We start from the raw sequence: 57,671 nt of genomic DNA on the forward strand, positions 1-57,671 counted from the left end.
TTTAGTACTCAGAGCGGGACTTGAACCCGCACGAACATTGCTGTTCACTGGATTTTAAGTCCAGCGTGTCTACCAATTTCACCATCCGAGCATTGTATGGTTTTGAGCGAAAAACGGGGCTCGAACCCGCGACCTCGACCTTGGCAAGGTCGCGCTCTACCAACTGAGCTATTTTCGCATTTTCAAATTTATTAAGAACTGCAACACTTGTTTTGTTTCGTATTGCGAGTGCAAATTTAGGACATTTATTCAATTACACAAGCGTTTTTTCAAAAAAAAATCCACTTATTTTATAACGTTCTGATAACCTAAAGTTTAAATTTGAAAAAATTTTGGATTTTATTTTTTAACCAGCATTCTTTTGATCTCATTCAGTTTCATCAACGCTTCTACTGGTGTAATTGCATTAATATCGAGATTCAGAATCTCTTCTTTTATTTCCTCCAGCAAAGGATCATCAAGATTAAAGAAACTCATCTGCATTTCTTCATTTGCCGATTTTATTCCGTTTAAAGCATCGCTTGAATGATTCTTTTCTAATTTCTTTAAAAGCTTTTGAGCTTTCGAAATAACCAGCTGAGGCATTCCGGCCATTTTTGCCACGTGAATTCCAAAACTATGCGCGCTTCCTCCTTTTACCAGCTTTCTAACAAAAAGAACTGTGTCTTTTAATTCTTTTACAGCGACATTGAAATTCTGAATTCTCGGCATCGATTCCGTCATTTCATTCAGCTCATGATAATGCGTTGCAAAAAGTGTTTTTGCTCTTCCTGGATGTTCGTGCAAGAATTCCGCAATTGCCCAAGCAATCGAGATTCCATCGTAAGTACTTGTTCCTCTTCCAATCTCATCCAGCAGTACCAAACTTCTATCTGATAGGTTATTCAAAATTGAAGCTGTCTCATTCATTTCTACCATAAAAGTAGATTCACCCATCGAAATATTATCTGAAGCTCCTACTCTAGTAAAAATCTTATCTACAATTCCCATTCTAACACTATCAGCAGGAACAAAACTTCCCATTTGAGCCAGAAGCACAATTAGAGCAGTTTGCCTCAAAATAGCCGACTTACCTGACATGTTAGGTCCGGTAATCATGATAATCTGTTGCGTTTCTCTATCTAAGAAAACATCATTGGCAATGTATGGCGTACCGACAGGCAATTGCTTTTCGATTACAGGGTGTCTTCCGTTTTTGATATCCAATTCAAAAGTCTCATCGATTTCAGGCTGTACATATTGATTTTCTACAGCCATTTGTGTAAACGAACATAAACAATCTAGCTGCGCAACCAAATACGCATTCATTTGAACAGGTTTGATGTAAGTAGAAATCCAAGCTACTAATTGCTCAAAAAGCTCGCTTTCTATTTTATATATTTTCTCTTCCGCTCCTAAAATTTTAGTTTCGTACTCTTTCAATTCTTCAGTAATATAACGCTCTGCATTTACCAAAGTCTGTTTACGAATCCATTCTTCCGGAACTTTATCTTTATGGGTATTTCTAACTTCAATATAATATCCAAAAACATTATTAAAAGAAATTTTCAGTGAAGAAATTCCTGTTCTTTCAGATTCCCTTTTCTCAATTCCTTCTAAAAATTCTTTTCCAGAAGTTGAAATCGCGCGAAGTTCATCCAGTTCTTCATTAATCCCACTCGCAATAGCATTTCCTTTTGAAATGGCAACAGGAGCATCTTGATTTAAGGTAGTTTTGATTTTTTCGCGAAGCAAATCACAAGCATGCAAACTATCTCCGATTACTTTCACAGCTTCCTGTGGACTTTCCAATGCAAGAGTTTTAATTGGAATAATGGCATCCAAAGATTCCTTTAAATACACTATTTCTCTTGGCGAAACTTTTCCTGCGGCAATTTTAGAAATTAAACGTTCTAAATCTGAAATCTGTTTAATCTGATATTGAATATTATGCAGAATTTCAGGATTTGATTTCAAATACGCTACAACTTCATGACGGCTTTTTACTTTGTTCGCATCTTTAAGAGGCAACGCAAGCCATCTTTTCAATAAACGTCCTCCCATTGGAGAAAGCGTTTTATCGACAACATCCAAAAGCGTAACTGCGTTCGGATTATAGCTGTGATACAATTCTAAATTTCTAATCGTAAAGCGATCCATCCAAACATATGCATCTTCTGCAATACGCTGAATCGCCGTAATATGCTGCACACGATTGTGCTGTGTTTCTGATAAATAGTATAAAATTGCCCCAGAAGCGATAATTCCTTCTTTTAATTCTTCAATACCAAATCCTTTTAGGGAATTGGTATGAAAATGCTTTGTCAGGGTTTCTAAAGCATAATCTTCTTTATAGATCCAATCTTCTAAGTAAAAACTATGAAAATCTTCTCCAAAAGCAGTTTTGAAATCATTTTTATTATTCTTTGGAACTAAAACCTCACTTGGATTAAAGTTCTGCAATAATTTATCGATGTATTCTGCATTTCCCTGAGCCGTCAAAAACTCTCCTGTAGAAACATCTAAAAATGAAATTCCGATATTTTTATTAGCAAAATAAACAGATGCTAAGAAGTTGTTGGATTTTGACTGTAAAACTTCATCATTCAAAGAAACTCCTGGTGTTACTAGCTCCGTTACACCTCTTTTTACAATGGTCTTTGTCATTTTTGGATCTTCCAGCTGATCGCAGATCGCTACACGAAGTCCAGCTTTTACCAGTTTTGGCAAATAAGTATTTACAGAATGATGCGGAAACCCAGCCAGCGCTGTCTCAGTATCAGACCCTGCTCCTCTTTTAGTTAATGTTATTCCTAAAATTTTAGAAGCTCTAATGGCGTCTTCTCCAAAGGTTTCATAAAAATCTCCTACTCTGAAAAGCAGACATGCATCAGGATATTTAGCCTTGATTTCGTTGTACTGTTTCATTAAAGGTGTTTCTTTCACCACTTTCTCTTTAGCTGCCAAATTATTATATTTTAAATGAAAAAATTAAGACAGCGAATTTATGATTTTTTGAAAGAATATTGAAAGCTTCAAAAATTAAAATATTTTAAGATTTTTTTAGTTCCTGATTTAAGTTTTTTACATAGCTTTGTTTATCATTTAAAAAAAGACCCTTAAAGATGAAAAAAATAATTTTATTCGCTATGTTGGCTGTTGCTGGTATCACGGCTACAAATGCACAAACAACTAAAAAAGCTAAAGCTACTAAAGTTGCTAAAGTTGAAGGAGCAGGAATGCTTTTCGAAACTGAAACTATTGACTACGGAACTATCGCTCACAATGCTGATGGAAAACGTGAATTTGTTTTTGTTAACAATGGAACTAAACCATTAATCATTACTAACACTACAGGATCTTGCGGATGTACTGTTCCAACTACTCCAAAAGAACCAATCGCTCCAGGGGCTAAAGGTATTATTGGTGTAAAATATGCTACTGACAGAGTTGGTGCTTTTACAAAAACGGTAACTGTTACTTCTAATGCAGAAGGACAACCAACAAAAATCCTTACTATTAAAGGTACTGTTTTACCAGATCCAGTAAAAAGCTAATCTGAAAAACATTTAAAATAATGAAAAAGCTTCCTTATCTTTGGAAGCTTTTTTTATGACTACAATTCAAAAACAATGAGAAAACTCGAAAATAGCGAACTAGACCGTAAATCTATTGAAGATTTTAAAAAATCGGAGAAAACTCCTTTAATATTAGTTTTAGACGATATTCGAAGTCTTCATAATATTGGTTCTGTTTTTAGAACAGCTGATGCGTTTTTGATCGAAAAAATAATTTTATGCGGTATTACTGCAACTCCTCCAAACAAAGAAATTCATAAAACCGCTCTTGGCGCAACCGAAACTGTTGCTTGGGAACATCATGAGAATGTTTTGGAAGTGATTGAAAATCTAAAAAAAGAAAATGTTTTGACTATGGCTATTGAGCAAGTTGAAAGTGCGATTTTTCTTCAAGATTTCAAAATTGAAAAGAACCAGAAATATGCTTTGGTTTTTGGAAATGAAGTTTATGGCGTTTCACAAGAAGCTGTTGCAATCTGTGACGGATGCATTGAAATTCCTCAGCTGGGAACAAAACACTCTCTTAATATTTCTGTAAGCGCTGGAATTGTGGTTTGGGATTTATTTCAAAAAATAAACTGGCCTGAATAAAAATTTATTTTTTTATTCTCAATTAATTGATATTTTTAGCGAATGAAGAATATCAAATTAGCACTCTTTTCTTTTTTATTTTCCGTTTTAAGTTTTAATTTTTCTAATGCAAATGAAAACATAAAAACTTTTAACAAAAAGAATACACACTTCTCAAAACCTAGCATACATTCAAAAATACAAAAGAAAAGTAGTTTCGTAATTGATCCTCCAAAACTTATTGCGCAGGGGGACCAATTTTATTGTCCACAGACATCAATTAACATTGTAACCGACTTTAGAATTGATCATGATCTCTCAGAAACAGGAACCGAAGCTATTTATATTCAAATTTCTTCAGGATATTCAAGTGGTTTTGATAAACTAGAACTTTTAAATCCAACTTTACACCCAACTATTACTACAAGTTGGGATGCTACAGCTGGAAAACTTACATTATCTAGCCCAACAGGAACTGATGTTTTATATTCTGAATTTGTTCCTGCTATTAAAGATGTTGTCTTTACAAATTCTTCTGCAACAGCTTCTGGAATCAGGACATTTTCTATAACAATGGGTAAAGCAAATTATTTGCCATCTACACAGCATTATTACGAATATGTTCCAAGTATCGGAATAACATGGACAACAGCGAAAGATGCAGCGGCAACCCGCTCCTATTATGGCCTCCAAGGATACTTAGCTACTATATTATCTGCTGATGAAGCAAAATTAATCGGTGAGCAAGCTTCTGGAACTGGATGGATTGGAGGTAGCGATGCTGAAACTGAAGGTATTTGGAAATGGGTTACAGGCCCAGAAACCGGAACTATTTTTTGGAATGGCAATGCAAATGGCTCAACACCAAATTATGCTTTTTGGAACACAGGAGAACCTAACCAACAAGGTGATGAAGATTATGCTCACATTACACAGCCAGGCATTGGAATAAGAGGTTCTTGGAATGACTTATCAAATACAGGATCACTTACACCTGGAGATGCTTATCAGCCAAAAGGATATATTGTCGAATATGGCGGAATGCCTGGAGAACCTGCGTTGCAAATTGCGGCGAGCACTAAAATTACTATTCCTGTAGTAACTCCAGCTATTTATCCAACTCCAGTTTGCGATTCGGGAAGCTTTACCTTTAATGCAACTGCAACTGCTGGAGCAACAATTAGATGGTTTGATGCCGCTGTTGGAGGAAATTTATTGGCAACAGGATCTGCTTATACTACGTCACCAATAACTGCAACAACAACTTATTATGTTGATGCTGGCTGCGAGTCCAACCGAAAATCAGTAAAAGCAACTGTCAATGCAATTCCTGCAATTCCTATTGCAGAACAAGAAACTTATACTAATTGCGGTCCTGGATCTTTAACGATTAAAGCAACTTCAAATATCGGAACTATAAACTGGTTTAATTCGGCAACAGATCAAACAATTGTTTTTCAGGGGGCAACTTTTACAACTCCAATAATTTCTTCTAATACAACCTACTATGTCGAGGCATCAAATAATGGATGCATAAGTCCAACTAGAACTCCTGTAAACATTGTAATTAATACGCCTCCAGCAGTTACAGATGAATCCTTGCCTTTGTGCCAGTTTAAGTCTATTACATTAGACGCAGGAATTTCTGGAATGAGTTACTTATGGTCAAATGCCAATGAAGCTACACAACAAATTACGGTTAGCAAAGGAGGCAAATATACTGTACTTATAACAAGTCCAGAAGGCTGTTCTAGCACAAAAACAATTATGGTTGAAGAACATATGATTCCTCAAATTGCACGTGTTGATGTTGAAGGAACAAGAGTCATCATTTATCCTGTAAAAGAAGAAGATTATTTTGAGTATTCTGTTGATGGTGTCTACTACCAAGATTCAACTGTTTTTTACGATGTCCCTGGCGGATTACAAACTGCTTATGCACGAGAAAAAAACCGCTGCGGTGAAGCTGAAAAACAATTTGTTGTATTGGTTTTTCCTCCATTTTTTACCCCTAACAATGATACATACAACGACATCTGGGAAGTAACCGGAATGGAAAATTATCCTCAGGCTGTAGTTACGATTTTTGATCGATACGGAAAATTAGTCGCGCAGTTAAGCCGTTTCAAAATGAGCTGGGATGGCACTTTAAATCAAGTTCCGCTTCCTGCATCTGATTATTGGTATGCTTTAAAAGTAGATGATTCAATGCCGGTTTTAAGAGGACATTTTACATTAAAAAGATAATTATGAATATAGAAACCATTCGAGAAATCTGTCAAAAACTGACTGGAACGACCGAAGATATAAAATGGGAACACGATCTTGTATTTTCAGTAGGCACGAAAATGTATTGTGCTGTTGGACTTGACCAAAATCCTACATCGGCTTCATTTAAAGTTTTGGATGAAGAATTTGAAGAAATGAGCAATAAACCCGGATTTAAACCAGCACCTTATGTAGCCAAATATAAATGGGTTTTAATTGATGATATTAATCGAATGAAAAAATCAGAATGGGAAAAATATATTCAGCAGTCTTATCGCCTTGTTCAAGAAAAACTATCAGCAAAACTTAGAAAACAACTCGGAATAATCTAAAATTAAGAAGCTGTTTTTTTCTTTATTTCATTTAATATATAAAGGTAGTCTTCGTGTTTTTTCACAAAATCACGATCCGAAACATCAATGATTAAAACATTCAAATCGGTCTGGGACTTTATATATTCCAAATAACCATTATTGATTTTTTCTAAATATGCAGCTTCAATATTCTGTTCATAAACCCGTCCGCGTTTTTTGATATTTTGAAGAAGACGATCTGTATTTTGATAGAGATAAATGTACAAATCTGGCTTTGGCATTTCTTTGTAAATGATATCAAATAGATTTCTGTACAAACGATATTCGTCTTCAGCAAGCGTTATTTTTGCGAAAATCAGCGATTTAAAAATATGATAATCTGCAACTATAAAATCTTTAAATAAATCAAATTGCGCCAAATCATCGGCTAACTGCTGATAGCGATCGGCTAAAAAAGACATTTCTAAAGGAAACGCATATCGGCTTTGATCTTTGTAAAACTTTGGAAGAAACGGATTATCGGCGAATCTTTCTAAAACTGTTTTCCCATTAAAATCTTCTGCGATTTTATGCACAAGAGTGGTTTTTCCTGCTCCTATATTCCCTTCAAAAGCAACATAATTAAAGTGATTTATTAGAATTCCGCTAATCGGACTTTTCAAATCCTGAACAACTGTACATACACTATCATCTGGAGTAATTGCGATTAGTTCAGAAATTGTTTTCTGTAAAATCGGATGTTTCCAATTTAACTTTAAATCTTGCATTGGAAGTAAAACAAAATTTCTATTTTGCATTAATGGGTGCGGAACCTGAAGTTTTTCTGTATCAATTATTTCTGCGTCAAAAGCAATCAAATCAACATCAATAATTCTAGACTGATATCCTTCTTGATTCAAGCGGATTCTTCCCAGTTCTTTTTCGACTTTTAAAATCTGATTCAATATTTTTTGTGCAGATGAATAGGTATGCAAAAGAAGCGCACAATTATAAAAAGCATCACTCTCAAATCCCCAAGCAGGTGTTTCGTAAAGTTTTGAAACCTGTATAACAGTCCCCACATTTTGATGTATCAAATCAATACATTTCTGAATGTTTTCTAGTCTGCTGCCTTGGTTGCTGCCTATCGATAAAACGACTTGATGCTGTAATTTCATAATTAATGCAAATTAACTAAAACTATTTTAGAATTAACCAATATATTTGTGAAACGACGTCTCAAATCCAATCATAAATTTAGATGTCTAATTTGTAACATTTTGCCCTTTTTCGCTACTTATTAAAAAAATATACACATGAAGTTTTTAGGAAATGTAATTGCCACAGTAATTGGTATTTTTGTATTTATTATGCTCTTCTTTTTTGGAGTAATCTTTATCGGAGCCATTTTTGGTGGAGACGACAGTGTTTCTGTTAAATCAGATTCTGTTATCGAATTGAATTTAAAAGAAATTAAAAACGACTACGCAGGAAAATACAAAGACCCTTGGGTAACTGTCTTTTCAGACAAAAAAGGCATTGGTTTGACAGATGTTATCAATGCAATTGAAGCCGCAAAAACAGACGATAATATTAAAGGTATTTCAATCTTAAATGATGAATCTTCTCTTGGTCTTGCTCAATATAAAGATTTAAGAAATGCTCTCGAAAGCTTTAAAAAATCTGGGAAATTTGTCTGGGCTTATGCCAACACTTATTCGCAAAAAGAATACTATTTAAATTCTGTTGCCAACACAATTTATTTAAATCCTGCTGGAGATCTTGATTTTAAAGGTCTTTCTTCTGAAATTATGTTCTTCAAAGATTTTCAAGATAAATCTGGAATCCACATGGAAGTGATTCGTCATGGAAAATACAAAAGCGCCGTTGAACCTTTCTTAGAAAATAAAATGAGTGATGCCAATAGAGAACAAATCACTGCACTTTTGAACTCTATTTGGGCAACTGTTTCAGCTGATATTTCAAAAAGCAGAAATATTCCTCTTCCTAAACTAAACGAAATTGCAAACGGACTTTTGGCAAGAACCCCAGAAATGGCCAAACAACAGCATTTGGTTGATATTGTTGCTTACGAAGATGTTTATCATGATGCGATTAGAAAAGCTTTAAAAGTAGAAAAAGACGAAGATTACAACAAAATTTCAATCTCAGATTATACTCAAAATCACGTAACAACGGCTTTAGCTAATACTGCAACAGATCAGATTGCTATTATTTACGCTCAAGGCGAAATTGGAAGTGGCGAGGGAGATGTAAATACTATTGGCGAAGGCTCAATGAGACGCTCTTTGCAAGAAGCAAGAAAAAATGAAGATGTTAAAGCAATCGTCCTTAGAATTGACAGCCCAGGTGGAAGTGCTCTAACTTCTGATCTAATTTGGAGAGAAATCGAAATTACAAAGAAAGTTAAACCAGTTGTAGTTTCTATGGGTAATTATGCTGCTTCTGGTGGTTATTATATTGCCTGCAACGCCAATAAAATCTTTGCAGAAAACAATACCATTACAGGATCTATTGGAGTTTTCGGAATGTTGCCAAACTTTAGTCCATTGGCTAATAAATTAGGAATCAATTCTGAGCAAGTTAAAACACATGAAAATTCTGCAAATTACAGTCCATTTTTACCTGTCGATGAGAAATTTAAAGCCTTTACTTTAGAAGGAGTTGAAAAAATCTACAACACCTTTGTAAGCCATGTTGCCGAAGGTCGTAAAATGACTTTTGCACAAGTTGACTCTATTGCACAAGGAAGAGTCTGGTCTGGAACCGAAGCTTTAAAAATTGGTTTAGTAGATAAAATAGGCGGATTGGATGATGCAATTGCTGAAGCGGCAAGAATCGCTAAAGTAAAAAATTACAGTACCCAAAATTATCCTGAATACGAAAAAACCTTAAACGATCTTTTAGGTAATCTTCCTTTTGCAAAATCAAAAGAAGCTTTCATTAAAGAAGAAATCGGAGAAGAAAACTATCTTCTTATTGAACAAGTAAAGAAATTTCAAAAACAAAAAGGAGTACAAGCAATTTTGCCTTACGGAATCAATATTTATTAATTCGGATTAAAAGATGAATAAAGTAATTCTTTTTCTAACGGTTTTGTTTTGGAGTTTCTTAAACGCCCAAACCAAAAAAGAAATCACGTTTAAGGAAACACCAGCGATTTTAAAAATAAATAACGATCAGATTTTTGGTACGCTGACAACACCCGACTTGACTAAAAAATTCCCAGTTGCTTTAATTATTGCTGGTTCTGGCCCAACGGACAGAAACGGAAATAATCCGATGATGAAAAACAATTCGTTAAAAATGCTGGCAGAAGCTCTGGCAAAAAACGGAATTGCATCTTTACGTTACGATAAAAGGGCAATTGGAGAAAGTAAAGCTGCTGGAGGATCTGAAAGCAGTTTGGTTTTTGAAAATTATATTCAAGATGCTAAAAGCTGGATCAATTACTTAAAACAGGATAAACGTTTTTCTAAAATAATTATAATTGGTCACAGCGAAGGTTCTTTGATTGGAATGGTTGCTAGTGGAAAAGCAGATAAATTTATTTCGATTGCAGGAGCGGGCGAACCGGCAGATCAGATATTAAAAACGCAAATTGGTGCCAGATCAATGAAACAACTCAATGATATGACTTATCCAATTATAGATAGTTTAAAAAACGGATTTGAGGTAAAAAAAGTAGACCCAATGCTAAATTCGCTTTTCAGACCAAGTATTCAACCTTATTTAATTTCTTGGTTTAAATACAATCCACAGACCGAAATACAAAAGCTTACCATTCCTGTTTTAATAGTACAGGGGAATAATGATATTCAGATTGCTGTAAAAGATGCAGAAAATTTAAAGCAAGCCAATAAAAATGCAGACTTGCAGATTATTGACAAAATGAACCATGTTATGAAAATTGTTGATGCCAATCAGGAAGATAATATGGCTAGCTATAATAATGAAACACTTCCTATGTCTGAAGTCTTAATTGAAAAAATAGTTTCATTTATTCAGAAATAATAAAATAAACACCCTAAAAAATCCGTTTTGAAAATAGTTCTCAACGGATTTTTTTATTTAACAATTTTAATAAATTTCTTACATAATTAAGAAAACTTTATCTTTAAACTCTAGTAAAAAAAACTATTTTTGCAGGAGTCGATTTTAAAATGTAAACCCTCAAATCTATTTATATGCTAAAAAAAGTTTTAAAAATAAGTGCCATAGTTCTTGTGGTATTTGTTGCTGCATTATTTGCCATTCCGTTTTTATTTAAAGACCAGATTAAGTCCAAAATCGTCGAAGCCATTAACGAAAGTGTTGATGCCAAAGTAAGTTTTACAGATGCCGATTTAAGTTTATTTAAGAATTTTCCAAATGCAACAGTTGGAATCGAAAAATTAGTCATCATTAACAAAGCTCCTTTTGAAGGCGATACTTTGGTTTCGCTGGGAGAATTGAATTTAAAAATGAGTATTAAAGAGCTTTTCAAAGGAAAAGAAGAGCCTTTAAGTATTCAGGGAATTAGTTCTACTAACGGTTTAGTAAACATTATTTTCAATAAAGATGGTGTCGGAAACTTTGATATTGCTCTAAAAGACAAAAAAGAAGAAAATACCAAAGACGAAGCAAGCAAACCTCTTGCATTGAAAATTCAAAACTATAAAATTGAGAATTTTACTTTTAGATACATCGATCAAGGTTCCAAAATTAAAATGGTAATTGACAGTTTAAACCACGAAGGAACTGGAGATTTTACCAATTTAAAACTTGATTTAACTACAAAGTCTACAGCAAAAGTTTCATTGGACATGGATAAAATTAATTACATGAAAAATGTGAAACTAACGCTAGATGCAGTTCTTGGAATTGATTTAGAAAAGAGCAAATATACTTTCAAAGAAAACAAAGCTCTAATTAATCAATTGCCATTAGAATTTGATGGATTCATTCAAATGGCAGAGAAAGCTCAGATTTACGATTTAAAGTTTAAAACCCCTACTTCATCTTTTACCAATTTCTTGGGATTAATTCCTTCGGCTTATGCTGCTGGTTTAGATGGCGTAAAAACTACTGGAGATTTTACCGTAAATGGTTTTGCAAAAGGAGAACTTACCGATACAACAGTTCCAAAATTCAACATCGAAATTGCATCAAACAACGCTTCTTTCCAATATCCAAACCTTCCGAAATCGGTTCAAAATATTGTAATTGATACGAAAATCATTAATGAGACAGGAATTTTAAATGATACTTATGTGAACCTAGATAAGTTATCTTTTAGAATTGATCAGGATGTTTTTAACGCTAAAGCTAATATTAAAAACATAACTGTAAATCCAATTGTTGACGCAGCTTTAAAAGGGACAATCAACCTAGCTAATCTATCAAAAGCGTATCCAATTAAAATGGATAAACCTTTGGCAGGTATTTTAAAAGCAGACGTTACCACTAATTTTGATATGGCTTCTGTAGAAAAAAGCCAATACCAAAACATCAAAAATGCTGGAACTATGAGTTTATCAGGATTTAAGTATACTGACGAAAACAATAAGTCGATGAACATCAGTACAGCGATGGTTGAATTTAATCCAAGCAGAATAAATTTAAAACAGTTTGATGCTACGACCGGAAAAAGTGATATCAGCATTAACGGTGTTTTAGAGAATTTCTATGGTTTTATGTTTAAGAAACAAGAATTGAAAGGAAACTTCAATATGAGCTCAAACCAATTGGCTGTTGATGATTTCATGACTGCTGGCGAACCTGCAAAAGAAGAAAGCAAAACTCCAGCAAAACCTGCTGATGCAATGAAGATACCTGCTTTCTTGAATTGTACACTAAATGCAAAAGCAACAACGGTTTTATATGACAATCTGAAACTAAAAGACGTTTCTGGAAAATTGCTTATTAAAGATGAAAAAGCAACTCTTGAAAACTTTAAAACAAATATTTTCGGAGGACAGATTGGTCTTAATGGAGCTGTTTCTACAAAAGAAAAAGTGCCAACTTTTGATATGAACTTAGGCTTTAATCAAGTTGATATTGCACAGACTTTTACGCAATTGGAAATGATGAAAAAGATTGCGCCTATTGCCGGAATCATTAACGGAAAACTAAATTCGACTATCAAGTTAAATGGTAATTTGGATGCAAAAGAATTGACTCCAGACCTTAAATCAATTTCAGGAGATTTAATTGGCCAATTACTATCTACTACAGTAAATTCAAAAAATTCTACTTTGCTTACAGCATTAAGTTCAAATGTTAAGTTCATCGATTTAAATAAAGTAAACCTAAATGATATCAAAGCGGCATTAACTTTCGATAACGGAAAAGTAAATGTTAAGCCTTTTGATATTAAATACCAAGATATTAAAGTAACTGTTGGAGGAACTCATGGTTTCGATCAAACGATGAATTACAATCTAAAATTTGACGTTCCAGCCAAATACTTAGGAGCTGAGGCTAATAATTTAATTGCAAAAATGTCTCCTGCAGATGCTGCAAAACTGGATAATATTCCAATCAATGCTTCTTTGACTGGGAATTTTTCAAATCCTAAAATCAGTACCGATATGAAAACTGCTGTGAACAATTTAACGACACAATTGGTAAATCAGCAAAAAGAAAAGCTGACTCAAAAAGGAACTTCTGCACTTACTGATCTAATAAACAAAAATACTAAAGCTAAAGATACAACTCAGGCTGCTAAAACTGAAAAAGAGCAGAAAACTCAAGAAGTAACTAAAAAAGCAAGTGATTTATTAAACGGATTATTTAAGAAAAAGAATCCGTGATAAAAGGGACTAAGGTCCTAAGATGCTAAGTTTCTAAGTTTCTCAAAGCTAAAAAACCTAGAACCTCAGCACCTTAGAATCTTAAAAACAAAAAATCCTGTTCTTTCGAACAGGATTTTTTGTTTTTATATTGCTTTAGACAAACCATTCAATCTACCGTTATTCAAAATTGAATTTATCGTTTTTTTGTATTGTTTTTTTGTGTAGAGATTTACATCTATTCCGACACTGCAATTATCATAAGGTTCATATTTTTTCAGATTAGAAACAGAAAACAATCCAATAGTTGGCGTATGCGCCGCACTCGATAAATGCATAATTCCGCTGTCGGCACCAATAAACAATTCCGCATTTGCAATAACAGATCCAATCTCGCGAATATCTTTACTATAAAATGTTGGCGCTTTAAATCCGATTTGGGATACATTTTCTACAGGCAGAATTTCAATAATGTTATAATCTTTATATTCTACAGTAAGCTGAGAATAAAATTTTTCCCACCACTCTTCTGATAAGCATTTTGTTCCTGTTGCGTAAGTAAAAATGCAAATCGTTTTTTTATCGTTATTTGTCAGTTCTTTTAATATTTTTTTGCCTTCTGCAATTTCGGAAGCAGATAACTTAAGATCTAAGGGAGCAATTATTTTATTGCTGTTGGTGCGTAATCTAAGTTTTGATAAATAATTTCGGAAATTATAGACTGGGTATTTTGCAATGTGCTCAAAATCCTTTTTTTGTCCCGCTGATTCTTCACTAGAATCTCCAAAAAACTTGTATTTTGCATTTGAAAATTGAACCGCCAATCGGCCAGAAGATGAGTTTTGATCTACATTTATAGCTAAATCATATTGTGCTTTTTTTAATGAAATCCAAACCTTTGAGTATTCCACCAAACTTTTAAATGGTTTTTTGGGCAAATGAATTATTTTGTCGACTCTATCGTATTCCTCAAAAATAATCGGAGCCAATGTGCCTTTTACAAATAAATCAATTTTACAATTTGGAAACATTTCAGACACTTCCTGAACAAGTGGCGTAATCAATAAAAGATTTCCTAACCTTCCATTTGGCCTACAAATGAGAACTCTTTTGATTTCGCTTTTGTCGACCAAAATAAAATCGTTCTGCATATTGAGTTTACCAACATTCTTAGTCAGATTGCGCATTATGCTACGTCTGTGTACATTTATTTTGCTTAAAATACTCATTTTATGGAATAAATTATAAATTATAAATTTTAGAACTAGCGACAGAGTCAAATCTATCTCCTTTTATTTTCTAAAAGTAAATTCTTCCAATAAGCATTTGTTACAAAATTGTAATCAAATGTACTAATATTTACATCTTTTTGTCTTTGGAATTGATATAAAATTACAATAAATTATTACGTAATTAACAAACTAATAGATAGTTACACAAAAACCATCGACGAATTCCCAATAAATCTAGACGTCTATTGTAACAACATAACCTTCGGAACCACGTATATTAAATACTGTTCCTCCTTCAAATAACAAATACTGGCCTTTAATTCCAGTTAATTTTCCGCTAAAAGAAGGCGTTTTATCTAAGTTTAAACTATTCACTTTTGCAGGATAACTTAAAACAGGATATTGAAGCTCGTACACATCATTTTTTTGAGCATAAAAATACTCTCTAACTTCATTAGGAATTAAACTTTCTATTTTGGCTTTTTCTGCAATCAGGTCAAAAGTTTCAACAGAATTTTGAAGCATTTTTCTCCAATTTGTTTTATCTGTGTAATGATCTTTTAATGCTACCTCTGTTATTCCTGCCAGATAACGGTTTGGAACTTCGACAATTGCAATCGCTTGAGATGCGCCTTGATCGATCCATCGTGTTGGAACCTGAGTTTTACGGGTAACACCGACTTTTATTTCGCACGCCGAAGCCAAATATACAATGTGCGGCTGTAGCTGAACTTTAGATTCATATTCTAAATCTCTATCTGCAATTCCTAAATGCGCCGTACTCAATTCTGGCCTCATAATCCAATCTCCAACAGCTGGACTAGAATAAAAGCACTCATAACAAAAACCTTGTCGGTATATTTTTTTCTTTTTACCGCAATTCAAGCATTGACAGCCTACAAAATTGATTTCAATTTCTTTATCTAGTAATTGATTCACGTTTAAGAAACTATCTTCGAAAACCAGATAATACTGAATTGGACTTCCAAGTTCAGTTTGCATTTTTGTCAGTACGCCTTGATATTGCATTCGTATTTTTATTTATAATTGCTGAATTAGATTATCAAAAGATTTAAAGTTTTTTGTGTTAAAATTCGACTTATTAGGTAGAATCTTTACTTCAAATAGAATTGTTTTTTACAAAAAAATACTATTTTTGATATGAAGACAAAGTTACTATTTGTCTCTCGATATTCAAATTTTATGTTTTTTGTTTTACAAAGATTGTGAGATTTAAAACCTAAAATCAGTTAACTAAAAAACAGATTCATGCCTTTATCTATTATCAATTCGTTTGCATCTTGGGTCCTCAAACAAAGGATTCACCAAATAGAACTTTTTTTAAAATACCCGAATGAAGTTCAGGAAGAATTATTGCACAACTTATTGACGGCATCTGAAAATACAGTTATTGGAAAAAAATATGAGTTTTCGAGTATTAACTCTTATCAGACTTTTGCAGAACGAGTTCCAATTGCAACTTATGAAGAATTACAACCGCTAATCGAACGTACTCGTTTGGGAGAACAAAATGTTTTTTGGGAAAGTCCAATTAAATGGTTTGCTAAATCAAGCGGGACTACAAATGCCAAGAGTAAATTTATTCCTGTAAGTAACGAAGCTTTAGAAGATTGCCACTATAAAGGCAGTAAAGATCTTTTATGTCTTTATTTAAATAACAATGAAGATTCTGAATTGTTTTTAGGAAAAAGTCTTCGCTTGGGCGGAAGTTCTCAGATCTATGAAAACAACAATACTTTCTTTGGAGATTTATCGGCAATTTTAATTGAAAACATGCCTATTTGGGCTGAATTCAGCAGTACGCCAAGTAGCAAAACTTCGCTAATGAGCGAATGGGAAACGAAAATTGCCGCCATTATCAACGAAACTAAAAATGAAAATGTAACCAGTTTTGCAGGAGTTCCATCTTGGATGTTGGTTTTAATGAATAAAGTTCTTGAAAACACAGGGAAACAAAGTTTGTTAGAGCTTTGGCCAAATCTTGAAGTTTACTTTCATGGAGGCGTAAGTTTTTCTCCTTATAGAGAACAATATAAAAAACTTTTGCCTAGCAAAGATTTTAGATATTACGAAATATACAATGCTTCTGAAGGCTTTTTTGCGATTCAGGATTTGAATAATTCGAGTGATTTATTATTGATGCTGGATTACGGAATTTTCTATGAATTTATTCCGATGGATACTTTTGGAACTCCAAACCAAAAGGTAGTTCGCTTGGCTGATGTTGAATTAAATAAAAATTACGCCATCGTTATTACTACAAACTCTGGCTTGTGGCGTTATTTAATTGGCGACACGGTTCGTTTTACTTCTTTAAATCCGTATAGAATTAGAGTAACGGGTAGAACCAAACATCATATTAATGTTTTTGGAGAAGAGTTAATGGTCGAAAATACCGATCAAGCGATTGCAAAAGCTTGTCAGGTAACACAAACTGAAGTTATCGATTATACAGTTGCTCCTATTTTTATGCATGATAAAGAAAAAGGCGCTCACGAATGGATGATCGAATTTAAGAAACATCCTGCCGATGTTGGTCTTTTCCAAAAAGTTCTAGACGAGACTCTACAGACCCTAAATTCTGACTACGAAGCAAAACGCTACAACAATATGACTTTAAATCCTTTGGTTATTAATGTTGCCCGCGAGAATCTTTTTTATGATTGGTTGAAAGAAAGAGATAAACTTGGCGGTCAGCATAAGATTCCGAGACTTTCGAATCAGAGAGATTATTTGGAACAATTGAAAGAAATGTGCTAAAAACAATATAAAATGAAAGACACAAAATTCAGCGAAATGACCACTGAAGAACTGATTAAAAATCAGAAGACATTAAAAACCGTAAATACCATTTTTTGCGTTGTACTTTTTATGCTGTTCATTCTTAATGTATTCATCGTTTTTATGAAAGGCTTTAGCGCAATGAATGTTATTCCTGTTGCTTTGTTGCCAATTCTTTTTTTGAATCTGAAGAATTTAAAGGAAATGAAACGAGAACTGGAATCTAGAAAGTAAAAACATTATTCTTCATGACAAAAAAACTAGTATTCTTTTTATTTTTTATCTTTTTTGCTCAAAAATCAACTTCACAGGAGACTCAACCATTAAGCCCTATTCAACGAAAACTTTATGATTTTGAAACAGTTCAAGTAAAACCCGAATTTACTGGTGGCAAAGATAAATTTACTACCTATATTTTAGAGAACTTCAAAAAGACGAAAACAGGAAAAAATTTTAAAGGTCTAATTTCTATAAATTTTATTATTGAAATGGATGGCTCAATAAATGATGTTGCTTTTAATAGCAATATTGAAAATAAAACAAAACAAGACTTTAAAAATGTGCTTCTGAAATCTCCAAAATGGCTTTGTGGAGAGCATGAAGGATATCACGTTAAAACTAAAGTTAATTTTACTTTTGATATAATTTAAAACCAATAATCCCACTAAACCCGCATGAGGGATAGAAGTGGAAATCCTTTTTGTTTTTTCTTTAAAAACAAAAAGATTGGAACGGATAGCCCGACCCGCAGGGACATGCCCTATAAAAAAACCTCAGCCTTTTATTGTAAAGACTGAGGTTTGTTTTTTATTTTGATTGTCGAGCTACTTGCGGAGATCCCTCGTTCCTCGGGATAACAAAAAATGGGTGAATTTACTTGTCAGGCTGAGCGGAGTCGAAGCCTCTTCTGGATGAAAGCCCTTCGACTTCGCCCAGGGTGACAGATTGTAAATTACATCATATCGATATATCTATCGTGATATCCTAATAAGTATAAAACACCGTCAAGACCTAAACTTGAGATCGAAGTTGAAGCACTTTCTTTTACTTTTGGTTTAGCGTGGAAAGCAATCCCTAGACCTGCTAAGTTTAGCATTGGCAAATCGTTTGCTCCATCTCCGACCGCGATTGTCTGATTAATATGAATTCCTTCTTTTTCGGCGATTGCTTTTAGATGTTCCGCTTTTTTCTGGCCGTCTACAATATCGCCGATATATTTACCTGTCAGTTTACCATCTTTTATTTCTAATTGATTGGCGTGAACATAGTCTATTCCTAATTCTTTTTGAAGATATTCTCCAAAATAGGTAAATCCTCCTGAAAGAATTGCTGTTTTATAACCGTAGTATTTTAAGGCTTTCATCAAACGATGCGCTCCCTGTGTTATTGGCAGATTAATAGCAACGTTTTGCAAAACTTCTTCACTCAAACCTTCTAAAAGAGCCATACGCTTTTTGAAACTTTCGTTGAAATCAATTTCACCGTTCATAGCCGATTCTGTAATAGCTCTTACTTGATCTCCTACTCCATTCAATTCTGCCAATTCATCGATTACTTCGGTTTGAATTAAAGTCGAATCCATATCGAAGCAAACCAAGCGGCGGTTTCTTCTGTAAATATTATCTTCTTGGAAAGAGATATCAACGTTGAGCGTTCTAGAGATTTCCATAAAACTGGCAGTCATGATGATCTTGTTTACAATTTCTCCCGTTACAGATAACTGAATACAAGAACGCGGATATTCTTCTTTTTCAACCACAGAAGTTCTTCCTGTTAATCGGATAATAGAATCGATATTTAAATTTTGATCTGACAATATTTGAGTCACTGCAGACAATTGTGAAGCCGCCAGTTTTTCGCCCAAAATATTGATGATATAACGTTGTTTAGATTGCGATTTTACCCACGTTTCGTAATCTTCAATAGAAATCGGAATAAATTTTACTTTGATTTCCAATTCGTATGCTTTAAACAAAAGATCTTTTAAAACTGGCGCTGAAGAAGAACCTGCAGCAATTTCAAACAAAATTCCTAAAGAAAGCGTGTCATGAATATCAGCTTGTCCGATATCTAAAATATTAGCGTCGTATGCTGCCAATACAGCTGTTAATCCTGCTGTAACCCCAATTTTATCGTGTCCAGAAACTTTTAATAAAATTATTTCTTTGTCTTCTGCTGCCATTTTTCTTTCTTGATTATGAAGCGACAAAAATCGGCAATCTCTCGTTGATAAAAAAGAATAATCCTTGTTTTTTTGAATAGAAAAAGCACATTTTCATGTGCTTTTCAAAGTAATTTAACATTTCTGTTTTATTATTAAAATAACGTAACTTTTATGTTATTTCATGCCTTCATTTTTGTCAAAACTCACCATCCAGTTGATGCCGAATTTGTCTTTAAACATTCCAAAATAAGATCCCCAGAAAGTGTCATTCATCGGCATTTCTACTTTTCCTCCCGCTGAGAGTCCGTTAAAGATTTTATCTGCCTCTTCTCTGCTTTCTGCGTTAACAGAAACAGAAAAGTTATCGCCAAAACCGACATCTCCGTATCGTGGGTGCGTGTCGCTTCCCATTAAAATACTGCTTCCGATTGGAAGAGATACGTGCATAATTCTATTCTGAGCTTCTTCAGAAAGGACTTCGCCTTCTTCTGCTGGAGCATCTTTAAATTTTCCGATATACGGAAAATCTCCTCCAAAAACTGATTTATAAAACAGAAATGCTGCTTCGCAAGTTCCGTTAAACATTAAATATGGATTTACTGCTGTTGCCATGATATTTCTTTTTAATTGTTAATTATCAATTGTAAATTGTAAATTCTCTTTATTCTATTATCTTTCTTCTACTATCTTTCTTCTAGCCTTACTTCTCAGACAATTCTTTAATCAATTCTATGGCTTTTGGAAAGGCATCTTTGAAGTAATCAATATGTTTTTCGATTACGTCTACCTCAACATGAAGATCTACAGCATCACCTTTTTGAGTTAGCTTGTAAGTTTCCATTGCACCTCTCCATTTTTCAGTTTCCGCATTTGGTGGCACTTCTTTATGATCTTTGATTTCGCCAAGATGTTTAAAAGCCATATATTCATTCGGAATTTTGGTCTCAATCAAACTATTCATTCCATCTGCTCCGCCAGGTCCTAAAAAATAAATTTTGTCCCCTTCATTCCAAGTCGATTCGGCATAACTTCCTTCGGCAAAAACGCTTGTCCATTTTCTGTAGGTTTCATCATCCCATAAGACTTTCCAAATCTTTTCTTTAGAAGCCTTTATCTCAATATCAAACATTAATTTTTCCATCTTAATCTGGTAATTTACTAAAATCCATAAATAAAACATTCCAACGATGACCGTCCAAATCGGCAAAACCACAGCCGTACATCCAACCTTGGCTTTCGGCAGGAGGAGCAAAAACATCTCCGCCAGCTTCTTTGACTTTTTCAGCTAATTCATCAACTTCTTCCCTACTTTCTGCATCAATCGAAATCAAGACTTCCGAACTTGAATTCGTATCAGTAATGCTGTTCTTTGAAAAACTTGAAAAAAGCATTTCTTCAAAAAGCATTATTACAAAATGTCCTTCACCTACAACCATGCACGTCGAACTTGGCGTATCATGCTGTTCATTAAACGAAAAACCAATTTTCCAGAAAAAGTCTTTCGCTTTTGCCACATCCTTTACAGGAAGATTCAACCATATTTGTTTTGTCATTTTTTGTTTTTTTTTGTTGGGTTAGATATTTATTTCTTCTTTTTTAAACCATATAAGTAATCTAAGCTAAATTAAGTTTGTAATCTGTGAACCTTTGTTACTTTGAACCTTTGTTACTTTGAACCTTAATTCGCTTCTATGTAACTTTTAAAATTATCCAAAATTGCCTGCCATCCAGCGCGCTGCATTTCTTCTGGGTTTTGTGTTTCTGGGTCAAAACTTTCAATGATTTCAACACCATCTGCTGTTTCTGCAAAAGTAATTTCAACTTTTCTGCCATCTCCCATAACATACGAAAGGGCTTGGTTTGGTTTTACTAAAGTAAATTCGCCTTCGAAATCAAAACTCATACTTCCGTCTTTTGCAGCCATAGTCGATTTGAATCTTCCCCCTTCTCTTACATCGGCTTCTGCATAAGGTGTGTGCCAGTCAGGAGAAGCAAAGCTCCATTTTGTAATATGTTCTGGAGTATTCCAAAAGTTCCAAACTTTGTCAAGAGATGCATTAACGGTGTTTTTAATTGTTATCATTTTTAATCGTTTTTTAGTAATTTGTTTTTTGTTTGATTTGTTCTTTATTATTACATGTTAGAAGGAATCTGACTTTCATCCATAAAGAAAACTTCCCAATGATGCCCATCGACATCCAAAAAAGTTTTTTGGTACATCCAGCCATAATCCTGAGCTTGATTATAATCTGTTCCTCCAGATTTAATTGCTTTTTCCATCATTTCATCAACTTGCTCTCTGGTGTCTACAGAAATAGCCATAAGCGCTTCACTGGTTGTTTTAGGATCACAAATTTGTTTTTTGGTAAAGGTTTGATAAAACTCTTCTACCAAAAGCATCACAAATATATTTTCATCAATAACCAGACAAGCTCCTTTTTCGTTTGTGAATTTTGGATTGGTCGAAAAACCAAGTCCGTTATAAAAAGACACTGCACTGTTTAAATCTTTTACAGCAAGATTTAAGAAGATTTTTGTTTTCATCTTTATAAAATTACGAATTAATTAAAACAAATTTAATTTTTTAAGATTACTTAAAAATGTCAATAAAAGTCATTTTTAGGGGCATTTGAGACAATTTGCTTATTTTTGTAGGATACTGACATTCCAAAAAATCAAAATATCATGAGCACGAAACTAGGTTTAATCATACCTCACGATTATAAATTACTGAGCATTGCGGCAATATTAGAGGTATTCGAAACTACCAATAAACTTACCCCAGGAACTGAAAAACCATTTGAAATCATGATTTTTCAATCGCAAGAACAAAACGATCAAGGAAATTTATTTGGATACAAAAGCAATGCAATTGAAACTTCAGACGACATTCTAGACTTAATTTTAATTCCCGCTTTTACTACAGATAACATGAGCGAGATGATTAAAAAAAATAAAAGTTTTATTCCGTGGTTGCAAAAACAGCATAAAGCTGGAGCCGAATTAGCCAGTTTTTGTACAGGAGCTTTTTTGTTCGCAGCCTCTGGTTTATTGAATGAAAAGTTAGCAACAACACATGTTGATGCCTGCAGTGCTTTTACCAAAGCTTTTCCAATGGTAAAATTAAAACCTGAGGAGACTTTGACTGCAGACGGAAGTTTATATACCAGTGGAGGATCAACTTCAACTTTCCATCTATTGATTCTTCTGGTTCAGAAATTCTGCGGGAACGAAATGGCAGTTAAAATTGCTAAAATATTCTCAATCGATCTGAACAGATATAAGCAAAGTTATTTCAGCACCTTTAGACCTAATCATTTGCACAATGATTCTCTAGTTGCCATGCTGCAGCAAAAAATTGAGAATCAGTATCATTCTATCGAAAAATTGGAAGAAATCACAAAAGACATTCCAACAAGCGCTAGAAACATGACACGCCGTTTTAAACAAGTGACAGGAATTCCGCCGATTGAATATTTACAGAATATTAGGGTAGAAAGTTCGAAAAAATATTTAGAACAAACGCAACTTTCTATTTCAGAAATTATAGAAAAAACTGGCTATAATGATCCAAAAGCTTTTAGAAAAGTTTTTTATAAAATGGTTGGTATGAAACCAATTGAATATCGAGAGAAATTTAGAGTGCAATAATTTTTAGGAGCAGATTGTTTCGTTTTCATAAGATCGTTTCGTCCTGCTCTACACTGTATCTTTTGTTGTGAACCCCACAACAAAAGGATGCCGTTCCGATCTGGGCTATTATAGAAGTTTTGTATTCATAAAAACTGAATAAAAAGACAATAAAAAAACCTGTTCAAAAAATGAACAGGTTTTTAGAAAATATATTTTCAATAATTAAGAAGCAATTTCCATACGCTTCAATAAGTTTTTACTTAACGTATGTTCTGCATATTCTTTATCTATTGTCAAACTAATATCATCAGATGTTGGCAATTCGTACATCGCATCTGTCAAGATAGCTTCACATAATGAACGTAATCCACGAGCACCTAATTTATACTCTAAGGCTTTATCTACAATAAAATCTAAAGCCTCGTCTGTAATCGTAAATTCAACATCATCCATTAAGAATAACTTCTGATATTGCTTAATCAATGCATTTTTAGGCTGTGTCAAAATTGCACGAAGCGTTGCTTTATCCAAAGGATCCATGTGCGTTAAAACTGGCAAACGACCAATAATCTCTGGTATTAAACCAAAGTCTTTAATGTCTTTTGGAATGATGTATTGCAACAAATTATCTTTATCAATATTGTCTGTATTTTTAGAAGTAGAGTAACCAACTGCTTGACGGTTTAAACGTTTTGAGATAATACGCTCAACTCCATCAAAAGCTCCACCAGCAATAAACAAGATGTTTTGAGTATTTACCTCAACAAATTTCTGGTCTGGATGTTTACGTCCACCTTTTGGCGGTACGTTTACAACTGTTCCTTCCAATAACTTTAATAATGCCTGTTGAACACCTTCTCCAGAAACATCACGAGTTATTGACGGGTTATCGCTTTTACGAGCGATTTTATCAATCTCGTCAATAAATACAATTCCTCTTTCTGCTTTTGCTACGTCGTAATCTGCAGCTTGAAGCAAACGTGTCAAAATACTTTCAACGTCTTCTCCAACATATCCAGCTTCAGTCAATACAGTTGCATCAACAATAGCCAACGGAACGTCTAACATTTTAGCAATAGTTTTTGCTACTAATGTTTTTCCTGTTCCAGTCTGACCAACCATGATGATGTTACTTTTTTCAATCTCAACTTCATCGTCCAATTGCTGTTGCATTAAACGCTTGTAGTGGTTGTAAACCGCAACTGACATCACTTTCTTAGTCTGATCTTGACCAATAACATATTGATCTAGGAAAGCTCTAATTTCTTTTGGTTTCTTTAAAATTAAGTCTCCAACTAGTTTTGCGCTTCCACTAGATTTTAATTCTTCTAAAACAATTCCGTGTGCTTGTTCAATACACTTATCACAGATATGTGCATTGATCCCAGCTATTAATAAATTAGTTTCTGGCTTCTTTCTTCCACAAAACGAACATTCTAATACTACTTTTGCCATTCTTTATTTAAGTTACTAAGCTGCAAAGATACTAAGTTTCTAAGCTTTTTGATTTAATTAAAACTTAAAAACTTAATCCTTTGCAGCTTAAGTCTTTATTTTTTTGTTTCAAGTTTTATTTTGTTTCAAGTTTCAAGTTAACTGCTGCAACTTGAAACCTGAAACCTGAAACTTTTTTAACCTCTTCTCAAAACTTCGTCAATCATTCCGTACTCTTTTGCTTCGTCTGCTTTCATCCAGTAGTCACGTTCGCTGTCTTTATGAACTCTTTCGAAAGTTTGTCCTGAATGGTGAGAAATAATATTGTATAACTCATCTTTCAATTTCAGCATTTCGCGTAAGTTGATTTCCATATCTGTTGCAACACCTTGTGCTCCTCCAGATGGCTGGTGAATCATTACTCTTGAATGAGGCAATGCAGAACGTTTTCCTGCAGCTCCTGCACACAATAAAACTGCTCCCATAGAAGCGGCCATTCCTGTACAGATTGTAGCTACGTCTGGTTTAATGTATTGCATTGTGTCGTAAATTCCTAAACCTGCATAAACACTTCCTCCTGGAGAGTTTAAGTAAATTTGAATATCTTTTGAAGCATCAGCGCTTTCTAAGAATAATAATTGCGCCTGAACGATATTAGCGATTTGATCATCGATACCTGTTCCTAAAAAGATAATTCTATCCATCATTAATCTTGAGAACACATCTAGTTGAGAAATATTCAACTGACGCTCTTCGATAATATATGGAGTCATGTTTGTTGGTGTCATTGCAGCTACGATTTTATCGTAATACATTGCGTTTACTCCTTGGTGCTTTGTAGCAAATTTTTTGAATTCTTTACCGTAGTTCATATGTATCTGTTCTAAGTTTATTTTATTTAATATAAATATTCTTCATCAAAGGTTGTACCTCTTTCTAAAGGATGTCAATTTGTCTTATTTCTAGCCCAGATAGCAGTGGAAAGCTTTTTGAATTGCGTTTTTTAGTTTTTTTATTCTTGGAAAGCGACTGAAAGAAGCTCTTTCAAGAATTTAAAAAACTTAAACGCAAGAAAAAAACTTGAAACGGATAGCTGGATTAGCTCCTGAAAAGTAATCAAAAAATAAATTAAAACAAAAGAGCGTCAGGAAAAAAATCCTGACGCTCCAATATAATAATGTTTCTTTAGAAATTATTCTCCGTAAGAAGCAGCGATAAATTCTTCGTAAGTAACCTCTTTAGTTGTTGGGTTAGCTTTTTCTTTGAAGATATCTAACATTTTAGCTGCTACCACTTGCTCAGAAAGTCTTTTCACTTCGTCTTGGTTAGATAAAACTCTAGCCACGATTCCTTGAACTTCTTCATCAGTTGGGTTTGTTTGACCAAATTGAGCCATTTGTTGTCTGATTGCGTTTGATGTAAACTCTTTCAAATCTTCAAATGTAATTTGGATATTGCTTTGTGCTAAAGCTTTTCCTTCGATTAATTGGAAACGTAAACCTTTTTCAGATCTTGCGTATTCAACTTCAGCTTCTTCAGCAGTTAATTTTTTCTCTCCAACAGTTTGTAACCATTTTTTAAGGAATTCAGCTGGCAAATCGAATTTTGTGTTTTCGATTAAGAAATCTTGAACATCTAATAATAATTTTTGGTCAGCTTGCTGAGCAAATTGAGCTTCAGCATCTTCTTTAATTTTAGCTTTTAAATCTTCTAAAGAAGCAACATTTCCTTCACCAAAAAGTTTATCGAATAATTCTTGGTTTAATTCAGCTGGCTCAGAACCGTTGATTGCTTCAATTGTAAAGTTTACTTCAACATCTAAACCGTGAACACCTTCGTGACCTACTTTTAAGTAATCCATTAATTGGTGATCATCTTCAAATAAACCTTTTGTGCTTACTGTAACAACATCTCCAACTTTTTTACCTGTGAATTGTTTTTGAGCTTTTTTGCTGAATGCATCAACAGAAATTGTAGTTGTATTGTTGATTCCGTTTGCTTCGCTTGAGAAAGTTCCAGTTAAGTCAGATTTTGCATCAGATACTTCTTGTGCAATTGCTTTTCCAAATTGTTTTTGGATACGCTCAACTTGTCCGTCGATTAATTTATCGTCAGCAGTAACGATGTATTTTACGATATTGTTTTTAGCTTCAAGATCAATTTCGAAGTTTGGCACTAAACCAATTTCGTATTCAAAAGTTAACTCTTCAGCATCCCAGTTAAAATCTTCATTTACTTTAGCAAGAGGAGTTCCTAAAAGATTTAATCTTTCAGATTGAATATAACGCTCTAAAGCCAAATCAACTACTTTTTTGATCTCTTCTTGTTTGATACCTTTTCCGTATTGTTTTTCAACAAGATCTTTAGGCACAGCGCCTTTTCTAAATCCTTTTACTTGCGCTAAAGGCATTTTTTCGTTAATTCTTTTTGCTACTTGACCTTTATAATCCATATGAACAACGTTCATAACGATTGTCTCGTTTACAGCGTCTATTGCTACTCTTTTAATATCCATCTTCTTCTTTAATTTACGTAATAAAATTGGGTTGCAAAATTATAAAATTTTTGCAACCCAACCAAGTTTTTAATCTATTGTATTTGAAGCAGTTTTAATCTGCTCGATTGTTTTTATTTATCATCTCCCAATATTTTATAAGTAAGGGATTGAAGTATAGACAAAATAACACTAAATATTAATGCTGTTAAGAAGCTATCTACTACAAAACCTCCAACAATTTTTGTGCAAAGCAAAATAATCAATGCGTTAATCACTAGTAAAAACAAACCTAATGTGACCAACGTAACTGGTAAGGTTAAAATCACTAAAATTGGTTTTATAAAAACGTTCAGCAATCCTAAAACTACTGCTACAATTACAGCTGTACCAAAACTAGCAACATGAACCCCGGTCAAAATGTTAGACAATAATAAAACTAAGGCAGCAGTAACAAGGAGTCTAAGTAATAATTTCATAACTTTTTATTTTAAAATTTTAATAAAAGTAATGATTTTTATCTAACCAAATATTTATTCCGAAGCGGTTTTTCAATTGAGATTTCAGGTTACTTTAATATACCATTTTGCTTCAATTCATATTCTCTTTGAAAATCTTTTACTGTTTTCCCTTTTCCATTAGGTTTCCATCCAGGTGCAAAGAACACATATTTCACTCTATTTTGCCAACCTATGTTAGGTTGCTTAATATCTTGCCATATTTTTTTCCATTCATAAAACAAAATCTCAAAAGCACTATCATTTTTTGGTTTTGGATAAATTCCAAATTTTACGGGAATTTCTGGTTCTTCTTTCTGGAAAGTTCCAAATATTCTATCCCAAATTATCAATGCCATTCCCATGTTTTTGTCTAAATACTTAATGTTTCTAGCATGATGCACTCTATGATGTGATGGAGTCACTAGAATCCATTCAAAAACACCCATACTTTTTACACTTTGCGTATGCACCAAAGTCCCATAGACCTGAAACAGCGCATAAGCCCCCATAATATGCCAAGGATTAAAACCCAAAAAGGCTAATGGGGAAAAATATAAATAGCGATAAAGCGGCTGAAAAACAGGCGACCTAAATCCGGTAGAAATATTATAGTATTCTGAACTGTGATGTGTGATATGTACTGACCAAAAAAAACGCGATTTGTGATCTACAACATGTAATACATAATAAGCGAAATCTTGCAGTAAAAAAACGGCAATCCAATAATACCAAATATTTGTGTTCCAAGAAAAAATTCGGTGTTGGAAAAAGAAAAACATTACTCCAAAAGCAAACGATTTCATTATTAAATCTAATGCAAAATTAAGCACCGCTAATGTTACATTGACAAAAACATCCTTCTTGGTGTATAGGTCTTTTTTACCAAAATGGCTAAAAAGCATTTCGACAAAAATCAAAAGTGCTAGAAATGGAGAGGAGTACAAATAAATCAGCCCGACACCATTTTCATTAAATAAATTATAAAAACTAAAATCCATTAAATTGTAAATATTAAAATCCAAAAGGCAAACTTAAGGATTTTAATATTTAAATGTAAGTTAATTCTTATTTTTATAGAATTATTTTAACTCGACTAATTATTAAAGAAAAAATTATTCTTTCAAAAACTCTCTTGTCAATTCAAAAAACATCTTCGGATTTTCGGCATGAAGCCAATGTCCAGCGTTTGGAATAGTTTCTAATTTTAGATTTGGAAAATGCTTACGGATTCCGTCAATATCTTCATCTTGAATATAACCAGAATTTCCGCCTCTAATAAATAATGTCGGGTTATTAAATACTAAATGCTCCGCCAAAGGTTTTCCAATAGCATCGAGGTTATTATTAAAAGCTTCAAGATTAAATCTAAAAGCCAATTGTCCAGGCTCTTTCCAATATAAATTTTTCAACAAAAATTGTCTTGTTCCAAAATCCGGCACGTATTGAGAGACTATTTCTTCAACATCATTTCGGCTTGGTTTTACCGAAAAATCGACAGCATTTAATCCTGCCAAAATCTCCTGATGATGCTGTTTGTAGAATCTCGGACCAATGTCCGCCACAATCAATTTGTCTACAATTTCTGGATGTGTCGTTGCAAAAAGCATTGCTACTTTACCTCCCATAGAATGTCCAAGAATATCAATTCGTGTTAGATTATTTACTTGGCAATATTCATAAACATCTTGAACCATCGCTTCGTAGCTCCATTCGTCTGAATGGAAACTACGACCGTGGTTTCGTAAATCTAAAATATGAACCTGAAATCCGGCTTCTACATATTGTCCGGCTAAAGTTTTCCAGTTATCAGACATTCCCAGAAATCCGTGCATGATAATAAATGGTTTTCCTTCGCCTTCTATTTTTGAATAAAGCATATTTTTATTTTTTCCTTTTAAAGAATTATTTCAATTTATTCAGATACATATTTACAGTATTATCTAAACCAAGATAAAGCGCCTCTGAAATTAAAGCATGACCAATAGAAACTTCTAATAAGCCTGGAATATTTTCTTTAAAGAATTTGATATTATCCAAACTTAAATCATGTCCCGCATTGATCCCTAAATCTAATTCGTTTGCCATTTTTGCAGCTTCAACATAAGGATCAATTCCTTTTTCATTCCCTAAACTATATTGGTGTGCAAAAGATTCTGTGTATAATTCAATTCTGTCAGTCCCTGTTTTTTTTGCACCTTCAATCATTTCTAAAATTGGATCAACAAAAATCGAAGTTCTAATTCCGTTTCTTTGAAATTCTTGAATAACTTCAGTTAAATAATCTCGATTTTTGATGGTATCCCAGCCTGCCGAAGATGTAATTGCGCCAATTGCATCTGGAACCAACGTTACTTGATCTGGTTTGCATTCTAAAACTAAATCAATAAAATTATGCTGTGGATTTCCTTCAATATTATATTCTGTTGTAACAATAGCTTTTAAATCACGTGCATCCTGATAACGAATATGACGCTCATCTGGACGAGGATGGATGGTAATTCCCTGCCCACCAAATCGCTGAATATCGGCAGCTACTTTTAATAAATCTGGAACATTTCCGCCTCGGGCATTTCGAAGCGTTGCTATTTTATTGATATTTACACTTAATTTTGTCATATAAATAGATATTAATTCTAGTAACATTATATTTGTTACGACAAAAATACAAAGTAAAACAGAGCGGTTTTCGGTATTTTTTGATTATTTTGCATCAAATATCTTCAATTGATTTATGACAGAAATTACAAACTATATCACAAACGATTTCAGAGCGATTGACAGTCAGGAAACGATAGCTTCGATTCAGGACTTTTTTATCGATGTAAATTTTTCTCATTTTCCGATTTTAGAAGATGGTGTTTTTATTGGAAGCATCTCTTCTGACGATGTTGAAACATTTGACATTGATAAAAAAGCAATTGATTACAAATATACTTTAGAACGTTTTTTTGCCAGAAAATCGATGATCTGGCTAGATGTTCTAGAAGTTTTTGCAAAAAACCACACCAACCTTCTCCCAATTCTTGACGAGAATAATAATTATATTGGTTATTATGAAATGGAAGATATCATGAAGTTTTTTCAAGAAACTCCATTTTTAAAAGAACCTGGCGCTATTATTATTGTTCAAAAAGGCCTTTTGGATTATTCTATGAGCGAGGTTACACAAATTGTAGAAAGTAATAATGGAAAAATTTTAGGCTGTTTTGTTTCTGAGGCTGATACAGAAAATGTTCAGATTACTGTAAAAATTGGTTTAGGAGCAATTAATGAAATCATTCAGACTTATAGAAGATATGGTTATGAAATCATTTCTGAACATCAGGAAGACACCTACATCAACAGTTTAAAAGAACGATCAGATTACTTAGACAAATACCTTAATATATAAGTTATGAATATGCCAATGGGAAAATTAGTTAATTAATGATTTTCGCATTCCCCAATTATCTAATTAACACATTGACAAATTCTCTAATTTAACAACGAATGAAAATAGCCATTTACGGACAATATTATCAGAACAGTACTGAACCTATTATAAAAGACATTTTCAATTTCTTTAATGCCAACAATGTCGAGATGGTAATTGAAGAAAATTTTCTGAACATGCTTTATGAAAAACAGCTTGTAAAAAAAGAATACAAAACTTTTTCTCCAAGTACTGCTTTAGACAATAGTTTCGAAATGCTGATTAGTATTGGAGGCGACGGAACGATTTTAAGAGCCGCAGCTTTTGTTCGCAATTCTGGCGTTCCTTTATTAGGAATTAATGCTGGAAGATTAGGTTTCTTGGCTAAAGTTCAGAAAGAAAACATAGATATTTTACTTCAATATGTTATTGATCAAAACTATACCACTTCTGAAAGAACTTTATTAGGAATAACATGCGAACCGTATAACGAAGCTTTTAAGGAACTTAATTTCGCTATGAATGAAGTTACAGTGAGTAGAAAAGACACCACTTCGATGATTACGGTTGAAACTTATTTAAATAACGAATACTTAAATTCATACTGGGCAGACGGTCTAATTATCTCTACCCCAACTGGTTCTACTGGATATTCTTTAAGTTGCGGTGGACCAATTTTAACACCAGATGTAAAAAGTTTAGTTATTACGCCAATTGCCCCACACAATTTAACCGCCAGACCGCTTGTTATTCCTGACGATACCGAAATCACATTGCGAGTAACAGGAAGAGAAGACCAATACCTTGTTTCTTTAGATTCACGAATTTCTTCGGTAAAAAACGAATCTATTTTAAAGATTAAAAAAACAGATTACAAAATTAAAATGGTTGAAATACCAGGCGAAACTTTCTTAAAGACCTTAAGAAATAAACTGCTATGGGGAGAAGATAAAAGAAATTAAACTCTTTTTCTGATTCTTCACTATACGATAATACCACATTTTCTCGTTCTGCATGTAGTGAATCATCATTAAATGGCTCAAAATCATAACGTAAATTGAAAAAAAAGCACATTTAACTAAAGGAACTTTGATTCGTATTGATAATTATTATATTTGCACGCAATTTTGAATTAAATGAAGAAAATTTTTAATTTATTGTTATGTTTTTTCCCGCTTATTACACTAAATGCTCAGATTAATGAGATTGGTGTTTTTCTTGGCGGAAGTAACTTCGTGGGCGATGTTGGAAAAACAACTTATATCGCCCCAGAAAAACTAGCTTTTGGCGTTCTATACAAATGGAATAGAAGTCCGAGACACTCTTGGAGATTTTCTTATACACAATCTAACATTAGCGGAAATGATTTAAAATCCGATGAAACAGGGAGAAATCAGAGAGGCTACCGTTTTGACAATGACATTAAAGAACTTTCTGCTGGGCTAGAGTTTAACTTTTTTGACTTCAATCTACATGATTATCATACAAAAGTAACTCCGTATGTCTTTACAGGTTTAAATTTTTTTCTCTTTGATAACCTATACAGATACAGATCAAATCCAGACGTGATATATGCTCAGAAAAATCGTAGTTCGATAGCTATACCTATTATATTAGGTATAAAATCAAATATTTCTCCTCGCTTTGTGTTAGCCGCTGAAGTTGGGGCACGATACACTTTTACAGACAATATAGATGGAAGCAATCCGAATACAAGCAATTCAGACATCCTCAAATTTGGAAATTTAAATAATAATGACTGGTATGTTTTTTCAGGTCTTACTTTGACGTATACCTTTGGAAAAAAACCATGCTATTGCGCATACTAAAAATGAATTTAATAGAATCAATAGATCACACAAACCTACCTAAACACCTTGCCATTATCATGGACGGCAACGGACGCTGGGCAAAACAACAAGGCTATTTACGCGCGTTTGGACATGAAAATGGGACAAAATCTGTAAAAGAAATCATCAAAACCTCAGCCAAACTTGGAATCGAGTACTTGACCCTATATGCTTTTTCAACCGAAAATTGGAATCGCCCAAAATTGGAAGTTCAGGCATTAATGAAAATATTAATCAATTCATTAAAAAAAGAGCTTGTCACCCTTCAAGAAAATAATATCAGACTTAATGCAATTGGAAATCTTGACAAATTACCAAAAACAGCCCAAAAAGAACTTTTGGATGTTATGGAAAAAACTAAAAACAATACTCGTTTAACCCTTACCCTCGCTTTAAGTTATGGCTCTAGAGAGGAACTGGTAAATGCCGTAAAGTCAATTAGTGATAAAGTTAAAAATAATATAATTTCAATAGACACTATTGACGATTCAATTATAAATGAGCATCTTTACACGCAAAATTTACCAGACGTAGATTTATTAATACGAACAAGTGGAGAACATAGAATAAGTAATTTTTTGCTGTGGCAGATTGCCTATGCAGAATTGTATTTTACTAATGTCTTGTGGCCAGACTTTAAAGACCAAGATTTATATGAGGCTATTATTAGTTATCAAAAAAGAGAACGTAGATTTGGAAAAACCAGTGAACAAATTAAATAATTTTTTAGTGTTGCAAAAAAAAATACAAATAGTCTTTACCCTTTTACTTTTGGGTAGTTTTTCACAAATTAAAGCACAAGAAAGAGTTCCTTTTGATCAGGGAAAAAAATATATTCTAGCTAAAGTTTCTGTTGTTGGTAAAATAAGCTTCAATGAACAGACTGTTGTAACCTTTTCAGGACTTCAAAAAGGACAAGAAATTACTGTTCCTGGAGAAGAAATCAGTAGCGCAATTAAAAAATTAGGGAAACTGGGCCTTTTTGATGAAATCGCTTTCTACGTAAATAAAGTAGAAAACGATAGTATCTATTTAGACTTAGATATCGTTGAACTTCCTAAATTAAACGAGGTTAAAATCGTTGGTGTTAAGAAAAGTAAAGTTGAAGCCCTAATTAAGGATAACAATTTGACAAAAAATAAAATTGTCAACGAAAACTTAATCACAACCACTAAAAATTACATAGAAAACAAATATAAAAAAGAAGGTTTTTATAATACAAAAGTTACTATAACCAACACTCCTGATACAATCAACGGACATCAAGTTAATATGCTTGTAAGGATTGACAAGGGAGACAAAGTAAAAATTAGCAGTATAGATTTCACAGGAAACAAACAACTTACTGATAACCAGCTGCGCGCCGCAATGAAAGACACTAAACAGAAGAATTTCATTCGCGTATTTAAAGCATCTAAATTTATTCCTGAGAAATACAAAACTGACTTAGAAAAAGTAATTGCTACATACAAAGAAAAAGGATACCGCGACGCTCGTATTATTTACGATTCTGTACAATATAACAAGCAAAAAAATACGCTAGCAATTAAAATAAATGTAGAAGAAGGAAATAAGTACTATTTCGGAAATATAAAATTCTTAGGAAATACTGTTTATTCAGATCAGCTTTTAAGCCGTTATTTAGGAATCAAGAAAGGAGAAACTTATAACGGAGTTCTACTTGAAAAACGAATTGCCGATAAAACAAAACCAGACGCAGAAGATATTACCAACTTATATCAAAACAACGGTTATCTGTTCTCTAACATTAATGCTGTAGAGGTAAAAACAGTCAATGATACTATCGATTTTGAGATTAGAGTAACAGAAGGCCCTATTGCTTATTTCAACAAAATTACTGTTGTTGGAAATGACAAAACAAACGATCATGTTATATATCGTGAGTTAAGAACAAAACCGGGTGAAAAATACAGTAAAGAACAATTAGTAAGAACAATTCGTGAGATTGGTCAATTAGGTTTCTTTGATCCTGAGGCAATCGATCCTAAATTTAAGAACGTTGATGCTGGAGCTGGAACTGTTGATATTGAATACAATGTAGTAGAAAAAGGATCTAGCCAGGTCGAGCTTCAAGGAGGTTATGGCGGTGGAGGTTTCATTGGTACATTAGGACTTTCATTTAACAACTTCTCTGCTCGTAAAATGTTCGATAAAGAAGCTTATAAACCTTTACCAATGGGAGATGGACAAAAGGTTGCCCTTCGTTTACAAGGAAGCACCTATTTCCAAACCTATAGCTTATCTTTCTCAGAGCCTTGGTTTGGAGGAAAGAAACCTGTCCAATTTAGCTCATCTATTTCATACAGTAAGCAATTTCTTAACAATTACATCACCAGAACTGTTGATAAAAGCAAAAGTTTTAATATTTTTACAGTGCAAGTTGGTTTAGCAAAAAGATTAACAGTGCCAGATGACTATTTCGTATTATCACAATCTTTAAGTTATCAGCATTATGACTTGAATAATTATAATACAGGTTTGTTCACTTTTGGTAATGGTGCATCAAGAAACTTAGCTTATACTATAGGGCTTTCAAGAAGTAATAAAGGGGTAAACCCGATATTCCCGACTTATGGCTCTGAATTTAGTGTTACTGCAAAAGTTACACCTCCATATTCATTATTTAATGGTATTGATTACGGTGATTTGCAAAACCAAAAAGAATATAAAAAGCAATATATTGGAGAAAATAGATCAGACGATTATCAACAACCTCTTAATAATGGTGACTATTATAAAACTGATAGTTCAGGAAAAATTATGAGTGTTGGGTCTGATTACGCAAGCGCCGATACAGATGTAGCAAAAGTTGATCAGAAAAAATACAACTGGTTAGAATATTATAAAGTTAAATTTAAAGGAGACTGGTATACTAAGGTTTATGGAAAACTAGTATTAAGAACTCTGACAGAGTTTGGTTTCTTAGGAGCTTATAATCAAGAAAGAGGTGTAATTCCGTTTGAACGTTTTTACCTAGGAGGTGATGGTATGGCCAACTACTCAATGGATGGTAGAGAGACTATTCAGTTGAGAGGTTATCCAAACAACTCTTTGACTCCTGTAAATGTAAATGGCGATGCAATTGGAGCAACGATTTACAACAAATTCTCTATGGAATTACGTTACCCAATTACATTAAAAGCTTCTGCATCTATTTTTGCATTAACGTTCTTAGAAGCAGGTTCATCTTATCCAACGTTCAAAGATTACAATCCATTTGACTTAAGCCGTTCTGCTGGTGCTGGTTTACGTGTATTCATGCCCGCATTTGGATTATTGGGTATTGACTTTGGTTACGGATTTGACGCTCTTCCAGGACAAACAAAAGCTAATGGATGGGAAACACACTTTATCATTGGACAACAATTTTAGTGAAATAACGTTTGGTTAAAAATCATCAAATAAAGTTATGTTATGAGAAAACAATTTTTATTTATATTTTTAGCCTTGATTGTAGCAAATACAAGTCAGGCACAAGGTAAGACTACTCGAATTGGCTACATCGACATGGAATATATTTTAGAAAATGTTTCCGATTATAAAGAAGCTAAATCACAATTAGAGCAAAAAGCTCAAAAGTGGAAACAGGAAGTTGAAGCCAAAAAATTAAATATAAATAATTTGAAAGAAAGCTTAAAAACAGAAAAAGCTTTACTTACAAAAGAATTAATAGAAGAAAGAGAAACTGAAATTAAGTTTCTTGAACAAGAAATGATGGATTACCAGCAGAAACAATTTGGTTCTGATGGAAATTTAATGAGACAGAAAGCCGCTTTAGCAAAGCCTATTCAAGATCAAGTTTTTACTGCTGTACAAGATATAGCAGAAGCAAAAAATTATGATTTTGTTTTTGATAAATCATCAGATCTCACCATGCTTTTCAGTAATAAAAGATTTGACATCAGTGATCAGGTTTTAAGAATCTTAAACCGTACCGAAAAACGTGAACAGCTGACTAAAAAACAACTGAAAGAGCAAGAGGCTAAAGAAAATATTGAAAATGCAATTGACGAAAATCCAGCAATGGCTGATCGCCAGAAAGCACTAGACGAGAAAAAAGCTGCTCGAGAAAAGCTAATTCAAGACAGAAAATTAGAGCAGGACGCTAAGAGAAAAGAATACGAGGACAGAAGAAAAGCCTTGCAAGAAGAAAGAGAAGCTAAAAAAAATGGCACGGTTTCTGGAACAGTTCCAGCAGCAGTAGCCCCTGCCGCAGCAACAGATGCTGCTAAAACGAGCTCGACTGCTAAAACATCAACGCCAACGGCTACAGGTGAAACACCCACCACTGAACAGCCTGCAATGACAAAAGCAGAAGAAAGACAATTGCTTTACGAACAACGTAAAAAAGAATTGGAAGAAAGAAGAAAGAAAATTTTAGAAGAAAGAGAAGCGGCTAAAAAAGCAAAAGAAGCCGAAACGCAAAAAACAAATACGACCAATAATTAATTAATATTTTAAAAATGATGAAACAAATCAAAACTTTACTAATTGCTGCAATTCTTATTTTAGGAGCAAGTAACACAATGAACGCACAAGCGAAGGTAGCTCATGTTGATGTAAGCGAGATCATGTCGAAAATGCCTGCTATGCTAGATGCTCAAAATCAACTGCAAAAATTAAGTGGTACATACGATGCTGAATACAAAAAAATGGTTGACGAATATCAAGTGAAAATCAAAAAGTATGAAGCTGAAGCTGCAACTGTAACAGATGCTGTAAATGGAGAGCGTTCTAAAGAGGTTCAAGATATGCAAAAGAGAATTGTTGACTACAGAGACAACGCTCAAAAAGAATTACAACAAAAAGAAACAGATATCGTAAAACCTTTAATGGAAAAAGTTAGAGCTTCTATTCAAAAAGTTGGAAAAGCTAAAGGTTTCCAATACGTTTTAGACGGTTCTACTTTATTATTAGCTGATGGTCCAAACATCACTGCTGATGTTAAAAAAGATTTAGGATTCTAAGAAATTAAATCTCATAATTTAAACTGCTCAATTCATGTAATTTGAGCAGTTTTTTTTTACAAAAAATTAAAACTAATCTTTGGTATTATTTCAAGATTTCACTTAATTTAGAATAACAAATTATTTAAAAAATATTTAAATTTGCTTTATGATAAACAATAATCCTATAGGCGTTTTTGATTCTGGCATTGGCGGAACTTCCATCTGGAGCGCCATTCATGATCTTCTTCCAAATGAAAAGACCATTTATCTGGCTGACAGTAAAAATGCTCCTTATGGCCAAAGAAGCAAAGATGAGATTGTTGCTTTGAGTAAAAAAAATGTAGAATTTCTACTAGAAAATAACTGTAAGCTAATTGTTGTTGCCTGCAATACCGCCACAACAAATGCTATAGTTGAACTACGTGCAGATTATGACATTCCGTTTGTTGGAATTGAGCCAGCCATAAAACCTGCTGCAAACAATTCCCAAACTCAGGTTATTGGAATTCTAGCCACAAAAGGCACTCTTAATAGTGAGCTGTTTAATAAAACTGCAGAGATGTTTCATAACACCAAAATCATTGAGCAAGTTGGGCATGGGCTTGTACAGCTCATTGAAGATGGTAATTTGCACTCACCAGAAATGACACAATTATTAGAATCATATCTACAGCCTATGATTGAAGCTAATATTGATTACTTAGTTTTAGGATGCAGCCACTACCCTTATTTAATTCCTCAGATAAAAAAAATTCTCCCAGATCATATTAAAATAATAGATTCAGGAGAAGCTGTTGCACGCCAAACTAAAAATCTACTTAATGATAAAGTAGGCTTTTCTGAAAGCACAGATATTGATCCCGTATTTTATGTCAATTCTGACCCTAAAGTTTTGGAGTCCATTTTAGAATATAAATATCCTGTAATAAAAAAAGACTTTTAGAATATTATTCAAACTTTCGCTTAACAAACCAAATTCCGTCTAGTGATAAATTGAGCGATATTTTATGATAGTTTTCTTTTATTAAATCATTTGCTATTTTGCCTTTCTGCCCGTAAGAATAGGAAATATTAAGTGCCGAAAATGTATTGTCAATTGGAAGATTTAGTCCAATGGAAATAGATGCACTATTTATACGCTGCTTATCTACTTCAAGATAACCATTGTCAAAGTTTAAACCGGCTGCATACCCCACTCTATCCCAATATCTTCTAACATTTTTATTGCCACTATAGGTAAATCCTAATGCAAAACGATCTTGATTTACAAATTCGCCATAAAATTCAGATTGGTTAGTGCTTTTCCAGAAACTTTTTTCGTAATCTAAAGTCACATTTAAATTGTTTTTAAATCGCTTACTGGCTCCAAAACCAATTTCTAAAGGCATGTAATAATTGTCAGTATCTGAAACCTTGTCGGTTTCAATAGAAGATTCTACCTCATCTGCAATACTTGTTACAGATTGTACTTTGGAAGCATTTATTCTTGTAGGGACTTTGAATGTTGTTCCAATTGTAAATGCTGAATCTATTTTAAACTGCGCTCCTAATGTTGCACGAACTCCCCTATAATTTGTTTGCTTATGAACGGTAGTAATAGCATTTGAAATTAAAAAGGCGCGATCATCAACTGTATTCCCAAAAAGTACTGTAGCGGTTGTTCCTACTGTCAATTTTTTCCCAAATCTATATCCATATGAAAAATCTAGATTATTCAAACCTCCAGATCCTTGTGCCGTTACGTAATAATATTCCTGGCTATCAGCAATTGGAAGTTTTAAATTTGAAATTTTAAATACCGAACTTGAATATGGACGAAGTGCCAAACTAAAACCCGATTTTTTAGTAACAGGAAAAGCAAGAGCCAAATGAGAAAATTGAAAATTATTTCGTTTCTCTGTACGATTACTGCTCTGATAAGTTGTGGCAATTGCTTTTCCTCCAATATCAAAAAGAAAATGATTCTGATACATAAATCCTAAAGAAGCTGGATTTAAATTATTGATAAAAGTATCTGAAGGCAAAGCGATTCCAGAACCGCCAATTGAAGGCAGATAACCAAAATCTGATTCGTATAGACTTCCAACACCATAAAGTGAATATGGAGAACTTGAAATACTTTGAGAAAACGAAGTCAGCGACATTAAAAGGAAGCAACTCCATAAAACAATTTTATTTTTCATTTAATAAGAGATGTAATAAATTTTCAACTGGATTTTATTGTTGACATGTTTTTGATCACCCAAAACGATTCTGTTTACAGATTGTGCAATTCCTGGCAATGTCAAAATAAGCGATGATCTTGAATCAGATTGTTTTAGCATTTCCTTTTGAAGAAAGTTGCCAATTGAAATTGAATACCCAACATTTTCGTTAAATTCATCACTGCTTTTACTCAGCTTTCCATAAACTGAAGAACCTGCAGCATTTACAAGAGTTCCGCTTATTCTATTTAAATTATCTCCCACATAAACAGTTAACGAATCTGCTAGAGGGTATTTTTCCGAATAAGTATTATTAACTGGTTTAAGAATCAATTCTGCATCTACAATAGCGCCGTTTGCCGAAATATTCTTAAACTGTTTTATGTTTGGAAAATCGACTCGGCAGGCAACACCTGTTCCAGATTGAATAAATCCTTGATTGTTGACTAGTGCACTTGATAATGTACCATTAGATAAGGGGAGATTTTGGAGTATCGTTCCTGTTTTATCGAGTGAAATAGAATTAAACTGCTTAGAAGTGTCCAAAATTGAAAAATCGATTATATAAGGAGTTTCATTATCTGTCTGATACTTCGAATAATACAACCGAACCTTACTCTCCGAAACACTAAATCCGATAACATTGGAAGAATTGGAATTTTCGGGAACCAATACAAATCCTTTGAGATATTCTGTAAAACTGTCAAAATCTGTTACTTCTCTTTTCTTTATTTTTTGAAAAAGAGCTTCTCCAAATTCTTTACTCATTTGAATATTGATCGAGTCTTTTTCCTTTGGTCTCGGCTTATAAGATATTGTACCCAAACTTTCTGGACTATAAGCCAATGTCGAATTATTATAGAAATTATTATCTTCTATGTTTGGCTTAACTTTTTGAGTTAATCTGTGAATATTAAACGTCTGGACTTTTGTCGTATCTCCATAAAAATACCTATCATACTTAAGAATCATAGAAATAGAATCGAAAACATAATTTGTGGATTCGGTATCAGATCCAATACTATTTAATGTATAGGTATCTGTAGAAAGCTGAAAATAGCTATCCGATTTTACTTTTCCAAAAATAGGATCGTCGTAATTTCCTATTAGAATTCTTCCTCGGCTAGAAGTTGCCAGTGAATCAAAATTAATCGTTGACATATTGACTGTAACCGTATCAATCAAAATCACTTTATTGCTTAAAGCCAAATAATCTGACCCAACAGTAAATTCTCCAGTATCTGTATCTGTACCACACGAAAATAAGGTTAGTACAAAAAGCAGTATCAATATAAACTTGTGCATAATTTAATTTTTGAGCAAATATAAATTGCGCACTTAGGCGATGCACTATAACATATACTACCGCGCTTTTTTAAGCTACAGACTGCACAAAACAGTCTACAATTTAAATTCTATTCTAAAATTTTAATTCGACCATAAAAACAATGATTTTGTCTATCAAAACACGTCATATATATATCTTCTTTTTTTTAAGGACTTCATCCGTCTAATTTTGAGCCAATAAAATAAATAATGAAAATAAGGTTTTTAGTCTGTTCTCTTTTTTTGATTTCATTTTTAGGTTCGAATGCTCAGGAAAATTTTAGCACTACTGTTAATCTTAAAACTGAGCCAACAGAAAAGATAAATTTTAGCACATCCAGTATTGCTATTTTTTATCAGAAAAAATTAGGCTTAAAAAGCAAAATAACAAACACATTAGAATATTCTAATCTGAAGGTGAATTACGAATTGAATTCTTATAACTTTTACGCTAATCAAGATAAATTCAATCAAGTTCAAAACAAATTTCAGTATTCATCTGAAATAGCAGAAAAAACAAAATGGGAACTTTCAGTCATTCCAACGGCAAATTTCCAAAGCAAATTGGATTTTTCAGATGTTACTGTTTTAGGAAATTTAGAAATCAGCCAACAGATTGGTTCAAAACTGAGTGTAATTGCAGGAGCTGGACGAACATCAATTTTTGGAGTGCCAAAGTTTACACCAATTGTTGCTTTTGATTATAAAATGAATGAAAAAACCAATTTTAGAATAGGATTCCCAGACTCGAAAATTTCTTATTCCAATAATGATCGAAACAAATTGAGTCTGACGAATAGCTTTAATGGAAATTTTTATCAATTAGATGAAACATCCAATAAAGATACGAATGCTAAAAAAGCAGTTTTATCGCAAATAACTTCGGTGTTAGAATACGAAAGAAATGTTGGAGGATATTGGTTTTTAAATTTTAGAGGAGGTTATGATTTTAACAAAAAATACAATTTAATAGATAGCATTGACCATAAAATATACGACTATAATACTGGAAATGGTTATGTTTTAGAAATCGGGATCAAATACAAACAATAAATATTAAATACACTATGATTAATCTAAAAAAAGGAATTTTGTTCACAGCGCTTTTTTCATGCCTCTTTTTTATAAGTTGCAGCAATGATGATGAAGATGAAGATTTGGTAGGAAACTGGATTAAAAAATCAGCCTTTGACGGCCCTGCAAGATCTAGTGCTACAAGTTTTGTTATCGGAGATTACGCTTATGTAGTAGGCGGATATACAGGAGATGTTTATTTAAAAGATTTATGGGTTTACAACTCAAATGGAGATTATTGGGAACAGAAAGCTGATTTTGGCGGTATCGGAAGAAGTTCTGCTTCTAGTTTTGCACTAAACGAAAAAGGTTATGTTGGTCTTGGCTATGACGGAACAAACAAACTGAAAGACTTTTATCAATATGACCCTACCGCAAACAGCTGGTCGCAAAAAACAGATTTTGCTGGAACAGCGCGTTATGCTGCTGTAGGCTTTCAGGTTGGCGGAAAAGCTTATTTTGGAACTGGTTATGACGGAAATTATCTGAAAGATTTTTATCAATATGATGACCAAGCAAATACCTGGACTCTAGTAAATGGTTTCAGCGGTAACAAAAGACGTAACGCGACTGTTTTTACAATTGCAGACAAAGCGTATTTGGTTACTGGTGTAAATAATGGCGTTTATCAGGAAGATTTCTGGGAGTTTGATCCAGCAACAGATGTTTGGACGAGAAGACGTGACATTGATAAAGATACAGATGACGATTACAGCTACAACGACGATTATGCTATTTTACGTTCTAATGCTTCGAGCTTTTCTATAAATGGTTTAGGATATGTTATAGGAGGTGAAAACATCAAAACCGTTTGGGAGTACAATCCATCAACTGATTTATGGACAGAAAGAACTCCAATGGAAGGTGCAACAAGAACCGATGCTGTTGGTTTTGCGATCAATAACCGCGGATTCTATATGCTAGGAAGAATTGGCTCTACTTACTTTGATGATGCTTGGGAGTTTAAGCCATTAGACGAACAAAGTGATGATGATAATTAATATTAAAAAATTCTTCTGGATATTACTCCAGAAGAATTTAATGGCTTTTATACTTCTTTTACTTTTTACTGCTTGTGCAAAAAAAGAGGCATTAACATCCTCTTCTTTCAAAACAAATTCTGGATGGGGATATACAATTGCTTACAAAGAAAAAGTTTTAATTAAACAATCTATTATTCCTGTAATAAATAACATTAAAAGCTTTGAAACAGAAAAAGATGCGTTGAAAGTTGCTGATCTTGTAAAGCAAAAACTCACACAAAACTTATCTCCAACGGTAACCAAAAATGAACTAATTTTATTAAAAATAAAATTGTAAATGCAGATCGATACCATTAAAAATAACGGCTACAACAAAATACTATTCCATTCCATGATATGGATTTTCTTTATTTTGACTTCTTTAATTCAATTTTACGAAAGCCCCTTTAAGCTCGACAATGATTTTTACGCTCAATGGTTTTCAGGAATTCTATTGTTTTATCTGAACTATTTTTATTTGGTCCCAAATTATCTACTGCAAAAAAAATATTGGCTGTATGGCATATTTGCTGTTGGTCTGATTGTTCTATTTATGGCAATAAGATTAAATTATTTTGTTCCTGAATTTAGACATTTAAGGCCCGAAAAAATGATGCATACTGAAACCATTATTCGTGACCCCCATTTTTTTCCGAGAGATGGCAAAATGCATCACAAAATAGAAATGAGACAGCCACTTTTCTTTAAAATTGCACCGTCATTTTTCTATATTCTGATTATTACGATCTCTGCTATTATTAAAACATTAACTGAATTTTATAATAATCAACAAAATAAACTGATTGCAGAAACACACAGAACAAATACTGAATTGATTTATTTGCGTAAACAAACCAATCCGCATTTTTTATTTAATTCCTTAAACAGTATTTATTCTTTGGCACATAAAAAATCTGATTTGGTCCCTGATGCCATCGTAACCTTGTCTGAACTAATGCGCTATATGCTGTATGAGACTGACAACAAAACGGTGGCTTTAGAAAAAGAGGTCAATTATATTCAGAATTATATCGAATTGCAAAAGCTACGATTAAACAATATTGAAGACATTGTAATCAATGTACATGGCGATACTAAAAACAAATTTATCGAACCTTTACTATTGATTTCTTTTGTAGAAAATGCTTTTAAATATGGAACTGATTATAAAGGCGCAGCTCACGTAAAAATCAAGATTCTGATTACAGATCACAATCTTGACTTTTGGATTGAAAACACCATTGAAAATTACGTGAAAGATCCAGAAAATTCAGGAATTGGATTAGTAAATATCCAAAGCCGCCTTGATCTGCTTTATCCAAACGCACATGAACTGACCATTACACAAGATGATAATTATTACCGAGTTCATTTGAATTTAAAGTTAGATGAAATTAAAACCGCAGTAGATTAAAAAACAATAACAGTTAACGCTTAATTTGATTTGTAAAAACCAGTATTTTATGAAAATTTTAAAACTTAATTTACTGGTTTCAAATTACTTTTGAATGCAGAATAAATTTTAAAAAACAATTTAGAAATGATGAAATGTGTAATTATTGATGATGAACCTTTGGCTGTAGAACTATTGCAAGATTTTGTCAAAAAGGTTGATACTCTGGAACTAATTAGTACTTTCAATAATGCTATTGATGCCGTTTCATTTATCAATCAGAATAATGTAGATTTGATTTTTCTGGATATTCAAATGCCTCACTTTTCAGGAATTGATTTTTTAAATACCATAGAAAAAAAGCCTCTAGTTATTTTCACAACAGCTTATTCTGATTATGCCGTAGAAGGATTTAATCTTGGTGCTGTTGATTATTTAGTAAAACCAATTCCGTTTCATCGGTTCTTAAAAGCAGTTGTAAGAGCACAGCAGGTTTTACAGCCTGCAGCAGTTCAGACTATTACAGAAAGTAATAATGCTCCAGAAATAGAGCAGGATTTTATGTTTGTTCGAGCAGAATATGAAAATGTAAAATTGAATTTTGCCGATATTCTTTTTATTGAAGGCCTCAAAGATTATGTCAAAATTTACACCACAGACAATAAATTTACACTGACTTTAATTAGTTTAATCAAGCTTGAAAATTTACTTTCAAACAAAGGTTTTGCTAGAATTCATAGGTCGTATATTATTAATATCAAACATGTAAAATCAATTCAGAAAAACAAGGTTTTAATAAGCGATAAAAGAATTCCAATCAGCGAAAGCTATAAAAGCACCTTCTTTGAAAAAATCAACCTCTAGTTTGTAAAAATCTAATAAAAAAAATCCAAATTCCAAAAGCTTGGGCTCTTGGAGTTTGGAATTTCTATTTTGGGATTTTTTATTTCTTATTTTTCTTCTTTAAACCAGCTAGAATACATCACGTAATTATTAGAAATACGTTCAATTTCGCCTGCAAAATCAGATTGATCAATATCTTTTACTTTTTTAGCAGGAACGCCAGCATAAATGCTTCCTGAAGTTACAACCGTATTTTGAGTTACTACGGCACCAGCAGCAATTATAGCATTGCTTTCTACTACGCAATTATCCATTACAATTGCTCCCATTCCTATTAAAACATTATCGTGAATCGTACAGCCATGCACAATCGCGTTATGTCCTATTGAAACGTTATTTCCTATAATGGTTGGATGCTTTTGATAGGTACAATGAATTATAGCACCATCTTGAATGTTCACTTTATTTCCTATTTTAATGAAATGAACATCTCCTCTTATAACAGCATTAAACCAAACACTGCAAGATTCCCCAAAAGTAACATCTCCAACAATAGTAGCATTTTCTGCTACATAACAATCCTCTGGAATCAGAGGCGATTTTCCGTTTACAGATTTAATCAGCATAAAAATAGATTTAGTTAACCGCAGGACAATTACAATCGTAACGTGCTTTTTTACAAAATAAATTAATCCCTAAAGTAATTTGGTGATAACCACCAGTGTCAAACTTAACGTCTCCCATTACTTGAGAATAAGTATAAGCAAACATAAAGTTCTTAAAATTAACTCCAACAATTGGTGTGAAATATTGCAATTTTTGAGAAGAAACACTGGTTCCTGATAAATATTCAGTTCCGTCAAAGCCTCTTCTATAGGACAAAGCCGCCCAAAGACTTCCAAAATCCATATTCTTATAAGCTTTCATGTTCAAGTCGATTGTTTTTTCTTTCGTCTGATCAAAGAGCTGGAAAAGAATTGAAGGTTCCCAAGTCCAATTGTCATTTTTACCAAATACATAACCTGCACTCAATAAAAACTTTCTTAAATTATTATTTTCATAATCTGAATAAAGATCTTTTCTGGTTTGTATTAACCCCTGAACAGTCGCATGAGCATAAAAATCCATATAATTATATGATGCTCCAACATCCATTGTAAAATAAGTGTCGTTAAGCACTGAATTAGTAATCAAAGGGTCAAGTGTAGGACCAAATTTAGTTTCATCCAATTGATTTTGCATTACACCTCCACTTATACCAAAAGACAACTGATTCAAATCTATTTCATCTCTAGAAAACATAATATGATGAGCATACGTCGCTTTTAATCCTTTCTGAGAATGATATCCATTTTTATCATTAAAAAGAATAATACCTGCCCCCGAACGCTCACCTATTCTTCCATTAAAACTTAATGTTTGCAGAGATGGTGCATCTTCCTGCCCAAACCATTGTTTTCTAGCCGTTAATCGTATTTTGGCACAATTTGCAGCACCAGCCATCGAAGGGTGAATAAGGTAATAATTATCAGACAAATAATCAGAATATACAGGAATTCCCTCTTGGGAATAAGAATGCGAAGTAACAATGAGAAAAATTAATAAAACCTTGATTTTTAATTTCATAAAGACAAAATTGTTTCTATATAATTTTCACTCTTTTAATTTAACGCGATTTATTTGAAAAGAGTCTTAATTATTTCATTAAAAAATCAAATATAGCCATTAGTAGAAAATAACTTTAGTAAATTTGCAAAAAATATATTATCATGACTAAAATCACTATAAAAGAAACCCAAAATCCAACTATATTAAAGTTCGAGTTTGAGGATTTTATTACTCAAAATCAAAACTTTGAGTTTAAAAATATTGATGAAGCACAAGCTTCTCCACTAGCACAGCAATTATTCTATTTACCGTTTGTTAAAACAGTTTATATTTCAGGAAACTTTATCGCTATCGAAAGATATAGCATCGTAGATTGGGATGATGTAAAAGATGCTGTTGCTGAACAAATCAGTGCTTTTGTTGACAAAGGTGGCGTTATCATTAAAATTGATGAAACAAAACCAAAAAAACAGCCTATTACAGTTTACGGAGAAACTACTCCTAATCCTTCTGCACTGAAATTTGTTGTGAGCAGAATGCTTACTCGTAATGCTGTAGAATATAAAAATATCGATCAGACTGCTTCTTCGCCTTTAGCTCAGGAATTATTCAAATTCCCTTATGTGAAAGAAATTTTTATTGATGAAAATTATATTTCGGTTACAAAATATGAAATCAATAATTGGGATGAAATCACTTTAGAATTAAGAACTTTCATTAAACAATTTATTGAAAACGGAGGAACTGTTTTAGATGAAAGCTTAATCGAAACTAAAGCCAAAAGTGAAGCAACAAAAGATGAAGCTTTTGATAAATTGGATGTTACATCACAGCAAATCATTAACATCTTAGAAGAATATGTTAAACCAGCTGTAGCTGCAGATGGAGGAAATATTGCTTTTGAATCTTATAACGAAGATGACAAAACAGTAAAAGTATTATTGCAAGGTGCTTGCAGCGGGTGTCCTTCTTCTACGTTTACTTTAAAAAGCGGTATCGAAAATATGCTGAAGAGTATGCTAAATGATGAAGCAATAAAGGTAGAAGCTGTAAATGCTTAATCTTAAAAAACACAACACAAAGCGCCTCATTGAGGCGCTTTTTTTATTATTAAACACTAGATATCAATTATTTATCATTAAAAAAACTAGTAATTCTATAAAATTAATTAATATTGTATTCTTAACCAATTAATTAAAAACCATGGGATTATCTTCATTTTTTAAAAATTTATTTGGCTCAACCAAAGAGTCTGTTACTGAATTGGCAAATAATGCCGAAGAGACTTTTGAACAAGCAAAAGAAGCAGCCGCACCGTATATTGAGAAAGCAGAAGCTTTTGCGGAAGAAACAATCGAAAAAGTAAAGGAAGTTTCAGAACCGATTATTGACCGTGCATCAGAGTATGCTGAAAAAGCAAAAGAAACAGTAAGCGAATACGCAGACAAAGCATCTGAAACGATAAATGATGTTGTGGATTCTGTTAAAGAAAAAACAGCTTCTTTGAGCAGTGAAACACCAGAAACTATTTCTGAGACCGTTGTTGATGCAAGCGAAAAAACTGCTACAGAAGTAGAAGAAATAGCCGACGATACTGCTGAGAAAGCATAAATGCACCTTTTAGAATAATGTAAATATTTTTATATTTGCACCACTAATATACCTTCTCTTATGAGAAGGTTTTTTTATTTTTAAATCTATGAATCTTAGTCCAGAACAAGTCAGTAAATACATCAGTCGTTTTATTGACATTTTAGTTGATTATTCACCAAAACTGATTTCCGCATTTTTAATCTTATTTGTTGGTTTATATGCCATCAGACTGATTAATCGAATTATTAGAAAAATAATGATTCAGCGAAATCTAGATCCTACACTAACAAAATTCTTATCCGATATTTTATTGTGGGCGCTTCGAATATTACTATTTGTAACTTTTATTTCTAAATTAGGAATAGAAACTTCTTCGTTTGTAGCTATTTTAGGAGCAATGGGTCTTGCTGTAGGTTTGTCATTGCAAGGATCGCTTTCTAACTTTGCAGGAGGAATGCTAATTATTGTTTTCAAGCCATTTAAAGTTGGAGATACGATAGAAGCACAAGGCGTTATTGCAACGGTTCTTGAAATCCAGATTTTTGTTACTAAAATGCTTACGGCAAATAATCAGACTGTATTTGTTCCTAATGGTTCTCTGTCTAATGGAAATATCATCAATTACTCGATGCAGGGGGAAAGAAGAGCAGATTTAACTTTTGCTATTTCTTATGATTCTGATATTAAAAAGGCCAAAGAAATTCTTTTGGAAGTTCTAAACAACAATCCGAAAGTATTGAAAAAACCTGCACCTGAGGTTTTTGTAAAAAATCTATCAGCAAGTTCTATTGATTTTGCTGTTCGTCCTTGGGCAAAAAATGCCAATTACGGAGCTGTTTTTTCTGAAACTCTAGAAAACTGTAAAATAGCATTGGATGAGGCTGGAATTGCAATTCAACCGTATACGATACAAAAATAGTATTATTGTTTCTTTGGAAGAGCAATCATAAAATCCTTTAAATAATAAGGTTCAAAATAAGCGACATCTACAGTGTCGCTTTTTTGATACTTATCAAAACTGATTTTACTCATAGCTTGCGCAGAAGGATATTTTATGTTTTCTAAAAACACAAAATTGTCTTTAGTCAAAACAGTTTTACATTTATCAGCACAATCGCCTACAAAGTAAAGTTTGTCTGTATATTCATGAAATGAATTTTCGTCAATGATTTCAGCCTTTATAGCTCTTTCCAGTGTCAAATCAGAATTAAAAATGGCGCTGTAAACTTCCATACGACGCGCATCTAACATCGGAATGATTTTTCCGTCGGTAACTCCTGCCTGGGATGCTAAAGTCTGCATCGTATCAACAGCAATCAACGGAATATTTAAAGCATAGCATAAACCCTTTGCTGCCGAAACACCAATTCTTAAACCTGTATATGATCCCGGCCCTTGGCTAACAGCAACAGCTTTTAAATCCTGCGCCGATATTCCAGCTTTTGCTATTACTTCTTCAATAAAAACATGAAGTTTTTCGGCATGCGAATACCCTTCACCCGCCAATTCGCTGCAAACAATGGTCTGACCATCTTTTGCAATAGATACAGAACAATTTTTAGTAGCCGTTTCGATATTGAGAATAAAAGACAAAGTATTAAATTTTAAATTATTGTGGTATTATATTATTTTTTTGGAGCTTCAGCTTTCTTAAGCTTTACTTTATCTCCAGAATTAAGTTCTTTAGAAACTGTTGTATATGGGCCTGTAATAACAACATCACCAGGTTTAAGTCCAGACATTACTTCAATATTAGTATCGTCCTGAATTCCAGTTTTAATGATTCTAATCTTAGCTTTATCTCCAACTTTTACAAAAACACATTCGAATTTTTTATCGCTTTTTGGAGCTGCTTTTTTATCTTCATTTGGATCTTCCACTTTGAAATCCTTTACAGCTGTAGTATCCGATTTTACTACAACAGAACTAATTGGCACTGCCAAAACATTTGTTTTTGTTGTTGTAATAATATCAACTGTAGCTGTCATTCCTGGTCTAAAAGGAGAATATGTGCTCGGTTTTCCTTCTAGCAGATCTTGATACGAATCTTTCAGAATACGAACTTTAACTTTAAAATTCGTTACTTGATCTGAAGTCAATGTCGTACTTGCAGAATTAGAAATACTGGTTACAACACCTTTAAATTTCTTTTTCAAATAGGCATCAACTTCCACATTTGCTTCGTCTCCAATTTTAATTTTTACGATGTCATTTTCGTTTACATCAACTTCAACTTCCATATTGTTTAGGTTAGCAACACGCAATAGCTCTGTACCTGCCATTTGCTGTGTTCCTAAAACTCTTTCCCCCAATTCTACATTTAATACAGAAATAGTTCCATCTGCTGGAGAATAAATAGTTGTACGTCCTAAATTGTCTTTGGCTTCGGTAACAGATGCCGAAGCACTTTGAACATTGTAATAAGCACTTTGTTTTGTTGCTTTAGCAACTTCAAAAGTAGAAATAGCTTTATCCCAATCCGATTTTGAGATTACACCCTTATCATATAATATTTTATTACGCTCATAATTTGCTTTTGCTTCTTTAAAACTAGCGTCAGATTGAGTAAGACTTGCTTTTGTTCCGGCTAAATTTGCAACAGACCTATCTAATCCAGAGGTATATAAATCGGGATTTATCTTTACTAATAAATCACCTTTTTTTACTACTTGTCCTTCTTTTACATTTAATGAAATTATCTCGCCCGAAACCATCGAAGCAATTTTAACCTCAATTTCGGGCTGAATTTTACCTGTTGCAGACACTGTTTCAACAATTGTTGAAGCCATCACTTTTGCAGTTTCTACTTCTTTTCCTTCATCCTTATTTCCTATTACTCCAGCCTTAGAAAGACCAACTAAAACGGCAATAAGAACTATTGCACCACCTAATAAGAAATAAACTGTTTTTTTTGACATAATAAATTATTTTGTAATAATTGGAACAATTGGAATTCCGAAATAAAACTCTAATATTTTAATTTTGAACATGTAATCGTATTTTGTTCTGATAACATCAGACTGTGCATTGGTCAACAATGTTTGAGCTTGTGTGAAATCGAATGAATTCATTAAACCAACATCGTATTTTTCTTTTGCGTAATTGTATGCCTGCTGTCTCGCTTCTAAAGTCACTGTAGACGACTCATAGGTATTTAAAGCTCCTCTTGCATCGGTAAATGCCGTATAAACGTTACGCTGCAAATCTAAACTTTTTTGCTCTAAATCTATTTTAGATTTTTCTAAACTTACTTTATTACGTTCTACATTATTTCTAACTGAAAAACCATTAAAGATAGGCACAGAAAGCTGAAATCCGAAAGATTGCCCTTTATTATCTTTAAACTGATCTAAAATTGGATCTGCTTTACCCACAACTGGCATGTAATTATCCTGTAAAACTGCCTGATTGGTTCCCTGAACATATCCGATTTGAGAAGTAGGATTTGCCGTATTTGGTGTAGATCCTACTACAATATCAGAATAACTTGCTCTAGTATTAAAACTGTAGAAAGCACTCAAGGTTGGTTGATAAGCTCCTTTGGCAATGGCAACATTTTTCTCGGCAATCTCCAAATTCGTCTGAGCCAATTTTAACTCTGTTCTAGTTTCTTTCGCTTTATTGTAGATTTCGATTGGGCTCTGAGCTAGGATATTATTTTCATCCATTACATTTGTATCATCAACCACATCAAAATCTGCAAATTCTTTTAATTGTAAAAGCTGAGCCAAACTCAATTTAGAAATCAATAAATTATTCTCAGAAACTGCTATGTTTTGCTTATCTGTTGCTACAGTAGCCTTCAAATCGAACAAATCTCCACGCGGAATCGTTCCTGCATTTACCATCTCCTCAGAGCGGGTGTATCGTTTTTCATCAATTGCCAACTGTTCTTTTTTAACTTTTAAATCTTCTTTGTTAGATAAAATTTGTAAAAAAGCACTAGCGACATTCAACGAAATATCTTCTTGCATTTTTAACAATTGATATTGCGAAGCAATTATTGATAGTTTTGATTTTCTCAGAGTATTTTGATTTTGCAGACCTTTGTAAATATCTACTCCAGCATTTAATCCTATTGAAGAATATTGCGTAGTTTGATTACGTAAAATACCTGTAGTAACATCTTGGTTCAAACCAATGTTCCAAGAATGGGAAGCACTTCCGTTTACAGAAGGAAGATAATTACCAAATGCTGCTTTTTTGTCAATGTCAGCATTTTTCAAATCCAATTCTGATTGCTTGATCGTAATATTATTTTCAAGCGCGTATCTCACACACTCTTCTAAAGTCCATTTTTTTGATTGCGCCTGTCCAGTTAATCCGAAACCGAATAACAATGCTATAACCAGACTATTATATTTATTTATTTTCATATACTTTTAATGAAAGCGCAGTCAACCGAACTACGCAAATTTAACATTTTTAAAACCAAAAAGATCCTTAACCTTTCAAATTAGCTTATTTTTTTTCTTTGTCCCCTTCGTTAATTAAGCCCTGATTCCAGATTTTAATTTTATCTGTATCATTTACACCGCTTTTAACTTGAACGTAGATACCGTCGCTTACTCCAAGAACCAAATCTCTTCTTTGAAATTTCTGTGGAGCTGTTTCAACTTCTACATAAGGCTTTTGTGTTTTTTTGTCAAATTGAACCAAAGATTCTTTTATTGCTAGAACTTTTTCTGCTTTTTCTAAAATAATTGAAGCGTTGGCACTTAAACCTGCTCTAATAAAAGTATCATCTCTGTTGATCATTTGTGCTTTAATTTCAAACTGGATTGCTCCATTTTCTGTAACTCCTTTTGGAGCAATATAATTTAAAACAGCATCAAACTTTTTATTTTCGATTGCGCCAATTGTGATTTCAATTGGCATTTTTTCTTTAATTTTTCCAACCTCAGATTCATCGATTTTTCCAATAAAAATCATTCTTCCAACATCAGCAACACTTGCAATTGTAGTTCCTTCATTAAAGTTATTACTTTCAATAACTTGGTTACCTACTTTTACTGGAACGTCTAATACCATTCCGTTTACTGTAGAACGAATTAATGTGTTAGCATAATTCCCCAAAGAAGAAGTTGTTCCTGTTTTAACGATATCTAAACCTTGTTTTGCAGCCAAATAGTTTTGTTTTGCTTGGTTGTAAGCCAACTGCGCTGCATCATAATCATTTGCAGAAATTACATCTTTTTCGAATAATGTTTTCTGTCTTTTGTAGATTTTTTCCTGATTATCTAATGCTATTTTAGCTGTCTGCACCTGATTCTGAGAACTGCTTACATTAGAAACATTAGCCACAACTCTAATTTTAGCAATCATATCACCAGCTTTGATTTTTTCACCAGCTTTAATGTACACTTCTTCAATAATACCTGAGATATTTGGTTTGATTAAAACTTCTTCATCAGGCTGAATATTACCTGTCGCAATAGTATTTTTTACGATGGTTTTTATTTCTGCTTTTTCCGTTTTAAATATAATTGGCGATTCTTGGTTTTTAGCATACAAATAGTAAAGCGCGCCAAAAAAAACAACTGCAATAAATATTAAAATGGTTACGGTTACTCCTTTTTTCATTTGTTTTTGGTTTAATCGATTTATTTTGATTGATAATTTATTCTGTCCTTAATGCATCTACGGGTTTCACATTGATTGCTGTCTGTGCTGGGATAAATCCGGCAAGCAAACCAGATCCAACCAATATAATTAATGCTACAAACACAACCCCTAAATCTACAGTTGGATTGGCAAACATAGTATTTTCTCCCGCTGGCATCGAATCTAGTGCCATATTTAAAAGCGCTATAATTCCTGTCGCAACGGCAATTCCGAGCATGCCTGAGATAATAGTTAAAAATATAGACTCTGATAGTATCTGCCCTCTAATTGCTCCAGGTGTTGCACCTAAAGCTCTTCTAATTCCTATTTCTTTTGTACGTTCTTTAACCACAATCAGCATAATATTTGAAATTCCGATTACACCCGAAATCAATACTAACGTTCCTACGAAATACGCAATTACTTTTAAAATATTAAATAGGCTTTGCACTTTATTAAACTGCTCATACAAATCAAAATTTCCAACTGCTCTCTCATCTGTCGGGTTTATAGAATGCAGTGCTTTTATGATCTCTAAAATTTTAGGCTTTAAATCGGTTATAGACGTTTCGTCTTTTGCCGTAAGTGCCATCCATCCCACTTTATCCCCGTAATTAAAAGCCTGCTGAAAAGTTGTAAAAGGAATAAAAATATTCTTTTGTTCCTGTTCTGCATTTCCTCCTTGCTGTTTCGATTTATAAACTCCAACAACCATGAAATTGATGCTGTTAATTTTTATATACGTTCCAACAGCTTCCTCTTCTTTACCATAAAGCTCACTGATAACTCCTTTGCCAATTACACAGACTTTTCTTCTTTGCTCAATATCCTGCTGATTTACAAATCTTCCTTTAATGATATCCATCGGCTGCTGTTTAATCAGCTCTGGATAATCTCCATAAATTGTAAAAGCCGAAGTTTTAGTGCCTCTTACAACGTTATTTGTTCCGTTAAAATCACCTAACTGATTTCTTGGCGAAACATATAATAAATCTGGCAACGCCGCTTTTAAAGCAGTTACATCACTATTTCTAAAATCATAACGTCTTGTTTTTGGCAAACCCTTATAAGCCTTAGAAGTAGTCTGACTCCACATAAACATGGTATTGGTTGCGATTCCATCAAAACCCTTTTTGATACCATTTTCCAAACCATTACCTGCAGCAAGTAAAATTACCAAGATAAAAATACCCCAAAAAACACCAAAAGCCGTCAGGATAGTCCTGAAAGGGTTGGCGGTTAAGGCCTGCAAAATCTCGTCCCAATTATCTTTTTTAAACATAATTATTCGTCTCTAAGTGCTACAATAGGTTTAATTTTGGCTGCTCTGTAGGCTGGAAAAAATCCTGCCATTGCTCCCGCAAAAACAAGTAATACCAAAGTAGTTAAAGCCACACTAAAATCTACTTCAGGATTTCTGAAATATTCACTCTGAACCATTGGTCCAACAAACTCCAATAAAGCAAGACTAGCCAATAATCCAACAAAGCCTGCAATGGTCGTGATAAAAATCGATTCATGAAGAATCATTGTGATAATAGAAAAAGGTGAAGCTCCTAATGCTTTTCTGATTCCGATTTCTTTTGTACGTTCTTTTACAATAATAAGCATGATATTACTTACTCCAACGACACCAGCGATAATCGTACATATACCAACCCACCAGAAAAAGAGTCTTATATATAGGTTTAAATCGTAAAATTGTTTAGCGTCCTTAACCGAATTATAAACTCCAACACCACCGTCATCCTCAGGCGCCACTACATTTTTACTCTTTAATAAGTCTTTTAAATCTTGTGTAAATTTTTCTGATTGAGCCAATGCTTCATCATAATCACTTGTCTTTTTTAAAGTAAAAAACAAATTGCTGATTTTATCTCCACCTCCAAATGTTTTTTGAACTGTAGTCAAGGGTAAATAAGCTCGAGTTTCTTCTCTTTCGCCTCCTGGATCTGTAAAAACTCCTACTACTTTAAAGTTGATATTGTTTATCAGAATTTCTTCCCCTATTGCTTCTTTATCTTTAAGTAGATCTGTTTTTAACTTCATCCCGATAACAGCCACTTTTGCATTGCTTTCGAGATCCTTAGCATTGATATACCGGCCTTGTACTATGGTTAAATTTTCTATTCCTCCATAATCTGGATCTACTCCTCTAAACTGATAACTTCCCGATTCTTTGCCATAAGCAAAAGCCTGCCCCCAATAATTATTTGTTGAAGCTCTCAGATCTAACTTGTCTTCAAATTTCTGCACCGATTGGTTGTAATCGCTATTGCGAAATTGAATCTGTCTTCCTGGATTTAACCCTTTGTACTCTTTAGTAGTTGTTCCAGACCAAACCTCTATAATTCCAGCAGCATCACGTTCAAATTGTTTTTCAATTCCGTTTTGAAGACCTTTTCCTGCACCAAGCAGGATTACCAAAATAAAGATTCCAGAAGCCACCGAAACTCCTGTTAAGAATGTTCTTAAACGGTTTTTTGAAATGGCTTCAAATATTTCCTGCCAGCGTTCAATATTAAACATAAGACGAAGCTCTAACTTGTTCTACTTTTTTATCATCGATAATTAATCCGTCTTTTAGGACTACATTTCTTTTGCACATTGCTGCAATATCTGGCTCGTGTGTAACAATCAAAATTGTCTTTCCCTCATCATTAATTCCTTGAATAAGTTCCATAACTTCATAAGAAGTTTTAGTATCCAACGCCCCTGTTGGCTCATCTGCAAGCAATACTTTCGGATTTGATGCCAATGCTCTTGCAATAGCCACACGCTGTTTCTGACCTCCAGAAAGTTCATTTGGCAAGTGATGAACGTGAGAACCTAAACCTACTTTTTCCAAATACTTCATTGCTATATCGTAACGTTCCTTTCTTTTAACACCCTGATAATACAAAGGCATCGCCACATTGTCTAATGCTGTTTTATAATTGATTAAGTTAAAAGACTGAAAAACAAAACCTAAAAACTTATTGCGGTATTTTGAAGCAATTGTTTCGTTTAATTTTTTTATAGGTGTTTTATC

Annotated in this window: 55 protein-coding genes and 2 tRNA genes (1 of these 57 running past the window's edge); 27 read left to right on the forward strand and 30 right to left on the reverse strand. The window is 33.3% G+C overall.

The features are described from left to right. Nucleotides 1-5: 5 nt before the first annotated feature. From ABXT06_RS21215 to mutS, 3 genes are all read right to left on the reverse strand, one after another. Nucleotides 6-91, reverse strand: a tRNA-Leu gene (locus ABXT06_RS21215). 14 nt (nucleotides 92-105) lie between these two features. Continuing rightward, nucleotides 106-178, reverse strand: a tRNA-Gly gene (locus ABXT06_RS21220). Nucleotides 179-339: 161 nt separating this feature from the next. Further along, nucleotides 340-2,946: a DNA mismatch repair protein MutS gene (mutS, locus tag ABXT06_RS21225; protein WP_354592532.1), complete on the reverse strand. Its 2,607-nt coding sequence runs from the start codon at nucleotides 2,944-2,946 to the stop codon at nucleotides 340-342. Nucleotides 2,947-3,104: 158 nt separating this feature from the next. Here mutS and ABXT06_RS21230 point away from each other — a divergent pair, with 158 nt between their 5' ends. The 4 genes from ABXT06_RS21230 (at nucleotide 3,105) to ABXT06_RS21245 (ending at nucleotide 6,727) form a co-directional block, all read left to right on the forward strand. Next, nucleotides 3,105-3,536 carry a DUF1573 domain-containing protein gene (locus tag ABXT06_RS21230; protein WP_201998498.1) on the forward strand — a complete coding sequence of 144 codons (432 nt, stop codon included), beginning with the start codon at nucleotides 3,105-3,107 and terminating at the stop codon, nucleotides 3,534-3,536. A gap of 75 nt (nucleotides 3,537-3,611) precedes the next feature. Continuing rightward, nucleotides 3,612-4,148 (forward strand): RNA methyltransferase, encoded by a 537-nt coding sequence (locus ABXT06_RS21235; RefSeq protein ID WP_354592533.1) that lies wholly within the window; start codon nucleotides 3,612-3,614, stop codon nucleotides 4,146-4,148. A gap of 42 nt (nucleotides 4,149-4,190) precedes the next feature. Continuing rightward, nucleotides 4,191-6,374, forward strand: a complete 2,184-nt coding sequence (locus ABXT06_RS21240; RefSeq protein WP_354592534.1) for an Ig-like domain-containing protein — start codon at nucleotides 4,191-4,193, stop codon at nucleotides 6,372-6,374. A 2-nt stretch (nucleotides 6,375-6,376) separates the two neighbouring features. Next, entirely contained in the window at nucleotides 6,377-6,727 is a 351-nt protein-coding gene (locus ABXT06_RS21245) for an MmcQ/YjbR family DNA-binding protein (RefSeq protein WP_354592535.1), read from the forward strand. Nucleotides 6,728-6,729: 2 nt separating this feature from the next. Here ABXT06_RS21245 and folK read toward each other — a convergent pair whose 3' ends face one another. Continuing rightward, nucleotides 6,730-7,866 (reverse strand): 2-amino-4-hydroxy-6-hydroxymethyldihydropteridine diphosphokinase, encoded by a 1,137-nt coding sequence (gene folK, locus ABXT06_RS21250; RefSeq protein ID WP_354592536.1) that lies wholly within the window; start codon nucleotides 7,864-7,866, stop codon nucleotides 6,730-6,732. Nucleotides 7,867-8,004: 138 nt separating this feature from the next. On the opposite strand from folK, the gene sppA reads away from it, so the two are divergent. The 3 genes from sppA (at nucleotide 8,005) to ABXT06_RS21265 (ending at nucleotide 13,503) form a co-directional block, all read left to right on the forward strand. Further along, nucleotides 8,005-9,762, forward strand: a complete 1,758-nt coding sequence (gene sppA, locus ABXT06_RS21255) for a signal peptide peptidase SppA (protein WP_354592537.1) — start codon at nucleotides 8,005-8,007, stop codon at nucleotides 9,760-9,762. 13 nt (nucleotides 9,763-9,775) lie between these two features. Then, nucleotides 9,776-10,723 carry an alpha/beta hydrolase family protein gene (locus ABXT06_RS21260; protein WP_354592538.1) on the forward strand — a complete coding sequence of 316 codons (948 nt, stop codon included), beginning with the start codon at nucleotides 9,776-9,778 and terminating at the stop codon, nucleotides 10,721-10,723. 173 nt (nucleotides 10,724-10,896) lie between these two features. Then, the gene (locus ABXT06_RS21265; protein WP_354592539.1) at nucleotides 10,897-13,503 is read left to right on the forward strand and encodes an AsmA-like C-terminal region-containing protein; all 2,607 of its coding nucleotides are present in this window, start codon (nucleotides 10,897-10,899) and stop codon (nucleotides 13,501-13,503) included. 125 nt (nucleotides 13,504-13,628) lie between these two features. On the opposite strand, the gene ABXT06_RS21270 is transcribed toward ABXT06_RS21265, so the two are convergent. Further along, complete coding sequence (locus tag ABXT06_RS21270; protein ID WP_354592540.1) at nucleotides 13,629-14,711, reverse strand: glycosyltransferase family 9 protein; 1,083 nt, start codon at nucleotides 14,709-14,711, stop codon at nucleotides 13,629-13,631. 237 nt (nucleotides 14,712-14,948) lie between these two features. Continuing rightward, entirely contained in the window at nucleotides 14,949-15,743 is a 795-nt protein-coding gene (locus tag ABXT06_RS21275) for a DUF2797 domain-containing protein (RefSeq protein WP_354592541.1), read from the reverse strand. A gap of 240 nt (nucleotides 15,744-15,983) precedes the next feature. Here ABXT06_RS21275 and ABXT06_RS21280 point away from each other — a divergent pair, with 240 nt between their 5' ends. Genes ABXT06_RS21280 through ABXT06_RS21290 form a run of 3 tightly spaced genes read left to right on the forward strand, consistent with a single transcriptional unit; the run spans nucleotide 15,984 to nucleotide 18,166 of the window. Further along, entirely contained in the window at nucleotides 15,984-17,495 is a 1,512-nt protein-coding gene (locus tag ABXT06_RS21280) for a GH3 auxin-responsive promoter family protein (protein WP_354592542.1), read from the forward strand. Nucleotides 17,496-17,507: 12 nt separating this feature from the next. Then, the gene (locus tag ABXT06_RS21285; RefSeq protein WP_354592543.1) at nucleotides 17,508-17,750 is read left to right on the forward strand and encodes a redox-active disulfide protein 2; all 243 of its coding nucleotides are present in this window, start codon (nucleotides 17,508-17,510) and stop codon (nucleotides 17,748-17,750) included. Between the two features lie 14 nt (nucleotides 17,751-17,764). After that, on the forward strand, nucleotides 17,765-18,166 hold the full coding sequence (locus tag ABXT06_RS21290) for a hypothetical protein (RefSeq protein ID WP_354592544.1): 402 nt from the start codon (nucleotides 17,765-17,767) through the stop codon (nucleotides 18,164-18,166). Nucleotides 18,167-18,468: 302 nt separating this feature from the next. Here the strand turns inward: ABXT06_RS21290 and serB are convergent, their stop codons facing one another. From serB to ABXT06_RS21320, 6 genes are all read right to left on the reverse strand, one after another. After that, nucleotides 18,469-19,698: a phosphoserine phosphatase SerB gene (serB, locus tag ABXT06_RS21295; RefSeq protein WP_354592545.1), complete on the reverse strand. Its 1,230-nt coding sequence runs from the start codon at nucleotides 19,696-19,698 to the stop codon at nucleotides 18,469-18,471. 156 nt (nucleotides 19,699-19,854) lie between these two features. Continuing rightward, on the reverse strand, nucleotides 19,855-20,292 hold the full coding sequence (locus tag ABXT06_RS21300; RefSeq protein WP_129748753.1) for a VOC family protein: 438 nt from the start codon (nucleotides 20,290-20,292) through the stop codon (nucleotides 19,855-19,857). 88 nt (nucleotides 20,293-20,380) lie between these two features. Then, nucleotides 20,381-20,821 carry an SRPBCC family protein gene (locus ABXT06_RS21305; RefSeq protein ID WP_354592546.1) on the reverse strand — a complete coding sequence of 147 codons (441 nt, stop codon included), beginning with the start codon at nucleotides 20,819-20,821 and terminating at the stop codon, nucleotides 20,381-20,383. 1 nt (nucleotide 20,822) lies between these two features. After that, nucleotides 20,823-21,233, reverse strand: coding sequence for a VOC family protein (locus ABXT06_RS21310; RefSeq protein ID WP_354592547.1), 411 nt, complete (start codon nucleotides 21,231-21,233; stop codon nucleotides 20,823-20,825). Between the two features lie 125 nt (nucleotides 21,234-21,358). Beyond that, nucleotides 21,359-21,763 (reverse strand): SRPBCC family protein, encoded by a 405-nt coding sequence (locus tag ABXT06_RS21315; RefSeq protein WP_354592548.1) that lies wholly within the window; start codon nucleotides 21,761-21,763, stop codon nucleotides 21,359-21,361. Nucleotides 21,764-21,813: 50 nt separating this feature from the next. Further along, the gene (locus ABXT06_RS21320) at nucleotides 21,814-22,224 is read right to left on the reverse strand and encodes a VOC family protein (RefSeq protein ID WP_354592549.1); all 411 of its coding nucleotides are present in this window, start codon (nucleotides 22,222-22,224) and stop codon (nucleotides 21,814-21,816) included. Nucleotides 22,225-22,365: 141 nt separating this feature from the next. On the opposite strand from ABXT06_RS21320, the gene ABXT06_RS21325 reads away from it, so the two are divergent. Then, nucleotides 22,366-23,331, forward strand: coding sequence for a GlxA family transcriptional regulator (locus ABXT06_RS21325; RefSeq protein WP_354592550.1), 966 nt, complete (start codon nucleotides 22,366-22,368; stop codon nucleotides 23,329-23,331). Between the two features lie 204 nt (nucleotides 23,332-23,535). Here the strand turns inward: ABXT06_RS21325 and clpX are convergent, their stop codons facing one another. The 7 genes from clpX to ABXT06_RS21360 all read right to left on the reverse strand — a co-directional run bounded on the left by clpX (nucleotide 23,536) and on the right by ABXT06_RS21360 (nucleotide 30,357). Next, entirely contained in the window at nucleotides 23,536-24,768 is a 1,233-nt protein-coding gene (gene clpX, locus ABXT06_RS21330) for an ATP-dependent Clp protease ATP-binding subunit ClpX (protein WP_008467306.1), read from the reverse strand. A gap of 176 nt (nucleotides 24,769-24,944) precedes the next feature. Next, nucleotides 24,945-25,619, reverse strand: a complete 675-nt coding sequence (gene clpP, locus ABXT06_RS21335; RefSeq protein ID WP_008467307.1) for an ATP-dependent Clp endopeptidase proteolytic subunit ClpP — start codon at nucleotides 25,617-25,619, stop codon at nucleotides 24,945-24,947. Nucleotides 25,620-25,939: 320 nt separating this feature from the next. Further along, nucleotides 25,940-27,262 carry a trigger factor gene (locus ABXT06_RS21340; protein WP_354592551.1) on the reverse strand — a complete coding sequence of 441 codons (1,323 nt, stop codon included), beginning with the start codon at nucleotides 27,260-27,262 and terminating at the stop codon, nucleotides 25,940-25,942. A gap of 113 nt (nucleotides 27,263-27,375) precedes the next feature. After that, entirely contained in the window at nucleotides 27,376-27,720 is a 345-nt protein-coding gene (locus ABXT06_RS21345; RefSeq protein WP_354592552.1) for a phage holin family protein, read from the reverse strand. Between the two features lie 89 nt (nucleotides 27,721-27,809). Continuing rightward, nucleotides 27,810-28,763: a sterol desaturase family protein gene (locus ABXT06_RS21350; RefSeq protein WP_354592553.1), complete on the reverse strand. Its 954-nt coding sequence runs from the start codon at nucleotides 28,761-28,763 to the stop codon at nucleotides 27,810-27,812. Nucleotides 28,764-28,853: 90 nt separating this feature from the next. Next, nucleotides 28,854-29,618, reverse strand: coding sequence for an alpha/beta fold hydrolase (locus tag ABXT06_RS21355; protein WP_354592554.1), 765 nt, complete (start codon nucleotides 29,616-29,618; stop codon nucleotides 28,854-28,856). Between the two features lie 25 nt (nucleotides 29,619-29,643). After that, nucleotides 29,644-30,357 carry a pyridoxine 5'-phosphate synthase gene (locus tag ABXT06_RS21360; RefSeq protein WP_354592555.1) on the reverse strand — a complete coding sequence of 238 codons (714 nt, stop codon included), beginning with the start codon at nucleotides 30,355-30,357 and terminating at the stop codon, nucleotides 29,644-29,646. Between the two features lie 115 nt (nucleotides 30,358-30,472). On the opposite strand from ABXT06_RS21360, the gene ABXT06_RS21365 reads away from it, so the two are divergent. From ABXT06_RS21365 to murI, 8 genes are all read left to right on the forward strand, one after another. Beyond that, nucleotides 30,473-31,132 (forward strand): CBS domain-containing protein, encoded by a 660-nt coding sequence (locus tag ABXT06_RS21365; protein WP_354592556.1) that lies wholly within the window; start codon nucleotides 30,473-30,475, stop codon nucleotides 31,130-31,132. Between the two features lie 98 nt (nucleotides 31,133-31,230). Continuing rightward, a complete protein-coding gene (locus ABXT06_RS21370) occupies nucleotides 31,231-32,115 on the forward strand; it encodes an NAD kinase (RefSeq protein WP_201998533.1) in 885 nt (294 codons plus the stop codon). A 174-nt stretch (nucleotides 32,116-32,289) separates the two neighbouring features. Continuing rightward, nucleotides 32,290-32,982 carry a type IX secretion system protein PorG gene (gene porG, locus ABXT06_RS21375; protein ID WP_354592557.1) on the forward strand — a complete coding sequence of 231 codons (693 nt, stop codon included), beginning with the start codon at nucleotides 32,290-32,292 and terminating at the stop codon, nucleotides 32,980-32,982. A 2-nt stretch (nucleotides 32,983-32,984) separates the two neighbouring features. Beyond that, complete coding sequence (gene uppS, locus ABXT06_RS21380; RefSeq protein WP_354592558.1) at nucleotides 32,985-33,725, forward strand: undecaprenyl pyrophosphate synthase; 741 nt, start codon at nucleotides 32,985-32,987, stop codon at nucleotides 33,723-33,725. Continuing rightward, the gene (gene bamA, locus ABXT06_RS21385; RefSeq protein ID WP_354592559.1) at nucleotides 33,658-36,396 is read left to right on the forward strand and encodes an outer membrane protein assembly factor BamA; all 2,739 of its coding nucleotides are present in this window, start codon (nucleotides 33,658-33,660) and stop codon (nucleotides 36,394-36,396) included. The genes uppS and bamA overlap by 68 nt, the downstream gene beginning before the upstream one ends. Before the next feature lie 42 nt (nucleotides 36,397-36,438). Further along, nucleotides 36,439-37,473: an OmpH/Skp family outer membrane protein gene (locus tag ABXT06_RS21390; protein WP_354592560.1), complete on the forward strand. Its 1,035-nt coding sequence runs from the start codon at nucleotides 36,439-36,441 to the stop codon at nucleotides 37,471-37,473. A gap of 14 nt (nucleotides 37,474-37,487) precedes the next feature. Beyond that, complete coding sequence (locus ABXT06_RS21395) at nucleotides 37,488-37,991, forward strand: OmpH/Skp family outer membrane protein (RefSeq protein WP_170830271.1); 504 nt, start codon at nucleotides 37,488-37,490, stop codon at nucleotides 37,989-37,991. 148 nt (nucleotides 37,992-38,139) lie between these two features. Continuing rightward, entirely contained in the window at nucleotides 38,140-38,916 is a 777-nt protein-coding gene (gene murI, locus ABXT06_RS21400) for a glutamate racemase (protein ID WP_354592561.1), read from the forward strand. 4 nt (nucleotides 38,917-38,920) lie between these two features. Here murI and bamG read toward each other — a convergent pair whose 3' ends face one another. Continuing rightward, nucleotides 38,921-40,156 carry a BamG family beta-barrel-assembly machinery protein gene (gene bamG / locus ABXT06_RS21405; RefSeq protein ID WP_354592562.1) on the reverse strand — a complete coding sequence of 412 codons (1,236 nt, stop codon included), beginning with the start codon at nucleotides 40,154-40,156 and terminating at the stop codon, nucleotides 38,921-38,923. Continuing rightward, complete coding sequence (locus tag ABXT06_RS21410) at nucleotides 40,157-41,482, reverse strand: DUF4270 family protein (RefSeq protein ID WP_354592563.1); 1,326 nt, start codon at nucleotides 41,480-41,482, stop codon at nucleotides 40,157-40,159. It lies immediately after the preceding gene. A 231-nt stretch (nucleotides 41,483-41,713) separates the two neighbouring features. Between ABXT06_RS21410 and ABXT06_RS21415 the strand changes: the two genes are divergently transcribed. The 5 genes from ABXT06_RS21415 (at nucleotide 41,714) to ABXT06_RS21435 (ending at nucleotide 45,856) form a co-directional block, all read left to right on the forward strand. Next, the gene (locus ABXT06_RS21415) at nucleotides 41,714-42,556 is read left to right on the forward strand and encodes a DUF6268 family outer membrane beta-barrel protein (RefSeq protein ID WP_354592564.1); all 843 of its coding nucleotides are present in this window, start codon (nucleotides 41,714-41,716) and stop codon (nucleotides 42,554-42,556) included. A gap of 14 nt (nucleotides 42,557-42,570) precedes the next feature. Next, on the forward strand, nucleotides 42,571-43,578 hold the full coding sequence (locus ABXT06_RS21420; protein WP_354592565.1) for a Kelch repeat-containing protein: 1,008 nt from the start codon (nucleotides 42,571-42,573) through the stop codon (nucleotides 43,576-43,578). 40 nt (nucleotides 43,579-43,618) lie between these two features. After that, on the forward strand, nucleotides 43,619-43,897 hold the full coding sequence (locus tag ABXT06_RS21425) for a DUF4907 domain-containing protein (protein ID WP_354592566.1): 279 nt from the start codon (nucleotides 43,619-43,621) through the stop codon (nucleotides 43,895-43,897). Beyond that, a complete protein-coding gene (locus tag ABXT06_RS21430) occupies nucleotides 43,898-45,013 on the forward strand; it encodes a sensor histidine kinase (RefSeq protein ID WP_354592567.1) in 1,116 nt (371 codons plus the stop codon). Between the two features lie 129 nt (nucleotides 45,014-45,142). Then, nucleotides 45,143-45,856, forward strand: coding sequence for a LytR/AlgR family response regulator transcription factor (locus ABXT06_RS21435; RefSeq protein ID WP_354592598.1), 714 nt, complete (start codon nucleotides 45,143-45,145; stop codon nucleotides 45,854-45,856). An 86-nt stretch (nucleotides 45,857-45,942) separates the two neighbouring features. Here the strand turns inward: ABXT06_RS21435 and ABXT06_RS21440 are convergent, their stop codons facing one another. Beyond that, on the reverse strand, nucleotides 45,943-46,461 hold the full coding sequence (locus tag ABXT06_RS21440) for a gamma carbonic anhydrase family protein (RefSeq protein ID WP_354592568.1): 519 nt from the start codon (nucleotides 46,459-46,461) through the stop codon (nucleotides 45,943-45,945). Between the two features lie 10 nt (nucleotides 46,462-46,471). After that, a complete protein-coding gene (locus ABXT06_RS21445; protein WP_354592569.1) occupies nucleotides 46,472-47,461 on the reverse strand; it encodes a PorP/SprF family type IX secretion system membrane protein in 990 nt (329 codons plus the stop codon). 143 nt (nucleotides 47,462-47,604) lie between these two features. On the opposite strand from ABXT06_RS21445, the gene ABXT06_RS21450 reads away from it, so the two are divergent. From ABXT06_RS21450 to ABXT06_RS21460, 3 genes are all read left to right on the forward strand, one after another. Continuing rightward, a complete protein-coding gene (locus tag ABXT06_RS21450) occupies nucleotides 47,605-48,504 on the forward strand; it encodes a NifU family protein (protein ID WP_354592570.1) in 900 nt (299 codons plus the stop codon). 142 nt (nucleotides 48,505-48,646) lie between these two features. Further along, nucleotides 48,647-49,054 carry a YtxH domain-containing protein gene (locus tag ABXT06_RS21455; RefSeq protein ID WP_354592571.1) on the forward strand — a complete coding sequence of 136 codons (408 nt, stop codon included), beginning with the start codon at nucleotides 48,647-48,649 and terminating at the stop codon, nucleotides 49,052-49,054. An 88-nt stretch (nucleotides 49,055-49,142) separates the two neighbouring features. Beyond that, the gene (locus ABXT06_RS21460) at nucleotides 49,143-49,955 is read left to right on the forward strand and encodes a mechanosensitive ion channel family protein (RefSeq protein ID WP_354592572.1); all 813 of its coding nucleotides are present in this window, start codon (nucleotides 49,143-49,145) and stop codon (nucleotides 49,953-49,955) included. 2 nt (nucleotides 49,956-49,957) lie between these two features. Here the strand turns inward: ABXT06_RS21460 and tsaB are convergent, their stop codons facing one another. The 7 genes from tsaB to ABXT06_RS21495 form a co-directional block, all read right to left on the reverse strand. Beyond that, complete coding sequence (gene tsaB / locus ABXT06_RS21465; RefSeq protein WP_354592573.1) at nucleotides 49,958-50,629, reverse strand: tRNA (adenosine(37)-N6)-threonylcarbamoyltransferase complex dimerization subunit type 1 TsaB; 672 nt, start codon at nucleotides 50,627-50,629, stop codon at nucleotides 49,958-49,960. A 32-nt stretch (nucleotides 50,630-50,661) separates the two neighbouring features. Then, complete coding sequence (locus tag ABXT06_RS21470) at nucleotides 50,662-51,954, reverse strand: efflux RND transporter periplasmic adaptor subunit (RefSeq protein ID WP_354592574.1); 1,293 nt, start codon at nucleotides 51,952-51,954, stop codon at nucleotides 50,662-50,664. Nucleotides 51,955-51,960: 6 nt separating this feature from the next. Then, nucleotides 51,961-53,412, reverse strand: coding sequence for a TolC family protein (locus ABXT06_RS21475; RefSeq protein ID WP_354592575.1), 1,452 nt, complete (start codon nucleotides 53,410-53,412; stop codon nucleotides 51,961-51,963). Between the two features lie 85 nt (nucleotides 53,413-53,497). Then, complete coding sequence (locus ABXT06_RS21480; protein WP_354592576.1) at nucleotides 53,498-54,619, reverse strand: efflux RND transporter periplasmic adaptor subunit; 1,122 nt, start codon at nucleotides 54,617-54,619, stop codon at nucleotides 53,498-53,500. 37 nt (nucleotides 54,620-54,656) lie between these two features. Beyond that, on the reverse strand, nucleotides 54,657-55,922 hold the full coding sequence (locus tag ABXT06_RS21485; RefSeq protein ID WP_354592577.1) for an ABC transporter permease: 1,266 nt from the start codon (nucleotides 55,920-55,922) through the stop codon (nucleotides 54,657-54,659). Nucleotides 55,923-55,924: 2 nt separating this feature from the next. Next, complete coding sequence (locus ABXT06_RS21490; RefSeq protein WP_354592578.1) at nucleotides 55,925-57,169, reverse strand: ABC transporter permease; 1,245 nt, start codon at nucleotides 57,167-57,169, stop codon at nucleotides 55,925-55,927. Continuing rightward, nucleotides 57,162-57,671: the 3' portion of an ABC transporter ATP-binding protein gene (locus ABXT06_RS21495; protein ID WP_177210927.1), read on the reverse strand. Its footprint extends 192 nt past the window's final position; the window shows 510 of its 702 coding nt (coding positions 193-702); the start codon falls outside the window, past its right edge — the gene reads right to left on this strand; its stop codon occupies nucleotides 57,162-57,164. The genes ABXT06_RS21490 and ABXT06_RS21495 overlap by 8 nt, the downstream gene beginning before the upstream one ends.

Source organism: Flavobacterium sp. UW10123 (genome assembly GCF_040538975.1).
Taxonomy (GTDB): domain Bacteria; phylum Bacteroidota; class Bacteroidia; order Flavobacteriales; family Flavobacteriaceae; genus Flavobacterium.

Bases quoted from the DNA above. Each gene is read 5' to 3' on its own strand.
- ABXT06_RS21230 (WP_201998498.1), top strand. From the start codon at position 3,105: ATGAAAAAAATAATTTTATTCGCTATGTTGGCTGTTGCTGGTATCACG.
- ABXT06_RS21235 (WP_354592533.1), top strand. From the start codon at position 3,612: ATGAGAAAACTCGAAAATAGCGAACTAGACCGTAAATCTATTGAAGAT.
- ABXT06_RS21240 (WP_354592534.1), top strand. From the start codon at position 4,191: ATGAAGAATATCAAATTAGCACTCTTTTCTTTTTTATTTTCCGTTTTA.
- ABXT06_RS21245 (WP_354592535.1), top strand. From the start codon at position 6,377: ATGAATATAGAAACCATTCGAGAAATCTGTCAAAAACTGACTGGAACG.
- folK (WP_354592536.1), bottom strand. From the start codon at position 7,866: ATGAAATTACAGCATCAAGTCGTTTTATCGATAGGCAGCAACCAAGGC.
- sppA (WP_354592537.1), top strand. From the start codon at position 8,005: ATGAAGTTTTTAGGAAATGTAATTGCCACAGTAATTGGTATTTTTGTA.
- ABXT06_RS21260 (WP_354592538.1), top strand. From the start codon at position 9,776: ATGAATAAAGTAATTCTTTTTCTAACGGTTTTGTTTTGGAGTTTCTTA.
- ABXT06_RS21265 (WP_354592539.1), top strand. From the start codon at position 10,897: ATGCTAAAAAAAGTTTTAAAAATAAGTGCCATAGTTCTTGTGGTATTT.
- ABXT06_RS21270 (WP_354592540.1), bottom strand. From the start codon at position 14,711: ATGAGTATTTTAAGCAAAATAAATGTACACAGACGTAGCATAATGCGC.
- ABXT06_RS21275 (WP_354592541.1), bottom strand. From the start codon at position 15,743: ATGCAATATCAAGGCGTACTGACAAAAATGCAAACTGAACTTGGAAGT.
- ABXT06_RS21280 (WP_354592542.1), top strand. From the start codon at position 15,984: ATGCCTTTATCTATTATCAATTCGTTTGCATCTTGGGTCCTCAAACAA.
- ABXT06_RS21285 (WP_354592543.1), top strand. From the start codon at position 17,508: ATGAAAGACACAAAATTCAGCGAAATGACCACTGAAGAACTGATTAAA.
- ABXT06_RS21290 (WP_354592544.1), top strand. From the start codon at position 17,765: ATGACAAAAAAACTAGTATTCTTTTTATTTTTTATCTTTTTTGCTCAA.
- serB (WP_354592545.1), bottom strand. From the start codon at position 19,698: ATGGCAGCAGAAGACAAAGAAATAATTTTATTAAAAGTTTCTGGACAC.
- ABXT06_RS21300 (WP_129748753.1), bottom strand. From the start codon at position 20,292: ATGGCAACAGCAGTAAATCCATATTTAATGTTTAACGGAACTTGCGAA.
- ABXT06_RS21305 (WP_354592546.1), bottom strand. From the start codon at position 20,821: ATGGAAAAATTAATGTTTGATATTGAGATAAAGGCTTCTAAAGAAAAG.
- ABXT06_RS21310 (WP_354592547.1), bottom strand. From the start codon at position 21,233: ATGACAAAACAAATATGGTTGAATCTTCCTGTAAAGGATGTGGCAAAA.
- ABXT06_RS21315 (WP_354592548.1), bottom strand. From the start codon at position 21,763: ATGATAACAATTAAAAACACCGTTAATGCATCTCTTGACAAAGTTTGG.
- ABXT06_RS21320 (WP_354592549.1), bottom strand. From the start codon at position 22,224: ATGAAAACAAAAATCTTCTTAAATCTTGCTGTAAAAGATTTAAACAGT.
- ABXT06_RS21325 (WP_354592550.1), top strand. From the start codon at position 22,366: ATGAGCACGAAACTAGGTTTAATCATACCTCACGATTATAAATTACTG.
- clpX (WP_008467306.1), bottom strand. From the start codon at position 24,768: ATGGCAAAAGTAGTATTAGAATGTTCGTTTTGTGGAAGAAAGAAGCCA.
- clpP (WP_008467307.1), bottom strand. From the start codon at position 25,619: ATGAACTACGGTAAAGAATTCAAAAAATTTGCTACAAAGCACCAAGGA.
- ABXT06_RS21340 (WP_354592551.1), bottom strand. From the start codon at position 27,262: ATGGATATTAAAAGAGTAGCAATAGACGCTGTAAACGAGACAATCGTT.
- ABXT06_RS21345 (WP_354592552.1), bottom strand. From the start codon at position 27,720: ATGAAATTATTACTTAGACTCCTTGTTACTGCTGCCTTAGTTTTATTA.
- ABXT06_RS21355 (WP_354592554.1), bottom strand. From the start codon at position 29,618: ATGCTTTATTCAAAAATAGAAGGCGAAGGAAAACCATTTATTATCATG.
- ABXT06_RS21360 (WP_354592555.1), bottom strand. From the start codon at position 30,357: ATGACAAAATTAAGTGTAAATATCAATAAAATAGCAACGCTTCGAAAT.
- ABXT06_RS21365 (WP_354592556.1), top strand. From the start codon at position 30,473: ATGACAGAAATTACAAACTATATCACAAACGATTTCAGAGCGATTGAC.
- ABXT06_RS21370 (WP_201998533.1), top strand. From the start codon at position 31,231: ATGAAAATAGCCATTTACGGACAATATTATCAGAACAGTACTGAACCT.
- porG (WP_354592557.1), top strand. From the start codon at position 32,290: ATGAAGAAAATTTTTAATTTATTGTTATGTTTTTTCCCGCTTATTACA.
- uppS (WP_354592558.1), top strand. From the start codon at position 32,985: ATGAATTTAATAGAATCAATAGATCACACAAACCTACCTAAACACCTT.
- bamA (WP_354592559.1), top strand. From the start codon at position 33,658: ATGAGGCTATTATTAGTTATCAAAAAAGAGAACGTAGATTTGGAAAAA.
- ABXT06_RS21390 (WP_354592560.1), top strand. From the start codon at position 36,439: ATGAGAAAACAATTTTTATTTATATTTTTAGCCTTGATTGTAGCAAAT.
- ABXT06_RS21395 (WP_170830271.1), top strand. From the start codon at position 37,488: ATGATGAAACAAATCAAAACTTTACTAATTGCTGCAATTCTTATTTTA.
- murI (WP_354592561.1), top strand. From the start codon at position 38,140: ATGATAAACAATAATCCTATAGGCGTTTTTGATTCTGGCATTGGCGGA.
- bamG (WP_354592562.1), bottom strand. From the start codon at position 40,156: ATGAAAAATAAAATTGTTTTATGGAGTTGCTTCCTTTTAATGTCGCTG.
- ABXT06_RS21410 (WP_354592563.1), bottom strand. From the start codon at position 41,482: ATGCACAAGTTTATATTGATACTGCTTTTTGTACTAACCTTATTTTCG.
- ABXT06_RS21415 (WP_354592564.1), top strand. From the start codon at position 41,714: ATGAAAATAAGGTTTTTAGTCTGTTCTCTTTTTTTGATTTCATTTTTA.
- ABXT06_RS21420 (WP_354592565.1), top strand. From the start codon at position 42,571: ATGATTAATCTAAAAAAAGGAATTTTGTTCACAGCGCTTTTTTCATGC.
- ABXT06_RS21425 (WP_354592566.1), top strand. From the start codon at position 43,619: ATGGCTTTTATACTTCTTTTACTTTTTACTGCTTGTGCAAAAAAAGAG.
- ABXT06_RS21430 (WP_354592567.1), top strand. From the start codon at position 43,898: ATGCAGATCGATACCATTAAAAATAACGGCTACAACAAAATACTATTC.
- ABXT06_RS21435 (WP_354592598.1), top strand. From the start codon at position 45,143: ATGAAATGTGTAATTATTGATGATGAACCTTTGGCTGTAGAACTATTG.
- ABXT06_RS21440 (WP_354592568.1), bottom strand. From the start codon at position 46,461: ATGCTGATTAAATCTGTAAACGGAAAATCGCCTCTGATTCCAGAGGAT.
- ABXT06_RS21445 (WP_354592569.1), bottom strand. From the start codon at position 47,461: ATGAAATTAAAAATCAAGGTTTTATTAATTTTTCTCATTGTTACTTCG.
- ABXT06_RS21450 (WP_354592570.1), top strand. From the start codon at position 47,605: ATGACTAAAATCACTATAAAAGAAACCCAAAATCCAACTATATTAAAG.
- ABXT06_RS21455 (WP_354592571.1), top strand. From the start codon at position 48,647: ATGGGATTATCTTCATTTTTTAAAAATTTATTTGGCTCAACCAAAGAG.
- ABXT06_RS21460 (WP_354592572.1), top strand. From the start codon at position 49,143: ATGAATCTTAGTCCAGAACAAGTCAGTAAATACATCAGTCGTTTTATT.
- ABXT06_RS21470 (WP_354592574.1), bottom strand. From the start codon at position 51,954: ATGTCAAAAAAAACAGTTTATTTCTTATTAGGTGGTGCAATAGTTCTT.
- ABXT06_RS21475 (WP_354592575.1), bottom strand. From the start codon at position 53,412: ATGAAAATAAATAAATATAATAGTCTGGTTATAGCATTGTTATTCGGT.
- ABXT06_RS21480 (WP_354592576.1), bottom strand. From the start codon at position 54,619: ATGAAAAAAGGAGTAACCGTAACCATTTTAATATTTATTGCAGTTGTT.
- ABXT06_RS21485 (WP_354592577.1), bottom strand. From the start codon at position 55,922: ATGTTTAAAAAAGATAATTGGGACGAGATTTTGCAGGCCTTAACCGCC.
- ABXT06_RS21490 (WP_354592578.1), bottom strand. From the start codon at position 57,169: ATGTTTAATATTGAACGCTGGCAGGAAATATTTGAAGCCATTTCAAAA.